The 56,481-nt window shown below is 64.0% G+C and carries 52 protein-coding genes and 1 pseudogene (1 of these 53 only partly in view); 29 read left to right on the top strand and 24 right to left on the bottom strand.

The window, feature by feature from the left end; translation table 11 throughout:
- The 3 genes in view from NGM28_RS00265 to NGM28_RS00255 are tightly spaced (at most 12 nt apart) and all read left to right on the top strand, a layout consistent with a single transcriptional unit that may run on beyond the window.
- Positions 1–1,073: the 3' portion of a cytochrome ubiquinol oxidase subunit I gene (locus tag NGM28_RS00265; RefSeq protein WP_240064830.1), read on the top strand. The gene continues 364 nt to the left of window position 1, outside the view; the window shows 1,073 of its 1,437 coding nt (coding positions 365–1,437); the start codon falls outside the window, past its left edge; the stop codon is at positions 1,071–1,073.
- A gap of 1 nt (position 1,074) precedes the next feature.
- On the top strand, positions 1,075–2,082 hold the full coding sequence (gene cydB / locus NGM28_RS00260; RefSeq protein WP_252088365.1) for a cytochrome d ubiquinol oxidase subunit II: 1,008 nt from the start codon (positions 1,075–1,077) through the stop codon (positions 2,080–2,082).
- Between the two features lie 12 nt (positions 2,083–2,094).
- The gene (locus NGM28_RS00255) at positions 2,095–2,235 is read left to right on the top strand and encodes a DUF2474 domain-containing protein (protein ID WP_213658403.1); all 141 of its coding nucleotides are present in this window, start codon (positions 2,095–2,097) and stop codon (positions 2,233–2,235) included.
- Positions 2,236–2,366: 131 nt separating this feature from the next.
- Here NGM28_RS00255 and NGM28_RS00250 read toward each other — a convergent pair whose 3' ends face one another.
- Both NGM28_RS00250 and NGM28_RS00245 read right to left on the bottom strand, forming a co-directional pair.
- Complete coding sequence (locus NGM28_RS00250) at positions 2,367–3,491, bottom strand: methyltransferase (protein WP_252088364.1); 1,125 nt, start codon at positions 3,489–3,491, stop codon at positions 2,367–2,369.
- A gap of 96 nt (positions 3,492–3,587) precedes the next feature.
- Entirely contained in the window at positions 3,588–4,292 is a 705-nt protein-coding gene (locus tag NGM28_RS00245; RefSeq protein WP_252088363.1) for an autoinducer binding domain-containing protein, read from the bottom strand.
- A gap of 215 nt (positions 4,293–4,507) precedes the next feature.
- Between NGM28_RS00245 and NGM28_RS00240 the strand changes: the two genes are divergently transcribed.
- On the top strand, positions 4,508–5,284 hold the full coding sequence (locus NGM28_RS00240; RefSeq protein WP_252088362.1) for a ferredoxin--NADP reductase: 777 nt from the start codon (positions 4,508–4,510) through the stop codon (positions 5,282–5,284).
- Positions 5,285–5,410: 126 nt separating this feature from the next.
- On the opposite strand, the gene mscL is transcribed toward NGM28_RS00240, so the two are convergent.
- On the bottom strand, positions 5,411–5,824 hold the full coding sequence (gene mscL, locus NGM28_RS00235) for a large-conductance mechanosensitive channel protein MscL (RefSeq protein WP_011535791.1): 414 nt from the start codon (positions 5,822–5,824) through the stop codon (positions 5,411–5,413).
- Between the two features lie 177 nt (positions 5,825–6,001).
- Between mscL and radA the strand changes: the two genes are divergently transcribed.
- Positions 6,002–7,369: a DNA repair protein RadA gene (gene radA / locus NGM28_RS00230; protein ID WP_252088361.1), complete on the top strand. Its 1,368-nt coding sequence runs from the start codon at positions 6,002–6,004 to the stop codon at positions 7,367–7,369.
- 15 nt (positions 7,370–7,384) lie between these two features.
- Here the strand turns inward: radA and NGM28_RS00225 are convergent, their stop codons facing one another.
- Positions 7,385–7,657 (bottom strand): LLM class oxidoreductase, encoded by a 273-nt coding sequence (locus NGM28_RS00225; RefSeq protein ID WP_252088360.1) that lies wholly within the window; start codon positions 7,655–7,657, stop codon positions 7,385–7,387.
- Positions 7,600–8,469: a CE1758 family FMN-dependent luciferase-like monooxygenase gene (locus NGM28_RS00220; protein WP_252088359.1), complete on the bottom strand. Its 870-nt coding sequence runs from the start codon at positions 8,467–8,469 to the stop codon at positions 7,600–7,602. Before NGM28_RS00220 ends, NGM28_RS00225 begins: the two co-directional genes overlap by 58 nt.
- 40 nt (positions 8,470–8,509) lie before the next feature.
- On the opposite strand from NGM28_RS00220, the gene NGM28_RS00215 reads away from it, so the two are divergent.
- From NGM28_RS00215 to NGM28_RS00190, 6 genes are all read left to right on the top strand, one after another.
- A complete protein-coding gene (locus NGM28_RS00215) occupies positions 8,510–8,797 on the top strand; it encodes a tautomerase family protein (protein ID WP_353620506.1) in 288 nt (95 codons plus the stop codon).
- A 360-nt stretch (positions 8,798–9,157) separates the two neighbouring features.
- Positions 9,158–9,310 carry a hypothetical protein gene (locus NGM28_RS00210; RefSeq protein WP_240064821.1) on the top strand — a complete coding sequence of 51 codons (153 nt, stop codon included), beginning with the start codon at positions 9,158–9,160 and terminating at the stop codon, positions 9,308–9,310.
- A 136-nt stretch (positions 9,311–9,446) separates the two neighbouring features.
- Entirely contained in the window at positions 9,447–10,532 is a 1,086-nt protein-coding gene (locus tag NGM28_RS00205) for an efflux RND transporter periplasmic adaptor subunit (protein WP_252088358.1), read from the top strand.
- 9 nt (positions 10,533–10,541) lie between these two features.
- Positions 10,542–13,628: a MexW/MexI family multidrug efflux RND transporter permease subunit gene (locus NGM28_RS00200; protein ID WP_252088357.1), complete on the top strand. Its 3,087-nt coding sequence runs from the start codon at positions 10,542–10,544 to the stop codon at positions 13,626–13,628.
- 4 nt (positions 13,629–13,632) lie between these two features.
- On the top strand, positions 13,633–15,069 hold the full coding sequence (locus tag NGM28_RS00195) for an efflux transporter outer membrane subunit (RefSeq protein ID WP_252088356.1): 1,437 nt from the start codon (positions 13,633–13,635) through the stop codon (positions 15,067–15,069).
- A gap of 521 nt (positions 15,070–15,590) precedes the next feature.
- Positions 15,591–15,950, top strand: a complete 360-nt coding sequence (locus tag NGM28_RS00190; protein ID WP_252088355.1) for an ArsR/SmtB family transcription factor — start codon at positions 15,591–15,593, stop codon at positions 15,948–15,950.
- Positions 15,951–16,137: 187 nt separating this feature from the next.
- On the opposite strand, the gene NGM28_RS00185 is transcribed toward NGM28_RS00190, so the two are convergent.
- On the bottom strand, positions 16,138–16,635 hold the full coding sequence (locus NGM28_RS00185) for a flavin reductase (protein ID WP_240064816.1): 498 nt from the start codon (positions 16,633–16,635) through the stop codon (positions 16,138–16,140).
- A 278-nt stretch (positions 16,636–16,913) separates the two neighbouring features.
- Between NGM28_RS00185 and NGM28_RS28650 the strand changes: the two genes are divergently transcribed.
- Together NGM28_RS28650 and NGM28_RS00175 are read left to right on the top strand one after the other, a co-directional pair.
- Entirely contained in the window at positions 16,914–17,525 is a 612-nt protein-coding gene (locus NGM28_RS28650) for a TetR/AcrR family transcriptional regulator (RefSeq protein WP_286088879.1), read from the top strand.
- A gap of 19 nt (positions 17,526–17,544) precedes the next feature.
- Positions 17,545–17,742 (top strand): SGNH/GDSL hydrolase family protein, encoded by a 198-nt coding sequence (locus NGM28_RS00175; protein ID WP_252088354.1) that lies wholly within the window; start codon positions 17,545–17,547, stop codon positions 17,740–17,742.
- A 102-nt stretch (positions 17,743–17,844) separates the two neighbouring features.
- Here NGM28_RS00175 and NGM28_RS00170 read toward each other — a convergent pair.
- Positions 17,845–18,141: pseudogene (locus tag NGM28_RS00170) on the bottom strand (heme-binding protein); the annotation flags it as partial.
- 60 nt (positions 18,142–18,201) lie between these two features.
- On the opposite strand from NGM28_RS00170, the gene NGM28_RS00165 reads away from it, so the two are divergent.
- Positions 18,202–18,615: a VOC family protein gene (locus tag NGM28_RS00165; RefSeq protein WP_046854071.1), complete on the top strand. Its 414-nt coding sequence runs from the start codon at positions 18,202–18,204 to the stop codon at positions 18,613–18,615.
- Between the two features lie 128 nt (positions 18,616–18,743).
- Here NGM28_RS00165 and NGM28_RS00160 read toward each other — a convergent pair whose 3' ends face one another.
- From NGM28_RS00160 to dksA, 13 genes are all read right to left on the bottom strand, one after another.
- Complete coding sequence (locus tag NGM28_RS00160; RefSeq protein ID WP_240064814.1) at positions 18,744–21,680, bottom strand: DUF748 domain-containing protein; 2,937 nt, start codon at positions 21,678–21,680, stop codon at positions 18,744–18,746.
- Positions 21,681–21,758: 78 nt separating this feature from the next.
- Positions 21,759–22,628, bottom strand: a complete 870-nt coding sequence (locus tag NGM28_RS00155) for an oxygenase MpaB family protein (RefSeq protein ID WP_252088353.1) — start codon at positions 22,626–22,628, stop codon at positions 21,759–21,761.
- 39 nt (positions 22,629–22,667) lie between these two features.
- Complete coding sequence (gene acs / locus NGM28_RS00150) at positions 22,668–24,602, bottom strand: acetate--CoA ligase (protein ID WP_252088352.1); 1,935 nt, start codon at positions 24,600–24,602, stop codon at positions 22,668–22,670.
- Positions 24,603–24,776: 174 nt separating this feature from the next.
- The gene (gene pgi / locus NGM28_RS00145) at positions 24,777–26,441 is read right to left on the bottom strand and encodes a glucose-6-phosphate isomerase (protein WP_240064811.1); all 1,665 of its coding nucleotides are present in this window, start codon (positions 26,439–26,441) and stop codon (positions 24,777–24,779) included.
- Positions 26,442–26,643: 202 nt separating this feature from the next.
- On the bottom strand, positions 26,644–27,507 hold the full coding sequence (panC, locus tag NGM28_RS00140) for a pantoate--beta-alanine ligase (RefSeq protein ID WP_240064810.1): 864 nt from the start codon (positions 27,505–27,507) through the stop codon (positions 26,644–26,646).
- Positions 27,504–28,304, bottom strand: coding sequence for a 3-methyl-2-oxobutanoate hydroxymethyltransferase (gene panB, locus NGM28_RS00135; RefSeq protein ID WP_213658377.1), 801 nt, complete (start codon positions 28,302–28,304; stop codon positions 27,504–27,506). Before panB ends, panC begins: the two co-directional genes overlap by 4 nt.
- Before the next feature lie 250 nt (positions 28,305–28,554).
- Complete coding sequence (gene folK / locus NGM28_RS00130; RefSeq protein ID WP_252088351.1) at positions 28,555–29,034, bottom strand: 2-amino-4-hydroxy-6-hydroxymethyldihydropteridine diphosphokinase; 480 nt, start codon at positions 29,032–29,034, stop codon at positions 28,555–28,557.
- A 2-nt stretch (positions 29,035–29,036) separates the two neighbouring features.
- A complete protein-coding gene (locus tag NGM28_RS00125) occupies positions 29,037–30,431 on the bottom strand; it encodes a polynucleotide adenylyltransferase PcnB (RefSeq protein ID WP_252088350.1) in 1,395 nt (464 codons plus the stop codon).
- 842 nt (positions 30,432–31,273) lie between these two features.
- Positions 31,274–32,713, bottom strand: coding sequence for a sigma-54-dependent transcriptional regulator (locus NGM28_RS00120; protein ID WP_240064807.1), 1,440 nt, complete (start codon positions 32,711–32,713; stop codon positions 31,274–31,276).
- 4 nt (positions 32,714–32,717) lie between these two features.
- Positions 32,718–35,693, bottom strand: coding sequence for a sensor histidine kinase (locus tag NGM28_RS00115; protein ID WP_213658373.1), 2,976 nt, complete (start codon positions 35,691–35,693; stop codon positions 32,718–32,720).
- The gene (locus tag NGM28_RS00110) at positions 35,677–35,853 is read right to left on the bottom strand and encodes a hypothetical protein (RefSeq protein WP_003250005.1); all 177 of its coding nucleotides are present in this window, start codon (positions 35,851–35,853) and stop codon (positions 35,677–35,679) included. The genes NGM28_RS00115 and NGM28_RS00110 overlap by 17 nt, the downstream gene beginning before the upstream one ends.
- 227 nt (positions 35,854–36,080) lie before the next feature.
- Positions 36,081–36,968 (bottom strand): tRNA glutamyl-Q(34) synthetase GluQRS, encoded by an 888-nt coding sequence (gluQRS, locus tag NGM28_RS00105; RefSeq protein WP_252088349.1) that lies wholly within the window; start codon positions 36,966–36,968, stop codon positions 36,081–36,083.
- Positions 36,969–37,033: 65 nt separating this feature from the next.
- A complete protein-coding gene (gene dksA / locus NGM28_RS00100; RefSeq protein ID WP_011535750.1) occupies positions 37,034–37,477 on the bottom strand; it encodes an RNA polymerase-binding protein DksA in 444 nt (147 codons plus the stop codon).
- A gap of 213 nt (positions 37,478–37,690) precedes the next feature.
- On the opposite strand from dksA, the gene NGM28_RS00095 reads away from it, so the two are divergent.
- Positions 37,691–38,863 carry a pyridoxal phosphate-dependent aminotransferase gene (locus tag NGM28_RS00095; protein WP_252088348.1) on the top strand — a complete coding sequence of 391 codons (1,173 nt, stop codon included), beginning with the start codon at positions 37,691–37,693 and terminating at the stop codon, positions 38,861–38,863.
- Positions 38,863–39,579 carry a DNA/RNA nuclease SfsA gene (gene sfsA, locus NGM28_RS00090; RefSeq protein ID WP_240064804.1) on the top strand — a complete coding sequence of 239 codons (717 nt, stop codon included), beginning with the start codon at positions 38,863–38,865 and terminating at the stop codon, positions 39,577–39,579. The genes NGM28_RS00095 and sfsA overlap by 1 nt, the downstream gene beginning before the upstream one ends.
- Here sfsA and NGM28_RS00085 read toward each other — a convergent pair.
- Complete coding sequence (locus tag NGM28_RS00085; protein WP_252088347.1) at positions 39,569–39,886, bottom strand: Rieske (2Fe-2S) protein; 318 nt, start codon at positions 39,884–39,886, stop codon at positions 39,569–39,571. The genes sfsA and NGM28_RS00085 overlap by 11 nt on opposite strands.
- Before the next feature lie 166 nt (positions 39,887–40,052).
- Here NGM28_RS00085 and NGM28_RS00080 point away from each other — a divergent pair, with 166 nt between their 5' ends.
- Genes NGM28_RS00080 through NGM28_RS00065 form a run of 4 tightly spaced genes read left to right on the top strand, consistent with a single transcriptional unit; the run spans position 40,053 to position 43,640 of the window.
- Positions 40,053–40,934 (top strand): heme/hemin ABC transporter substrate-binding protein, encoded by an 882-nt coding sequence (locus tag NGM28_RS00080; protein WP_252088346.1) that lies wholly within the window; start codon positions 40,053–40,055, stop codon positions 40,932–40,934.
- Between the two features lie 50 nt (positions 40,935–40,984).
- On the top strand, positions 40,985–41,968 hold the full coding sequence (locus tag NGM28_RS00075) for a FecCD family ABC transporter permease (RefSeq protein ID WP_252088554.1): 984 nt from the start codon (positions 40,985–40,987) through the stop codon (positions 41,966–41,968).
- A complete protein-coding gene (locus NGM28_RS00070; RefSeq protein ID WP_502943812.1) occupies positions 41,965–42,735 on the top strand; it encodes a heme ABC transporter ATP-binding protein in 771 nt (256 codons plus the stop codon). The genes NGM28_RS00075 and NGM28_RS00070 overlap by 4 nt, the downstream gene beginning before the upstream one ends.
- 11 nt (positions 42,736–42,746) lie before the next feature.
- On the top strand, positions 42,747–43,640 hold the full coding sequence (locus NGM28_RS00065; protein WP_240064800.1) for a ChaN family lipoprotein: 894 nt from the start codon (positions 42,747–42,749) through the stop codon (positions 43,638–43,640).
- Positions 43,641–43,810: 170 nt separating this feature from the next.
- Here the strand turns inward: NGM28_RS00065 and NGM28_RS00060 are convergent, their stop codons facing one another.
- The 3 genes from NGM28_RS00060 to NGM28_RS00050 all read right to left on the bottom strand — a co-directional run bounded on the left by NGM28_RS00060 (position 43,811) and on the right by NGM28_RS00050 (position 46,324).
- Positions 43,811–44,089, bottom strand: a complete 279-nt coding sequence (locus NGM28_RS00060) for a TfoX/Sxy family protein (protein WP_011535742.1) — start codon at positions 44,087–44,089, stop codon at positions 43,811–43,813.
- 226 nt (positions 44,090–44,315) lie between these two features.
- Positions 44,316–44,663: a pentapeptide repeat-containing protein gene (locus tag NGM28_RS00055; RefSeq protein WP_240064799.1), complete on the bottom strand. Its 348-nt coding sequence runs from the start codon at positions 44,661–44,663 to the stop codon at positions 44,316–44,318.
- Between the two features lie 98 nt (positions 44,664–44,761).
- Positions 44,762–46,324, bottom strand: a complete 1,563-nt coding sequence (locus NGM28_RS00050) for a bifunctional aminoglycoside phosphotransferase/ATP-binding protein (RefSeq protein ID WP_252088344.1) — start codon at positions 46,322–46,324, stop codon at positions 44,762–44,764.
- Positions 46,325–46,444: 120 nt separating this feature from the next.
- On the opposite strand from NGM28_RS00050, the gene mrcB reads away from it, so the two are divergent.
- The 9 genes from mrcB (at position 46,445) to msrQ (ending at position 56,293) form a co-directional block, all read left to right on the top strand.
- Complete coding sequence (mrcB, locus tag NGM28_RS00045) at positions 46,445–48,766, top strand: penicillin-binding protein 1B (protein ID WP_240064797.1); 2,322 nt, start codon at positions 46,445–46,447, stop codon at positions 48,764–48,766.
- Positions 48,767–48,792: 26 nt separating this feature from the next.
- On the top strand, positions 48,793–49,572 hold the full coding sequence (locus tag NGM28_RS00040) for a tetratricopeptide repeat protein (RefSeq protein ID WP_240064796.1): 780 nt from the start codon (positions 48,793–48,795) through the stop codon (positions 49,570–49,572).
- Complete coding sequence (locus NGM28_RS00035) at positions 49,569–49,901, top strand: YqcC family protein (protein ID WP_252088343.1); 333 nt, start codon at positions 49,569–49,571, stop codon at positions 49,899–49,901. Before NGM28_RS00040 ends, NGM28_RS00035 begins: the two co-directional genes overlap by 4 nt.
- A 407-nt stretch (positions 49,902–50,308) precedes the next feature.
- The gene (locus NGM28_RS00030; RefSeq protein WP_240064795.1) at positions 50,309–52,033 is read left to right on the top strand and encodes an acetolactate synthase 3 large subunit; all 1,725 of its coding nucleotides are present in this window, start codon (positions 50,309–50,311) and stop codon (positions 52,031–52,033) included.
- 1 nt (position 52,034) lies between these two features.
- Positions 52,035–52,526, top strand: a complete 492-nt coding sequence (ilvN, locus tag NGM28_RS00025) for an acetolactate synthase small subunit (RefSeq protein ID WP_003250040.1) — start codon at positions 52,035–52,037, stop codon at positions 52,524–52,526.
- A 55-nt stretch (positions 52,527–52,581) separates the two neighbouring features.
- On the top strand, positions 52,582–53,598 hold the full coding sequence (ilvC, locus tag NGM28_RS00020) for a ketol-acid reductoisomerase (protein ID WP_240064794.1): 1,017 nt from the start codon (positions 52,582–52,584) through the stop codon (positions 53,596–53,598).
- A 152-nt stretch (positions 53,599–53,750) separates the two neighbouring features.
- Positions 53,751–54,593: a CDP-diacylglycerol--serine O-phosphatidyltransferase gene (gene pssA, locus NGM28_RS00015; protein ID WP_240064793.1), complete on the top strand. Its 843-nt coding sequence runs from the start codon at positions 53,751–53,753 to the stop codon at positions 54,591–54,593.
- A 75-nt stretch (positions 54,594–54,668) separates the two neighbouring features.
- Positions 54,669–55,682: a protein-methionine-sulfoxide reductase catalytic subunit MsrP gene (msrP, locus tag NGM28_RS00010; RefSeq protein ID WP_252088342.1), complete on the top strand. Its 1,014-nt coding sequence runs from the start codon at positions 54,669–54,671 to the stop codon at positions 55,680–55,682.
- Positions 55,682–56,293, top strand: a complete 612-nt coding sequence (msrQ, locus tag NGM28_RS00005) for a protein-methionine-sulfoxide reductase heme-binding subunit MsrQ (protein WP_252088341.1) — start codon at positions 55,682–55,684, stop codon at positions 56,291–56,293. The genes msrP and msrQ overlap by 1 nt, the downstream gene beginning before the upstream one ends.
- Positions 56,294–56,481 lie beyond the last annotated feature (188 nt).

Here is a 56,481-nt window from a genome sequence, read left to right as displayed (position 1 = left end):
GTGTCGGCCGCGGCCTGCACTTCTTCGCCACCTGCATGGTGGCGCTCGGCACGCTGGTGTCGACGTTCTGGATCCTGGCCTCCAACAGCTGGATGCAGACCCCCCAGGGCTACGAGATCGTCAATGGCCAGGTGATTCCGGTGGACTGGTTCGCCGTGATCTTCAACCCGTCGTTCCCCTATCGCCTGATGCACATGGCCACCGCGGCCTTCGTCGCCACTGCGTTCTTCGTCGGTTCGTCGGCGGCCTGGCACCTGCTGCGTGGGCGTGATAACCCGGCGGTGCGCAAGATGCTGTCGATGGCCATGTGGATGGCGCTGATCGTCGCGCCGGTGCAGGCGGTGATCGGTGACTTCCATGGTCTCAACACCCTCAAGCACCAGCCGGTGAAGATCGCGGCCATCGAAGGCCACTGGGAGAACACGCCCGGCGAGCCGACCCCGCTGATCCTGTTCGGTATCCCCGACATGAAAGCCGAGACCACGCGCTTCAAGGTCGAGATCCCGGCGCTGGGCAGCCTGATCCTTACCCACAGCCTGGACAAGCAGGTTCCGGCGATGAAGGAATTCCCACCGCAGGACCGGCCCAACTCCACCATCGTGTTCTGGTCGTTCCGGATCATGGTCGGGCTGGGCATGCTGATGATCCTGGTCGGCCTGTGGAGCCTGTGGCTGCGCAAGCGTGGCACGCTGTACAGCTCGCGGCCGTTCCTCTACCTCACCCTGTGGATGGGGCCATCGGGGCTGATCGCCATCCTCGCCGGCTGGTTCACCACCGAGGTTGGTCGCCAGCCGTGGGTAGTCTATGGCCTGATGCGCACCGCCGATGGGGTGTCCAACCATAGCTATGCACAGCTGGGCTTCACCCTGGTGATGTTCGTGGTGGTCTACTTCGCCCTGTTCGGCACTGGTATCGGCTACATGATGCGCCTGGTGCGCAAAGGGCCGAAAACCGGCGAAGGCGAGGAGCACACCCCGGGTGGCCCTGGCCAGCAACGCACGCCGGCGCGGCCGCTGTCCGCCGCCGATGAAGGCCACGAGGCCGACTCCGCCAGCCTGAGCAAGGGGAACTGAGATGGGTATCGATCTTCCGCTGATCTGGGCCGTGATCATCATCTTCGGCGTCATGATGTACGTGGTGATGGATGGTTTCGACCTGGGGATCGGCATGCTCTTCCCCTTCGTGAAGGGCGAGCGTGACCGCGATGTAATGATGAACACCGTCGCCCCGGTATGGGACGGCAACGAAACCTGGCTGGTGCTGGGGGGCGCGGCGCTGTTCGGTGCCTTCCCGCTGGCCTATTCGGTGGTGCTCGAGGCGCTGTACCTGCCGTTGATCCTGATGCTGGTGGGCCTGATCTTCCGTGGCGTGGCCTTCGAGTTCCGCTTCAAGGCCAGAGCGAGCAAACGGCATATCTGGGACAAGGCGTTCATCTGGGGTTCGCTGGTGGCGACCTTCTTCCAGGGCGTGGCCCTGGGCGCCTTCATCGAAGGCTTCAAGGTGGTCGACCGCAAGTTCGCCGGCGGCACCCTGGACTGGCTGACCCCGTTCACGCTGTTCTGCGGCCTGGGCCTGATCGTGGCCTACACCTTGCTGGGTTGCACCTGGCTGATCATGAAGACCGAAGGGCCGCTGCAACAGAAAATGCATGACATGGCCCGGCCCCTGGCGCTGGTACTGCTGGCGGTGATCGGCATCGTCAGCCTGTGGACGCCGATCGCGTACCCGCAGATCGCCGAGCGCTGGTTCAGCATGCCCAACCTGGTCTGGTTCATGCCGGTGCCGATCCTGGTACTGGTGACCTTCTACGGCTTGCTGCGGGCGGTGGCGCGTAACGCGCACTACACGCCGTTCCTGCTGACCTTGGTGCTGATCTTCCTGGGCTACAGCGGGTTGGGCATCAGCCTGTGGCCGAACATCATCCCGCCGTCGATCAGCATCTGGGACGCTGCGGCGCCGCCGCAGAGCCAGGGCTTCATGCTGGTGGGCACGTTGTTCATCCTGCCGTTCATTCTGGGTTACACCTACTGGAGCTATTACGTGTTCCGCGGCAAGGTGACCCATGAAGATGGCTATCACTAGGAGCGCGTCGTGATGAACGTCGAAGAGAAAAAGCCGCTGTGGCAACGTGTGGGTTGGCTGGTGCTGATCTGGGCGCTGAGTGTCGCGGCGCTGGGAGTGGTGGCCTATGGCATGCGCATGTTCATGAGCGCGGCGGGGCTGAGTACCCACTGATCCGCGGAGCAGAACATCGTAGCGTTTGGCACCGGCGTTGCCGGTGTTCGCCAGCAAGGCTGGCTCCTACAGGTCTGGCGCGGTACCTGTAGGAGCGGGTTTGCCCGCGATGGGCCGCGAAGCGGCCCCCTTCATTTCCGGGCTTTCAGCACCACGAACTTTGGCGTCGCCGCCACCTGCTCGACACCTCGGAACAACCGCGCCAGCTTGCTGTGATAGCCCAGGTGGCGATTACCGACGATGTACAACGCCCCTCCCACCACCAGCGCCTCACGGGCCTGCTGGAACATCCGCCAGGCGAGGAAGTCGCCGACCACCTGTTGCTGGTGGAACGGCGGGTTGCACAGCACCACATCCAGAGACTGCTTTTCTTGCCCGGCCAAACCGTCGGCCGCGTGTATCTCGACTGCGCGTTCGCCCAGCGCCGCCTGCCAGTTGTCGCGGGCCGACTGCACCGCCATGTACGACTCGTCCACCAGTGTGTAGTGGGCATCGGGGTTGGCCAGGGCGCTGGCGATGGCCAGCACGCCGTTGCCGCAGCCCAGGTCCGCGACCCGCGCCTGGCCCAGGTTGCGCGGTAGGTGGGGCAGGAAGGCCCGGGTGCCAATGTCCAGCCCTTCGCGGCAGAACACGTTGGCATGGTTGACCAGCTCCAGGGCGGGGCTGTCCAGGCGGTAGCGGCTAGGGTAGGGGGAGTTCGCCAATGGGCGCTCGGCGACGGTGGCAGTGAGCAGGCGGGCCTTCTTTTGTGCCAGCGAAGCCTGGACCGGGCCGATGTACTTCTCCATCAGGTCGCCCGCGGCGCGTGGCAGGTGCTTGATCATGGCGCCGGCGATCACCTGGGCGCCCGGGGCCAACTGGCCCTGCAGGCGGATCAGTTGCTCCTCGAGCAGCGCCAGGGTCTTGGGCACACGCACCAGCACCCGGTCGAACGGGCCTTGCCAGGCTTGGTTGGCAGGCATGAACGGCACGCTGTCAAAGCCCTTGCCGTTCCGTGCCAGGTTCTTCTCCAGCGCCATGCGCGCCAGGTGCGAGTCGCCGCTGCTGATCACCTCCACCTGCCCGGCCAGGCTGGCCGCCAGGGCGCCGAAGCTGTCGTTGAGCACCAGCACCTTGCAGTTGGCGGCCGGCGCCTGGGCGGCCAGGTGTTCCAGCAGATACTGGTCGGCGGCGTCGAAGGCCAGCAGCGGGTCGTTGGCCTGTTCCGGCTGGCGGATCAGGTCGAGGTCGGCGAAGGGGCTGTTGAACAGGGGCATGACATGGGCTCAGCTGCGAATCTGCCTGGCGCGCTGTGCGGCAGGCTTGCGGTGGGCGATTCTACAGGGCTTTGCCCGACGTGGGGGGGCGGGCTGTCAGAGCAGGCCGCGCAGGGCTGCAATGGCGATGGCACCTGCCTTGTTGGCGGCGTTGGTCTTGCCGATCACGCTGCGGATATGGAAGTTCACCGTGCTGGTCGACAGCGACAGGATGGTCGCCACGTCCGACGCGGTCTTGCCGGCTGCGGACCACTTCAGCACTTCCAGTTCGCGCTCGCTCAAATGCGGTGTCGGGCTGAACTTCTCCAGGTGGTACTCGCTGAGTGCTGCGTGCAACGTGCTGCACAGCCACATCACCAGCGACCCCTTCTCATAGACTTCTTCCACGCCGACCGCACCACTGCCCCGGCACACGCTCAGCTGGCTTTCGTTATGCCGTTGATCGAACACCGACTGGGTCCAGCCGTGGGTAATACCATGTTGGGTTGCCGCTTCACGCAGGTGCGGCACTTCACGGAACAGTTCGTCGTTCCAGACCAACGGCTTGAGTGTCTTGTGGCACTTTGCCACTATCGGATCTATCGTGAAGAAGTTGCCCTGCTGGTAACGTGTGTTCCATTCGGGTGGGTAGTTGTTGTAGAGCACTACCTGTGGGCTATGGGCAGCGATATGCAGATGCAGCGTCAAACCCAGGTAATCCATGTCCAATGCCTGAGCCATGTCCGCTGCCTGATCGAACAGCTTCTTTGGGTCACGTTCCTCCAGCAGTAGCTGGATGGTTTCGCTCTTCCAGTAAGGCATCGGTGAAGCTCCGTTGATATGCAATGGATCCAATTGATGCGCCGCACGGATCGAAGTGTAGGAAATGTCCTCGTCCTGCGCTCGGTTTTTTTTGCTATAGCTGCGTCGCTTTCTTAGCAGTCTGTTGTAGTCCGTTGACGATACCCTACAAACCGACGGTGTTTATCCCGCTCGCATTGCGCGACACTGGGCGCAATTGTTCGATGGAGCCCGTCATGTCCGCCAGTGCCGACAAGTTCACCCGCCAGACCCTGCTCGATGTCCAGCCTCTGACCCCCAACCTGTTCAGCCTGCGGGTCAGCCGTGATACGGGGTTTCGCTTCCGCGCCGGGCAGTTTGCCCGCCTGGGGGTGACCAAGGCCGACGGCAGTGTGGCCTGGCGCGCCTATTCGATGGTCAGCGCACCCCATGACGAATTTCTCGACTTCTTCTCCATCGTGGTGCCCGGTGGCGAGTTCACCAGTGAGCTCAGCCGGCTGGCCGAGGGCGACAGCCTGCTGATCGATCGCCAAGCCTTCGGCTACCTGACACTTGATCGATTCGTCGGCGGTCGCGACCTGTGGCTTCTGGCCACCGGTACCGGCATTGCGCCGTTCATGTCGATCCTCCAGGGCTTCGAGGCCTGGGAGCGTTTCGACAACATCAAGCTGGTGTATTCGGTGCGCGAGGCAAAGGAGCTGGCTTATCTGAAAGAGATCGCCGGCCTGGAGCAACGTGACTATCTGGCCGAGTTCGCCGGCAAGCTGCAATTCATTCCGGTGGTGACCCGTGAGCAGCATCCGGGCGCGTTGAACGCGCGCATCACCACGCTGATCGAGAATGGCGAGCTGGAGAAAGCGGCGGGGCTGGCGCTCTCGCCGGAGCATTCACGGATCATGCTCTGCGGCAACCCGGACATGATCGACGAGACGCGCAAGGTGCTGAAGGCCCGCGACCTGCAACTGAGCCTGAGCAAGCGCCCTGGCCAGGTGGCGGTGGAAAACTACTGGTAAAGCGCGGTATCTACCTGTAGGAGCCAGCCTTGCTGGCGAACCGGGCAGGGCACACCTTTGAATGCGTGGCGCGCTTGTTTGCCAGCAAGGCTGGCTCCTACAGATACAGGGATAGCGCTTTTTCGGTCAGGGCTGACGGTTCTGCGCCTTGAGCAGGTCGCGAATCTCGGTCAGCAGCGTCTCTTCGGCGCTGGGCACTGGCGGTGCGGTCGGGGCCACGGCTTCTTCGCGCTTGAGGCGGTTGATCACCTTCACGCCCATGAAAATGGCGAAGGCGACGATGATGAAGTCGAGGATGGTCTGGATGAACTTGCCATAGGCCAGCACCACGGCCGGCACATCGCCTTCGGCGGCCTTGAGCGTGATGGCCAGGTCGCTGAAGTCCACGCCGCCGATCAGCAGGCCGATGGGGGGCATGATCACGTCACCGACGAAGGACGACACGATCTTGCCGAAGGCCGCGCCGATGATGATACCCACCGCCATGTCGACGACATTTCCCTTGACCGCGAAGGCCTTGAATTCACTGAGCATGCCCATGCTGTATTCCTTTGTTACGAATGGAGAGGTAAACGCAGTGTAAGCCACTAAAACGCTTCATGCGTGAGGTTCGCAGCTAATGACTGTGCTTAGCGCGAATAGTTTTGTCGTCCTTCGCGGCCTCCGGGACACGTCCGTGTTCGGCTATCATGGCGGTTTTTCCAGGAGACCCCGCCCATGGCCAAGGCCAAGCGCTTGTATGGCTGCACCGAGTGCGGCGCAACCTTCCCCAAATGGGCCGGGCAATGCGGCGACTGCGGCGCCTGGAACACCCTGGTCGAGACCATGATCGAGAGCGGCGGTGCCGCCGCTCCGAGCGGCCGTGCCGGCTGGACCGGGCAGCAGGCGCAGATCAAGACCTTGGCCGAGGTCAGCGTCGAGGAGATCCCGCGCTTCACCACCAGCAGCACCGAGCTCGACCGGGTGCTGGGGGGCGGCCTGGTGGACGGCTCCGTGGTACTGATCGGCGGCGACCCCGGCATCGGCAAGTCGACCATCCTCCTGCAGACCTTGTGCAACATCGCCGTGCAGATGCCCGCGCTGTACGTCACCGGCGAGGAGTCGCAGCAGCAGGTGGCCATGCGCTCACGGCGCCTGGGCCTGCCCCAGGATCAGCTCAAGGTGATGACCGAAACCTGCATCGAAACCATCATCGCGACTGCCCGTGTGGAGAAGCCGCGCGTGATGGTGATCGACTCGATCCAGACCATCTTCACCGAGCAGTTGCAGTCGGCTCCCGGTGGCGTGGCCCAGGTGCGCGAGAGCACGGCGCTGCTGGTGCGTTATGCCAAGCAGAGCGGCACGGCAATCTTCCTGGTCGGCCATGTCACCAAGGAGGGTTCGCTGGCCGGGCCACGGGTGCTGGAGCACATGGTCGACACCGTGCTGTATTTCGAAGGTGAGTCCGATGGCCGCCTGCGCCTGCTGCGGGCGGTGAAGAACCGCTTCGGCGCGGTCAACGAACTGGGCGTGTTCGGCATGACCGATCGGGGCCTGAAAGAGGTTTCCAACCCGTCGGCGATCTTCCTCAACCGCACCCAGGAAGAAGTGCCCGGCAGCGTGGTCATGGCCACCTGGGAGGGGACCCGCCCGATGCTGGTGGAAGTCCAGGCGCTGGTCGACGACAGCCACCTGGCCAACCCGCGACGGGTCACGCTAGGCCTGGATCAGAATCGCCTGGCCATGCTGCTGGCAGTGCTGCATCGGCATGGCGGCATCCCAACCCACGACCAGGATGTATTCCTCAATGTGGTCGGCGGGGTCAAGGTGCTCGAGACCGCTTCCGACCTGGCACTGTTGGCGGCGGTGATGTCGAGCTTGCGAAATCGCCCGCTGGCCCACGGCCTGCTGGTGTTCGGCGAGATCGGCCTGTCGGGCGAAGTGCGGCCAGTTCCCAGTGGCCAGGAGCGCTTGAAGGAGGCGGCCAAGCACGGCTTCAAGCGCGCCATCGTGCCCAAGGGCAACGCACCGAAAGAACCACCGGCGGGCCTGCAGGTGATCGCCGTAACCCGCCTTGAACAGGCACTGGATGCCTTGTTCGAGTAAGTTGCCCAGGCCTGATCACTCCGCGCGTTGTTCACGGTGCGCCAGGCGCCTGGCATGGGTCGGTGGCTCGGCGGCGCCGGGGTTGCGGCCCTTGGCGGTCTCCCGGCGCAGCACCGGCAGGATTTCGCTGCCGAACAGCTCCAGCATGTCCAGCACCTCCGGCAAGGGAATGCCGGCATGGTCGAACAGGAACAACTGGCGCTGGTAGTCACCGAACTGCTCGCGGAAGGTCAGGGTCTTGTCGATGATTTCCTGGGGGCTGCCGACCGACAGCGGTGTCTCGCGCATGAACGCTTCCAGCGAAGGGCCATGGCCATACCCGGCGCATTGTCGAAGAACGGGCGGAAACGCTCGCGGGCGACCTGGGACTGGCGGTTGACGTAGATATGCCCGCCCAGCCCGACCATAGCCTGTTGCGGGGTGCCGTGGCCGTAGTGGGCGAAACGCGAGCGGTAAAACGCCACCATGCGCTGGAAGTGCCCCTTGGGCCAGAGAATATGGCTGGCGAAGAAACCATCGCCATGGCGCGCCGCCTGCTCGGCGATTTCCGGGGTGCGGATCGAGCCATGCCAGACGAAGGGCGGCAGGTTGTCCAGCGGCCGGGGAATCGAGGTGAAGCGGTGCAGCGGGGTGCGGAAGCGGCCTTCCCAGTTGATGTTCTCTTCGCGCCACAGGCGGTGCAGCAGGTCGTAGTTGTCCAGCGCCAGCGGCAGGCCCTGCATGATGTCCTTGCCGAACCAGGGGTAGACCGGCGCGGTGTTGCCGCGCCCGAGCATCAGGTCCATGCGCCCGCCCGACAGGTGCTGCAGCATCGCGTATTCCTCGGCCAGGCGCACCGGGTCGTTGGTGGTGATCAGCGTGGTCGAGGTGGAGAGGATCAGGCGTGAGGTCTGCGCGGCGATGAACGCCAGCAGGGTGGTGGGCGACGAGGTCACGAAGGGTGGGTTGTGGTGCTCGCCGGTGGCGAACACGTCCAGGCCGACCTCTTCGGCCTTGAGGGCGATGCGCACCATCGCCGACAGGCGCTCGGCCTCGCTGGGGATACGGCCTGTGGTCGGGTCTCGGGTGACGTCGCCGACGCTGTAGATTCCGAATTGCATCCTTGCCTCCTGAAGTGTGACGAGCGTTTAAATTGTACGCATGTACGCGAACTGTTCAACTCCTTTTCCCCGGCGTATGATCGTCCCGTCACCGGCGTGCCGCCGGCGACACCCACGGATCCCCATGCAAAGGAAAAGCGACATGCCAGAAGTGATCGTCTATGCAACCGCCGGCCGTTCCGACCAGCAGAAGAAAAAGCTGCTGCGCTCGGTGACCGAGGCGGTGGCCAACAGTTTCGAGGTCGCCCGCGAACATGTGGTGGTGCAGATCGTCGAGGCCCCGCCTGGCGACAAGGCCAAGGGCGGCATCCCCTTCGACGAACGCTGAAACCTCCCCTGGGCACGACGCCGGTCGCCGTGCCATTTTTCCGGGCTCCTCACAGATATCCCGCAGATCGCTGCTGTTGCATGATGTTTGCCGCTGTTCGCGCGTGATTTCCCGCTCTTGGAGTTTCCAGGCACGCTTTACAGAAAGATTGTACGAGGAACTTGCAACAGTACGACTGTATGCGTACATTGGCCTCGTTCGAAGTCGACACGGACCCCAGGACTCATCCTGCGCAGCAAGGAGCTGAACATGAAGACATTGATCCAGTGGCGTGACCTACTTGCCGAGGCAGAAGCGTGGATGGCCCGTATCGAGGCGGTCAGGCCGCTGGTCCTGCGGTACCGGCAGCAACCATTTTGAATGCAGCAACGTCTTTGTGCCGGCGTACTACTGCGTCGACCCCGAATAGCTGAAGAAGGCCCCGGCTCCAAGCACTTCGTGCTGTCGCCGCTGAACCTGTTCGGCCTGGGCACGCTGTACCTGGGTAAGGCGCAGACCAGCAAAACCTATTGATCCGGCGGTCATCGCCAGTCACCGACATCAAGCCGATGCACCCGGTCAACCCGACCGGGCCAGCAGCGTGCAGGTTGGAGTTTTCTAAATGTTGAATTTCCAGACGGTTGCCGATCCAGGCGACAGGGGGTAAGTCATGCGGGCGAAACACTATCTAGGGAAGGTAACGGCGTCGGTGGTCACGCTCGCGGTACTGGGGGGCTTGTCGCTGCATTATGTGGCTCATGGAGAAGAGCCGGCGCCTACCCCCGTTCTGGTACCTGCGGCCCTGGCCAAGGTCAAGCAGGTGCCATACACCTATTACCAGGTTGCCATCGGCCAGATCGAGGCTCGCCAGCAGGTACTGCTGTCGGCCGAAGTCAGCGGCCAGGTGGTGGCCCTGGCCTTCGACTCGGGCGACCAGGTCAAGGCCGGCAACGTGGTGGTCAGGCTCAACACTTCGCCACAAGAGGGCGAGCTGACTCGCCTGCGCGGTGAGTTCGAAGCCGCCAAGACCCACTACGGGCGCTTGCAGGCCCTGGCGCGCAACGGCGCCGAGAGCCAGCGCGCACTGGACAGCGCGCGGGCGCAGTTCGACGCGGCCAAGGGCAACCTCGAGAACATCCAGGCGCAGATTGCGCAGAAGACCATCCGTGCGCCGTTTTCCGGCGAGCTGGGCATTCGCCAGGTTCACCTGGGGGACTACGTGCAGGCCGGTCGGCCACTGGCCACGCTCACCGACCTCAATGGCCTGCGGGTCAACTTCACCGTCTCCGAGCGCGACAGCGCCAACATCGTCAAGGGCCAGGCCGTGGAGTTGGCTGTCGATGCGTGGAGCGGCATGAAGTTCGAAGGCACGGTCAGCGCCATCGACCCACAGGTGAACAACTCCCATGTGATCAAGGTCCAGGCGCTGCTCCAGGAGCACCAGGGCAAGCTGCGCCCGGGCATGTACGCCAAGGTCAAGGTGCAACTGCCGGGCAAGGATGAGCTGGTGGTGCCGGAAACCACGATCACCTACAACGCCTATGGCGAAAGTGTGTTCGTCACCTACGAAGAGAACGGCCAGAAGAAGGTCCGCCGGCAGAACATCAGCATCGGCGAGCGTCGCGATGGCCTGGCGGTGGTCGCCAAAGGCCTGCAAGCAGGCGACGAAGTGGTGACCTCCGGGCAGATCAAGCTGCAGGACGGCGTCGCCATCGAGCCTGTGGCCGACACCGTGCGGCTCAACGTCCAGCGCTGAGGAACGATCATGTATTTCACCGATATTTTCCTGCGCCGGCCCGTGCTGGCGCTGGTGGTCAGCACGCTGATCCTGCTGTTCGGGATCATGGCGTTCACCAAGCTGCCGGTGCGCCAGTACCCGATGCTGGAAACCTCGACCATCACCATCACCACCCAGTACCCGGGTGCCTCCTCCGAACTGATGCAGGGCTTCGTGACCCAGCCGATCAGCCAGGCTGTGGCCTCGGTCGAGGGCATCGACTACCTGTCGTCCAGCTCGACCCAGGGCAAGAGCCTGGTCACCGTGCGTATGCAGCTCAACAGCAACTCGATCAACGCCCTCACCGAGGTGATGGCCAAGGTCAACCAGATCCGCTACAAGCTGCCTGCCGAAGCCTATGACCCGGTGATCGAGCGCACTTCCGGCGGCTTCACCAGTGTCGCCTACGTGGCGTTCTCCAGTGAGCAGCTGTCGATGCCGGAAGTGGCCGACTACATCTCGCGGGTGGTCGAACCGATGTTCTCGGGCATCGATGGCGTGGCCAAGATCAATGTGCTGGGCGGCCAGACCCTGTCCATGCGCCTGTGGCTGGACCCGGACCTGCTGGCCGGCTACGGCATCACCGGCCAGGACGTGGCCGACGCGATCAAGGAGAACAACTTCCAGGCCGCGCCCGGCCAGGTCAAGGGCCTGTACGTGGTCAGCAACCTGCGCATCAACACCGACCTGAGCAGCGTCGAAGACTTCAAGGACATGGTCCTGCGCAACGATAACGGCAATATCATCCGCGTGCGCGATGTCGGCACCGTCGAGCTCAACGCCGCCTCGTTCGACACCAGCGGCGCGATGAGCGCGGTCCCGGCGATGTTCCTCGGCCTCGACGCCGCGCCCACCGGCAACCCGCTGACCATCGTCAACGCGGTCAAGGCGCTGATCCCGGAAATCGAGAAGACCCTGCCGCCAGGCGTGAAGGTGCAGATCCCGTTCGAGGTGGCGCACTTCATCCAGTCGTCCATCGACGAGGTGACCCACACCCTGATCGAGGCGCTGGTGATCGTGGTCCTGGTGATCTACCTGTGCCTGGGTACCTTCCGCACCGTGCTGATCCCGCTGGTGACCATCCCGCTGTCGATGCTCGGTGCCGCAGTGCTGATGCAGATGTTCGGCTTCAGCCTGAACCTGCTGACACTGCTGGCGATGGTGCTGGCGATCGGCCTGGTGGTGGATGACGCGATCGTCGTGGTGGAGAACGTCCACCGCCATATCGAGGATGGCAAGACGCCGTTCGAAGCCGCTTTGCTCGGTGCCCGCGAAGTGGCCGGGCCGGTGGTGGCGATGACCTTCACCCTGGCGGCGGTGTACGCGCCGATCGGCCTGATGGGCGGCCTGACCGGCACCCTGTTCAAGGAGTTCGCGCTGACCCTGGCCGGCTCGGTGGTGGTGTCCGGCATCGTCGCCCTGACCCTGTCGCCGATCATGAGCACCCGCTTGCTCGACGCCAAATCGAGCGAAGGCTACATGGCGCACAAGGCCGAGGCCTTCTTCAACTGGCTGGCCGAGCGCTATGGCAAGTTGCTGGGCGTGTCGCTGTCCAAACGCTGGATCAGCCTGGCCATCGCCCTGGTGATCTTCTTCAGCCTGCCGGTGCTGTACAAGTCGGCGCAGAGCGAGCTGGCGCCACTGGAGGACCAGAACATCCTGCTCACCGCGATCAAGGCACCGCAGCACGCCAACATCAACTACGTCGAGGCGTTCTCGGAAAAGCTCCACGAAGTGTTCAAGGCGTTCCCTGAAGGCTACAGCGACTGGGTGGCCAACGGCACCGACGGCCTGTCGAACAGTGTCGGCGGCATCAACCTCGTGGACTGGGACAAGCGCGAACGCAGCGCCAACCAGATCCAGCCCCTGCTGCAGCAACGCGTCAGCCAGATCGAAGGCACCAGCATCTTCGTCTTCCAGATGCCGCCACTGCCGGGCTCCACGGGTGGCCTGCCGGTGCAGATGGTGGTGCGCAGCGACCAGGACTACCAATCGCTGTTCGAGGTGATGGACAAGCTCAAGGCCAGCGCCCGCAGCAGCGGCCTGTTCGCCGTGGTCGACAGCGACCTGGATTTCAACAACCCGGTGGTCGAGGTGCAGGTCGACAGGGCCAAGGCCAACGCCATGGGCATCCGCATGAGCGACATCGGCAAGACCCTCAACAGCCTGGTCGGCGAGAAGTACGTCAACCGCTTCGCCTACCACGGCCGCTCCTACGACGTGATTCCGCAGTCGGTGCCGCAGGACCGCCTGACCCCCGAGGCGCTGAACCGCTACTACGTCAAGGACCAGCACGGCAACCTGGTGCCGCTGTCGACTCTGGCCACCATCAAGGTCGAGGTCGAGCCGAACCTGCGCCCGCAGTTCAACCAGCAGAACGCCGCGACGTTCCAGGCCATCCCCCTGCCGGGCGTGACCCTGGGCGATGCCGTGGCCTTCCTCAGCGAACAGGCCAAGCAGTTCCCGGCCGGCTACACCTACGACTGGCAGTCGGACACCCGCCAGTTCGTGCAGGAGGGCAACACCCTGGTGCTGACCTTCGCCTTCGCCCTGGTGATCATCTACCTGGTGCTGGCGGTGCAGTACGAGAGCTTCATCGACCCGTTCATCATCCTGATCAGCGTGCCGCTGTCGATCTGCGGGGCACTGCTGCCGCTGGCGCTGGGCTACACCTCGCTGAACATCTACACGCAGATCGGCCTGATCACGTTGATTGGCTTGATCAGCAAGCACGGCATCCTGATGGTGGCGTTCGCCAACGAACTGCAGATGCACCACGGCATGGGCAAGCTGCAAGCAATCCGCCACGCCGCCGAAGTGCGCCTGCGGCCGATCCTGATGACCACCGCGGCAATGGTCGTGGGCCTGGCGCCGCTGATCTTCGCCACCGGTGCCGGGGCCAACAGCCGCTTCGGCCTGGGCCTGGTGATCGTCGTCGGGATGCTGATCGGCACCTTGTTCACCCTGTTCATCCTGCCGGCGGTCTACAGCCTGCTCAGCACCGCCAGGCAGCCCAAGGCAATGCCTGCCGCCAGCACTGAAGGCCAGGCCATCGACGCGCCGGCACGGGGATGATCGCATGTTGAAAATCACACGTTCATGGCCGCTGTCGCTGGCGGCCCTGGTGGCCCTGAGCGGTTGCGTCAATCACGCCGGCATCGACCACCGTCAAACCCTGTTGACCCCCGAAGGCGCGCCTTCGAGCACCCTGGTCGAAGCCCGCCTGCCGGCTGCGCCCTGGCCGCAAGCGCAGTGGTGGCAGCGCTACGGCGACGCCCAGCTGGACGGGTTGGTGGCCAAGGCCTGGCAGTACAACCCCGGGTTGCAGGAAGTACGGGCGCGGGCCGACAAGGCCAACGCCTACCAGGAATACTACGGCGCCGACCGCGCGCCGCAGGTGGACGCCTTCGGCGACGTGAAGCGTTCACGGCTGTCGCGCAGCGAGGACTACGCCGGGCAGGGCGATCGCTATGTCACCGTGCGCAGCCTGGGTGTCACCTTCGATTACGACCTGGACCTGTGGGGTGGCAAGCGCAGTGCCTGGGAGGCCTCGGTCAGCCAGGCGCGGGCGGCGGAGGTCGAGTTGCAGTCGGCGCGCCTGCTGCTGGCGGCCAACGTGGTCAAGGCCTACAACCAGCTGACCTACGCCTGGGATGTGGTCGATCTCAGCGAGCGCGACCTCAAGCGCTTGCGCAACTTGCAGAGCCTGACCGGCGATCGCTATCACAACGGCCTGGACAACAAGTCCCAGCTGCAGCGGGTCGATGGCTTGGTGGCACGTGCCGAGGCCAGCCTGCTGGGTGCCAGGAGCGATGTGCAGGTCGCTCGTTTGCAGCTCTCGGCGTTGCTGGGTGCGGGGGTTGATGGCGCCCATGACATCACCCGGCCCAAGCCGCTCAAGAGCGACGAAGCCGCCTTGCCGGAAAACCTGCCCGCCGAGCTACTCGGGCGTCGCCCCGACATCGTCGCGGCGCGCTGGCGGGTCGAGGCGCAGACCCAGACGGTCGCTTCGGTGAAGACCCGCTTCTACCCCAACATCAACCTGCGTGCGGGGGGCGGCATCCATGCCATGTCCGGTGACAGTTTCAACGACAGCGTCAGCCGTTTCTGGAACATCGCGCCAACCGTGACCCTGCCTTTGTTCGATGCCGGGCGTTTGCGCTCCGAGCTCAAGCAGGGCAACGCCGACCTTGACCTGGCGATCGCCGCTTACAACTCGACCTTGAACACGGCACTGCACCAGGTGGCAACGTCGGTGACCGAGTTGCAGGCGGTGAACCGGCAGATCGGCCTGCAACGCACCGCGCGCGACACGGCGCAGTCGTCCTACGACCTGGCTGTGGAGCGCTTCGAGGTCGGGGAGAACAGCTTCCTCGATTCGCTGAACATCGAAGAGCAGTTGATCGAGGATGAAATGCGCCTGACGTTGCTCAGCAGCAAGCAGATCGACTCGGCGGTGAGCCTGGTCACAGCGTTGGGTGGCGGTTACCAGCCTGAGCCAAGCGCTGTTCGTTGAGTGCACGTGCAGCCGACGCTGGGGGGCACCTGGCGCCGGCTTTCAAGTGTTCGCCTGGAGAGTTGCAGCGCCTACGAGATCGAGCGCCGCGCCGGCGGCGCTCGATCTCAAGAGCGCTACAACTCTTCAGGCAAAAACCACGCGCTTTACACCTTGAAACACACCCTTTCTTAATTCCGCCACCTTGCACAACATCTTGTTTTACAAGGCTAAATGGGTTGCACCTTGATGCTTTCGGGTAGCACATGGACCGAGATTGACTCGCGAGCGGTTGTGACAATGGTGTATAGTCCTACACTGTTCGTACTAACAAACAGTCGTGATTCCAGAGGCAGGCAGCCATCGACTGAAGGCCTTAGGTAGTTGGGAGCATGCTGCCCCCACGGGGTATTGCCCGGATCGGACTCGACTTCCCAGCAGCGCGACATGGAATCGCGCCTGATCAAAGCGGGGAAGCCACGACGGTACCGCGCAAGCGATCCGTAACGTGGTGATCCTTGTAAGGCTATTGAGGTTATTGCATGTACACTGCCAACCACCCCAGCATCGAGCAGATCCGCCTGGAAAACGTCCTGACAGCACTTGGCAACCCGTTGCGCCTGACCGTGCTGAAGGTCCTCGCCGATGGCCAGGAGCACCCTTGCGGGCGCATCCTCAAAGGTGCCTCCAAATCGACCATGACCCACCACTGGCGCGTGCTGCGCGACAGCGGCGTGATCTGGCAACGCCCTTATGGCCGTGAGAACCTGCTGTCGATCCGCCGGGATGACCTGGAAGCCCGCTTCCCTGGCCTGCTCAGCTCCCTGCTCGACGCGGTCGACAAAGACCCGCACATTTCGCAGGTCATCCGCGACAACGAAGCCCGTCTGGAAGAAGGCTGATCCGCCTTCCCCCGCGAGCGCTCCCCAGGCACATGTTGCCAGTTTCAGCGGCGCGCCCCTCTCCTGCAGCACAGTCCAGAAGCGCTCGACAAAGCATTCGGCGATCAGCAGTGGCTGGCCGTCGACTTTCAAGGCCACTTCACGTATCCAGGCGAGGTTGTCAGTGGCGCGTGTTCTCCGGAAGCCTTCAGGCGGCGGACTGATCGGGCGCGGCGACACGGTGGTAGGTACGGTCGAAGTAAATCAGCCCCTCCGGGTGCTGGGCACTGTCGATGTTCAGCACCTGGCAATAGAAGATGCTGTGGCTGCCGACGGTGTGGATTTCGCTGATCCGGCAGTCGAAGCAGACCAGCGCCTCGTCCATGGTCGGTGCGCCGCTGTGGCCGGTAGACCAGGGGGTCGCCTGGAAGCGTTGCTCCATGTCCAGGTGCTTGTTGGCGAAGATGCCCGACAAATGCTGGTGGTCACCGCGCAGCACATTCACGCAGAGCACGCCGTTCTCTTCGAAACTGCTGCGCTGGCGCGACTGGTTGTTCATGCACACCAGCAGGGTGGGCGGGGTGTCGGTGACGCTGCACACGGCGGATGCGGTGAAACCATGGCGACCGCTGGGGCCGTCGGTGCTGATGATCGAAACGGCGCCGCCGAGCCGGGCCATGGCATTTCTGTAAGTTGCAACATCCATTGCTGAAACGCTCCTTGAGTGACTGACCTTCGCTGAAAAAGCTTTGGCGATCATGCATGTACGCCATGACTTATTGTTTGTAAGCCAGGGTTGACCTACCCCGCTGGCGGCCGCATATCATTCGCACACCACAGATTGTACGTATACATTAGTACAATACAATGCGTTTTTGTAACGCCATTCACGTATTGCCGCTGCGCGGCCTGGGCGGCGCAGCGGGATCCGGGTTGTGATTGCCCAGGTTGCGATTCACCCGTTGTTAGAAGGGAGAAGTAGATATGAGTGGTCGTGGAAGACCCCGGGAGTTCGATCGTCACGAGGCGCTGGTCAAGGCCATGCTGCTGTTTTGGGACAAAGGCTACGATGGCACGTCGTTGAACGAGCTGCTAGGGGCGATGAACATCAAGTCGCCCAGCCTCTATGCCGCATTCGGCTCGAAGGAAGACCTGTTCCTCGAAGCGCTCGAGCTTTACTGGTCGACGGTCGGCGAGGAAATCTGGAGTGAGCTGTACAAGTACGAGCGGGCGCAGGATTCGATCCAGGCCGTCCTGCTGGCAACCGCCAGGATCCTCACCCGAGAGGACCGTCCCCATGGTTGTTTCGTCACCCAGACCGACCTCAACTCCCCCTTGCCCAACCTCAGGGTCGGGCTCAAGGTACTGCGCTGCAAACCCTTCGAGATGTTGAGGAACCGCTTGCGACTCGGGCAGGCCAGCCGCGAGATCGGCGAGCATGTCGACTGTGAGAGCCTGGCCAACTACTTCGGCGTGGTCCAACGCGGCATGGCGATGGTGGCACGCGATGGTTCGCCACGCGATGCGCTGGAAAAAGTGGCAGACCATGCCATGGGCAATTGGGACAGTTTCGTCCTGGATCGTCTCGCGCACTGATCCCCCTCCGCCAGCGTGGGTGCTCGCCCGTCGCCGAGTCAGCGAGGGCAGTGGGTTTGACCGTGTGCTGGACCTGGATGCGTTGCTGAAGGATCCGCTCGACCCGGACTGTCTCCAGGCCCGTCACGACTCCGGTGACCACCTGTATCCGGGGCTTGAGGGCAGCCAGGGCATCGCGCAGTGGTTGCTGCAGCTGAAGCAGATCGCAATCTACTGATCGGGCCCGACCTCTGTAGGAGCGGCTTCAGCCGCGATCACCCGCGAAGCGGGTGCCGGGCACCGCGTTGCCTGCATCGCGGCTGAAGCCGCTCCTACAGCTCACCGGGTTGCGCGCCACCACCTCGCTCTCGAAGCACACCTGCTCGACGATCAGCGGCTCCACCAGCGGGCGGCTGTCACGAAAGTGTGCGGTTTGCGTGTGCGCCTCATACGCTGCGTCGTCGCGGTAGATCTCGTACAGGTAGATCACCTCCGGGTCCTCGCGATCCTGCGACACATCGAACACCAGGCAACCTGGCTCGTTGGCCACCGAGGCGGCGGCATTGAGCTGGATGGCGCTGAGGAAGGCTTCTGCCGTGCCGGGCTTGACGCGGGTCTTGATGAACAGGCTATACACAGGCGGCTCCGTTTGTATTAAATTCGATTTCGAATTGTATACAAAAATGGAGTCCTGACCATGTCCGATCTACCTGCCCGTCCCGGTCGCCTCAACGGCCTGCGCCACATCGCCTTGCTGGTGCCCAATCTGGAGGAGTGCGAGCGCTTCTACGTCGACGTGCTGGGCATGGAGGTGCTCAACCGTGCCAACGAAGACCTGGTGTACCTCACCTGCGGCAACGACAACCTTTCGCTGGGGCGCGGCGCGGGTGCCGCCAATGGCTTGCAGACCCTGGATCACTATGGGTTCATCGTAGACAGCGTGGAAGAGCTGGAAGCCTGGTACCAGTACTTCAAGGCCCATGGCGTGACCCTGCTGGATCGTCCGTTCAACCATGGCGACGGCGCGCGCAGCTTCCACCTGCTGGACCCGGCGGGGAACAAGGTGCAGCCGCTGTATCACCCGGCGGTGTCGGGGCAGCGGCTGGCCTAAGGGTGGGATCGATCCGGTAGGCCCCTTGTAGGAGCGGCTTCAGCCGCGATCACCCGCGAAGCGGGTGCCGGACACCGCGTTGCCTGCATCGCGGCTGAAGCCGCTCCTACAGGTAACGCGCCGGGTGCTTATTCGGCGTCCAGGTGCAGCGGTGTGATCACCCGGCCATCGCTCTCGGCCTGCCCCAGGGTGGTATCGATGAAGTACACCCGGTCATCGGCCAACTGGCCCTTGTCGACCAGGTAGTCCTTGATGCTGGCGGCCCGTTCCTGGCCGAGGGTGCGCAGCAGCGGGGCGCTTTCGGCCCAGGACTTGATCACCGCCTCGCGCAGCTTCGCGCTGCGTTCGTCACGCCCCAGTTTGTCCCACTCGGCCGGTGGCTGCTGCTTCAGGCGCGTGCGGTAGATGCCCTCGAGCATCGCCGGCTTGTCGCTGTCGTCGACCACCAGCAGGGACGCATTGGCCGGGACCTTGTCGCCACGGCGCTGGAGGATCTTGTACCAGGTGGCCTGGTACTCGCGCTCCAGACGTTGCTGGGCGATCAGCGGGCCATCGCTGTTCTGGGCCGCGGTGCCTTCGATCTCCAGGCGCAGCTCCGGGCGCTCCTTGAGCGCGGACGACAGTTTGTCCAAGGCGGACTGGGCATCTGGGGTCAAGTCGCTCGAACCCGCGGCAAAGGCCACGGTACCGAGATCCTCGGCGCCGCCGCCCGAGACCAGCCCGCCGATGAACTTGAACGGCGCCTGGGCCGCGCGCAGCACCAGGTTGCGCAGGGTCTGCCAGACAATCGGCATGACGCTGAATTGCGGGTTGTTCAAGTCGCCGGAGACCGGCAGCTCGATGGAGATCTTGCCGTCGGTATCCTTGAGCAGCGCGATCGCCAGGCGGATGGGCAGGTCCACGGCGTCAGGGCTGTCGACCTTCTCGCCCAGTTGCAGTTGCTCGACCACCACCTTGTTCTCGGCCTTCAGCTGGCCATTGGTGATCAGGTAGTGCAGGTCGAGGTTCAGGCGGCCCTTGCGAATGCGGAACCCGGCGAACTTGCCGGAGTAGGGCGTCAAGGTGGTCAGTTCGACACGCTTGAAGCTGGTGGCGATGTCCAGGCTGGCCAGCGGGTTGAACGGGTTGAGCGCGCCCTTGATGGTCACTGGCGCATAACGGTCGACCTTGCCCTTGATGTCCACCTTGGCCGGCTGCGGCTTGCGGTTGTCGAGGGTGCCGATCTGGCCGTTGAGCTGCTGCACGGCGGTGGCGAAGTTGGGCGTGAGCGTGAGGTCGGCGAAGTTGGCCGAACCGTCATTGATGCTGATCTGGCCAACATGGATGCCCAGGGGCTTGGCGCTGCCGCCACTGGCCGGCTTGGCCTGTGAAGCTGCCGGTGCACCGGCCGGCTGCGGGATCAGCAGGTCGTCGATGTTGGTGGTGCGGTCTTCGTTGATGATGAAGCGCGCATAGGGCTGCAGCAGGGTCACCTTGTCGATCGACAGGGCGTCGCCGTGCACGTAGCTCAAGCCATCGACGTTCACCTGCTGCCATTTGACGAAGTCACGGTTCTTGATGGTGTCGAGGGTGTGCAACTGGTTGACCTGGGCCTTGCCGCCAATGGCGAAGGCCAGCGGTTCGGTGCTCTTGAGGTCGACCTTGAGGTCGCTGGAAAGCATGCCGCTACGCAGCTCGAGGCGGATGAACGGGCTGATGTAGGCCTGGGCCACGCGCAGGTCTATGTCACGGGTGGCGACGTCCAGTTTGGCGCTGACCGGCGCCAGGTTGACCTGGCCGGCCGCCTGCAGCTTGCCCTGCTTGCCCACGCCGGTGTCGAGCTTGAGGGTGAAGGGCGACTGGTTGAGGCTGTCGAAGTTCTGCAGGTCGAGGTTGAGCGGGCCGACGTCGAGTGCCACCGGTTCCTTCTGGCTGCGGTCGGCCAGGTGGACCAGGTAATTGCGCGCCTGCACATCCTTGAGCAGCACCTGCCAGGGCTTGCTCGGCTCCTTGGCGGCTTTCTCCTGTTCGGTCGGTTCGGCAGCGGCAGGTTCGGCCTTTTCCTTGGGCGTGGCTTTTGCTGGCTGGCTGGCGAACAGCTTCTGCCAGTCGAGCTGGCCGTCACTTTCCAGGGCCGCCCAGGTTTCGAGTTTTTCACTGCGAATCTTGCCGACAGTGACCAGCTGTTTGGCCAGGTCGATGGAGGTTTCGCTCACCTCCAGGCTGGCCAGGCGCGCCAGTGGCCGGCCATCCGGCGCCTTGATGGCGAACGGCGCGACGCGCACCGAGGTGTTGTCCAGCAGCAGCTCGGTTTCTTTAGACAGGTTGAGCTTGTAGTGGGTGTCGAGGCTGACCACGCCTTCTTCGAGCACCAGGGGCACGGCATCGCGCACGTAAGGCCAGAACGCCTTCATCTTGCCCTCGGTGACCTTGAGCGTGCCTTCGGAGGCGATCGGCGCCAGGCTCAGGGTGCCGCTCCAGTCGATCCGGCCACCGGCCGGGCCGTTGGCCACCAGGGTCATGTCGGCGTTGTCGTCGGGCAGGGTGCTGAGGTTTTTCAGCTCCAGGTTCATCGAGTCGTAGAGGAATTCGATCGGCTCGCTGGGGCGCAGGTCCTGGAAGTGCAGGTAACCTTCGCTGAGCTTGATGCTGCCGATGCGCAGCGGGAACGGATCGCTGGGCGGCTCGTCAGGCTTGGCTTCACTGGGCGGCAGCTTGAACAGCTGCGTGAGGTTGAGGCTGCCGTCCTTGGCGAACAGCAGCTCGGTGCGCGGCTTGTCCAGCGCCACCGCTTCCAGGTGCAGGGCCTTGGTCCAGAGGCTGTCGAGAGACAGGTTGGCGTACAGGCGCTCGAAGCCCACCTGCTCTTTACCGGGCTCGCCGATCTGCAGCCCCCACAGGGTCAGTTCGAGGCTGAACGGGTTGAGCTCGATGCGTTGCAGGTGGGCCGGCAGCGTGGCGTACTGGGCCAACTGCTGGTTGGCGATACGCAGGGCGATACCGGGAAGAATCAGGAAGCCGAGCAGGCTGTACAGGGCCACCAGGGCCAGCAGGGCGCCGACGGCGCGGGTCAATCCTTTGGGCATGTGTCGCTTCGTCTGTATCAGGCTGGAGTGGTTGGAGTATGGCACGTTAAATCGGTTCCGCTGAGCCGGCCGAAAACCTTACTCGATCCCCATTCGCCGCCTGGCGCGATGCGCCGAGCCATTGCGCATGGCCCAACGCAATACCGGGGCGGTGTTTTTCAGGCCCAGGCGGATCATGCGCCGGGACAGTTCACCCTGGTGCAAGCCGAGCATGTCGCTGGCCCAGCCCGGCAACAGGTCGATACCCGCGTTGAGCATCAGCTTGCCCACCGGTTGCGCCAGGCGGCTGGGCGCGGGCGCCTTGAGCAGGATGTCGACCACTTCCAGGCTGCGGGCGCTGCATTGCAGCTGTGGGCGCATGCGGCGCAGGTATTCATCGATCTGGGCGCATGAACGCGGCACGTCGCGGGCGCCCAGGCGCTCGGCGACCAGGGCGATCTCGTCGTAGTACTGGTCCTGGGCGGCGCGGGGCAGGGCGGGGTTGCGGTAGCGCAGGTGGGCGGCGAGGAAGCTGCTGACTTCGGCCACATGCACCCAGGTCAGCAGGTCGGGGTCGCTGGCGGCATAGGGGCGCCCGTCCGGCGCGGTGCCGGTGACCTTGAGGTGGATGGTGCGCACCTTGTCGATCAGCCATTCGGCGTCGCGGGTCGAGCCGAAGGTGGTGCCGGAGATGAACTGGCTGGTGCGGCGCAGGCGGCCGAGCAGGTCCTGGCGAAAGTTCGAATGGTCCCACACGCCGGCCAGCGCCAGGGGGTGCAACACTTGCAGCATCAGCGCGCTGATACCGCCCACCAGCATGCTGGGGAAGTCGCCGTGCACCTGCCAGCTGACGCTCTGCGGGCCGAACAGGCCCGGGTCACCCTTGGGCGACTCCAGATCGAGTTGGCCGAGGGCCACCCCGGTGAGGCTCATGACCTGGGTTTCGATGCGACGGCGGAGGGTTTCCATGGCGGCCTTTGCTTCAAGGCGGCCCACCCGGGCCGCGGGCTATTGGTTGAGACGCTTGTCGATCAAGCCCTGGACCACGCTCGGGTCGGCGAGGGTGGAGGTGTCTCCCAGGTTGTCCAGTTCGTTGCAGGCGATCTTGCGCAGTATACGCCGCATGATCTTGCCCGAGCGTGTCTTGGGCAGGGCCGGGGCCCATTGAATAAGTTCAGGCTTGGCGAAGCTGCCGATCTCCTTGCTGACCAGCGCCAGCAATGCTTGCTTGAGTGCATCGTCCGGGGTGACGCCGCTCATGGGGGTGACGAAGGCATAGATGCCCTGGCCCTTGAGGTCGTGGGGATAACCCACCACGGCGGCCTCGGCGACGCTGTCGTGCAGCACCAGGGCGCTTTCCACCTCGGCAGTGCCGATGCGGTGGCCGGACACGTTGATCACATCGTCGATGCGCCCGGTGATCCAGTAGTCGCCGTCGGCGTCGCGGCGCGCGCCATCACCGGTGAAGTAGTAGCCGGGCAGGGGCTTGAAGTAGGTGTCGACCATACGCTGGTGGTCGCCGTAGACGCTGCGGATCTGTCCCGGCCAGCTGGCCTTGATCGCCAGCAGCCCGGCACCGGGGCCTTCGATGAGCTTGCCCTTTTCATCCAGCAGCACCGGCTGCACGCCGAACATGGGCTGGGTCGCGCAACCGGGCTTGAGCCTGGGCGTGCCGGGCAACGGCGTGAGCATGATGCCGCCGGTCTCGGTCTGCCACCAGGTGTCGACGATGGGGCAGCGCTTCTGCCCGACAGCCTCGAAGTACCACTCCCAGGCTTCCGGGTTGATCGGCTCGCCGACGCTGCCGAGCAGGCGCAGGCTCTGGCGTGAAGTGTTCCGCAACGGGTCAGGACCTTCGCGCATCAGTGCCCGCAACGCCGTGGGCGCGGTGTAGAAGATATTCACCTTGTGCTTGTCCACCACCTGCCAGAAGCGTGAGGTGTCGGGATAGTTCGGCACACCCTCGAACATCAGCGAGGTTGCGCCGTTGGCCAGCGGGCCGTAGACGATATAACTGTGGCCGGTGACCCAGCCGACATCGGCGGTGCACCAGAACACCTCGCCGTCGCGGTAGTCGAACACCACCTTGAAGGTCAGGGTGGCCTGCAGCAGGTAGCCGCCCGTGGTGTGCAGCACGCCCTTGGGCTTGCCGGTGCTGCCGGAGGTATAGAGGATGAACAGCGGATCCTCGGCCTCCATGGGTTCGGCCGGGCAGTCGTCACCGGCTTTTTCGGTCGCCTCGTGATACCAGAGATCGCGGCCCTGGCTCCAGGCCACATCAGCCCCCGTGCGCTTGACTACCAGCACGCTGCTGACTGCCGGGCAGCTGGCGAGTGCCTTGTCGACGTTCTGCTTGAGCGCAATACGCTTGCCGCCGCGCACGCCTTCGTCGGCGGTGATCACGGTGCGGCAGTCGGCATCGAGAATGCGGTCGCGCAGGGCATCGGGCGAGAAACCGCCGAACACCACGGAATGAATGGCGCCAATGCGCGTGCAGGCGAGCATGGCGTAGGCGGCCTCGGGGATCATCGGCATGTAGATGCACACCCGGTCGCCTTTCTTCACGCCGCGCGCCTTGAGCGCGTTGGCCAGGCGGCAGACCTGGCGGTGCAGCTCGCGGTAGCTGATGGCCTTGCTGTCGTTGGGGTCGTCACCCTCCCACAGCAAGGCGGCCTGATCGGCGCGTTGGGCCAGGTGGCGGTCGATGCAGTTGTGGCTGACGTTCAGTTGGGCGCCATCGAACCAGCGGGCCTTGCCGGTCTTGAGGTCGCATTGCTGAATGCTCGACCAGGGCTTGATCCAGTCCAGGCGCTTGGCCTGTTCGGCCCAGAATTTGTCGGGGTCGTCGATCGACTGGCGGTAGAGACGGCGGTAGTCGTCGTCGGAGAGTTGCGCGGCCTGGCTGACGGCAAGGGCCTGGGGGTAGTTGCGGATATCGAACATGGCGGGTGGTCCTGCTCTTGTGGAGGCAAGGGACTGCGGCGGCTATTCGATAGGACAGTGTAGCGTCGGGCGATGTTCCTGTAGGAGCCAGCCTTGCTGGCGAAGCGACCAACACCGATGAATCGGTGAAACGCCGGTTCGCCAGCAAGGCTGGCTCCTACAGGGGGAAGGCGATCAGCCGCGGTGACGGCCGCGGAAGTAGTTGATCAGGCCTTGGGTGGAACCATCTTCGGCACTGTCTTCCAGGCTGCCGACGAGGCGTTGGTAAACACCTTTGCCCAGTTCCTTGCCCAGTTCCACGCCCCATTGGTCGAAGGCGTTGATACCCCAGACCACGCTTTGCACGAACACCTTGTGCTCGTACATCGCCACCAGCGCGCCGAGACGACGTGGGCTGATGCGTTCGACCACCAGGGTGTTGCTCGGGCGGTTGCCCGGGATCACCTTGTGCGGCGCCAGCTTGGCAATGTCGTCTTCATTCATGCCCTTGGCGCGCAGTTCGGCTTCGGCTTCGTCGCGGGTCTTGCCGAGCATCAGTGCCTGGCTCTGCGACAGGCAGTTGGCGTACAGCCACTGGTGATGGTCGGCGACCGGGTTGAAACTCACCACCGGGACGATGAAGTCCGCCGGGATCAGCTGGGTGCCCTGGTGCAGCAACTGGTGATAGGCGTGCTGGCCATTACAGCCGACGCCACCCCAGATCACCGGGCCGGTATCGGTCTTCACCGGGCTGCCATCCTGCAGCACGCTCTTGCCGTTGGATTCCATGTCCAGCTGCTGCAGGTGCTTGGTGATGTTGCGCAGGTAGTGGTCGTACGGCAGGATCGCGTGGGCCTGGGCGCCCCAGAAGTTGCCGTACCACACGCCCAGCAGGGCCAGCAGCACCGGCATGTTCTTGTCGAACGGCGCGGTCTGGAAGTGCTGGTCCATGGTGTAGGCGCCGGACAGCAGTTCCTTGAAGTTGGCGGTGCCGATGGCCAGGGCGATGGGCAGGCCGATGGCCGACCACAGCGAGTAGCGCCCACCCACCCAGTCCCACATGGGGAAGATGTTCTCTTCACGCATGCCAAAGGCCACGGCGGCGGCCTTGTTGCTCGACACGGCGATGAAGTGGCGGTACAGCTCGGCTTCCGAGCCGCCCTGGGCGAGGTACCAGGTGCGCGCGGCAGTGGCGTTTTTCAGCGTTTCGAGGGTGTTGAACGACTTCGACGAGACGATGAACAGGGTGGTCTCGGCGCGCAGGTTGGCCGACAGCTCGTGGAACTCACTGCCGTCGATGTTCGCCAGGTAGTGGCAACGCACGCCGCGCTGGGCGTAGGGCAGCAGGGCTTCGGAGACCAGCTCGGGGCCCAGGAACGAGCCACCGATGCCGATGTTCACCACGTCGGTGATCGGCTTTTCGCTGTAGCCGCGCCACAGGCCGTCATGGATACGGCCGACCAGCTCGGTGATCTGGTTCAGCACCTTGTGCACTTCGGGCATCACGTTGACGCCGTTCACGCTCAGCTTGTCGCCCACCGGGCGGCGCAGCGCGGTGTGCAGCACCGGGCGGCCTTCCGAGGCGTTGATGATCTCGCCGCTGAACATCGACTTGATGGCGTCCGCCAGCCCCACTTCGTTGGCCAGGCCGACCAGCAGGTCGCGAGTCTGTTCGTTGATCAGGTTTTTCGAGTAGTCGAGGAACAACCCGCAGCTGCTCAGGGAAAATTCTTCGAAGCGCTTGCCGTCGGCGGCGAAGGCTTCGCGCATGCTGAAGCCCTGCATGGCGTCGCGGTGTTGCTGAAGCGCCTGCCAGGCGGGCAGCGCCGTCACGTCGTGGGGTGTACGGTAATACGCCATTGCGAATGGTTTCCTTGGTGCATTGACAGGGTTCGACACCGGCAACCTTTGCCAGTTGCAAGTCGCCCATTATAGGCATTGGCCGTTTGGCGGGAATGGGCGGCGGGCGGGGGAACAATGAATTTTTTACGGGGAGTTTTGCAGCGGATTCGCCGGCAACCCCGCTCCTCGTAGGAGCCGGCTTGCCGGCGAACAGGGCCGGTCAGGCGGTCTGCTCTTGCAGATGCAGGTAGAGATTGTCGATCAACCGCGTGCCACCCATGTAAGCGGCTGCGATCACTACCAGGTCACGGTCATCCACCTGCGCCGGGCGCAGCGTCACGGCGTGGCGCACCTCCAGGTAATCCTTGCGGAAACCGGCAGCGTCCAGTTGCGCCTGCCCTTCGGCGATCAACGCCGAAAAGTCCCGCTGCCCCCGACGAATGGCCTCGGCCATGCCGCTCAGCGTGCGGTACAGCGCCGGCGCGGCGGCGCGCTGTTCCGGGCTCAGGTAGCCATTGCGCGACGACAGCGCCAGGCCATCTTCGGCACGCACGGTCGGCTCGCCGATGATCTGGATCGGCATGTTCAGGTCGCGCACCATGGCGCGGATCACCGCCAGTTGCTGGAAGTCCTTCTCGCCGAACACGGCCAGGTCGGGCTGGACCATGTTGAACAGCTTGCTGACCACCGTCGCCACACCTTCGAAGTGCCCGGGGCGGCTGGCGCCGCACAGGCCTTCGGACAGCTGCGGCACGCTTACGCGGGTCTGCACCGCCATGCCGTCGGGGTACATTTCTTCGACCGTGGGGGCGAACAGCAGGTGGCAACCGGCCTGGAGCAGCTTCTCCTGGTCAGCGGCGAGGGTACGCGGATACTTGTCCAGGTCTTCGCCGGCGGCAAACTGCAGCGGGTTGACGAAGATGCTGGCGACCACGAAGTCGGCGCGCTGGGCGGCCTTGGTCACCAGCGCGGCGTGGCCGCTGTGCAGGTTGCCCATGGTCGGGACGAAGGCGATGCGCTTGCCTTCGCCACGGGCCCGGGCCACGGCGGCGCGCAGTTCACGAACGGTCTTGACGGTATTCATGCGCTGAACCCATGTTCGCTGGCGGGGAAGCTGACCGCTTTCACGGCCTCGACGTAGGCGGCCAGGGCGCTCTGGATGTCCGGCTGACCGGCCATGAAGTTCTTCACGAACTTCGGCACGCGGCCGCTGAGCGACAGGCCCAGCATGTCGTGCAACACCAGCACCTGGCCATCGGTGGCGCTGCCGGCGCCGATGCCGATCACCGGAATGCCGACGGCCTGGGTGATCTCGGCGGCCAGTTCGCTGGGCACGCACTCGAGCAGCAGCATGGCGGCACCGGCCTGTTCCAGGGCGATCGCATCGGCGCGCATCTGCCGCGCCTGGGCTTCCTGGCGGCCCTGGACCTTGTAGCCACCGAGCACGTTGACCGTCTGTGGGGTCAGGCCCATGTGCGCGCACACCGGTACGCCGCGTTCTGCCAGCAGGCGAATGGTCTCGGCCAGCCAGGCGGCGCCCTCGATCTTGACCATGTGGGCGCCGGCGCGCATCAGCTGGGCGGCGTTGGTGAACGCCAGCTCAGGGGTGGCGTGGGCCATGAAGGGCAGGTCGGTGAGGATCAGCGCACCATTGTTGCCACGTTTGACGCTGGCGGTGTGGTAGGCCATGTCGTCGTTGCTGACGGGCAGGGTGCTGTCATGGCCCTGCAGGACCATGCCCAGGGAGTCGCCTACCAGCAGCACTTCGACGCCGGCTTCGCTCGCGGCCTTGGCGAAGGTCGCGTCGTAGCAGGTCAGCATGGTGATTTTCTCACCCTTGGCCTTGAGGCCGTTGAGGGTGGTCAGGGTTACTTCAGGCATGTAGGGGCATCCTCGTTCAGGCGCTGTGAACAACAACTGCGTACAACGCGTGCATTCATCTTCCGGAGCGGCACATCATCGGTCGTGATGTTCGGGCGCAGGTCCGTCCGAGCCTAAATGGGTGATTGCGGCATAGTGGCGCCGCGGGACGCCTATAGTCGTGAGCGAGGTGGGGGAAGTCAATGACCCGTGTTACCGCATTGTTACGGCGTGGGTGTTACTGGCGTTACCGCCCTCTGGAACGCCCGGATTACAAGCGTTCCAGGCCGACGAACGGGCAATCCTGAAGCAAGTGCGCCAGGTGGCGGCCGTCAGCGAGGCGGAAGTCGGCGGGCACCAGCTCGGCGAGCGGGTAGAGCACGAAGGGGCGTGCATGCATGTGATAGTGCGGCACTTTCAGGCGCGGCACATCGATGACCTTGTCACCGAACAGCAGCACGTCGAGGTCGAGGGTACGTGGGCCCCAGCGTTCTTTGCGCACACGGCCCTGGTCGTTTTCGATGGCTTGCAGGGCGTCGAGCAGTTCAAGGGGGGCCAGCGTCGTGTCGATGGCCGCCACGGCATTGGTGTAGCGTGGCTGGCCGGGCAGCAGCGAGTCACTGGTGTAGAGCGCCGACGCCGCCGCCAGGCGGGTGTCGGCGATCAGGTCCAGTGCCTGGAAGGCACTGCGCAGCTGCTCGGTGGGCTGGTCGAGGTTGCTGCCCAAGCCGATGAACGCACGGGTGGCCATGCTCAGTCCCAGGCCTGCTCGTCGTCGCGCTTGCGCTTCGAACCGCTGCGCTTGCGTTTGCGCGGGCCGGCACCGGCGCTGGCGCCTTCGTCACGGCTGCCCAGCTCGCGGATCATGTCGCGGCGCTGGCTGTCGTTGGCGTCCTGATAGTCGGTCCACCATTGGCCCAGGCCGTCGGTTTCCTCGCCTGCGCTTTCACGCAGCAGCAGGAAGTCGTAGCCGGCGCGGAAGCGCGGGTTGTCCAGCATCATGTCGGCGCGCTTGCCGCTGCGCCGTGGCAGGCGCTCCTGCATGTCCCAGATCTCGCGGATCGGCAGGGTGAAACGTTTCGGGATCGCGATGCGCTGGCACTGTTCGGCGATCAGGTCGTGGGCCGCACCGTTCATGGCCGGGATCGGCGGCACGCCCTGGCTCTGCAGGTACAGCGCGCGGCCTGGCAAGGCGGGCCAGAGCAGTGCGGCGAACAGGAACGCAGGCGTTACCGGCTTGCCCTGCTTCACGCGAAGGTCGGTGTTGATCAGCGCCTGGCTGATCAGGGTATGGGTGTACGTCGGGCGTTCTTCCAGCGCGTGGCTGCTGGCCGGGAACAGCGGCTCGAACAGCTCCAGGTCGACCAGCATCTCGAAGGTCATCGCACCCTGGCCGTTGAGGAACAGCTTGAGGCTTTCCTCGAACAGGCGGGCCGGCGGGATGTCGCGCAGCATCGGTGCCAGCTTGCGGATCGGCGCCACGGTGTGTTTCTCGATACCGAAGTCCAGCTTGGCGGCGAAGCGCACGGCCCGCAGCATGCGCACCGGGTCTTCCTGGTAACGGTGGGTGGGGTCGCCGATCAACCGCAGCAGGCGGTTGCGGATATCGTGCACACCGTTGGCGTAGTCGAGGATGCGTTCGCTGACCGGGTCGTAGTACAGGGCGTTGATGGTGAAGTCGCGGCGCTGCGCGTCTTCTTCAAGGGTGCCGTACACGTTGTCACGCAGGATGCGACCACTGGCGTTGTGCGACGAGCGGTGGCTGTCGGCCTGGTCTTCATCCGAGTGGGGAGCGCGGAAGGTGGCGACTTCGATGATCTCGCGGCCGAAATGCACGTGGACCAGCTTGAAGCGCCGGCCAATGATACGGGCGTTGCGGAACTCGGCGCGCACCTGTTCAGGGGTGGCGCTGGTGGCGACGTCGAAGTCCTTGGGCGTGATGCCCAGCAGCAGGTCGCGTACACAGCCACCGACGAGATAGGCCTGGTAGCCGGCCGCCTGCAGGCGCTCGACGATGCCCACGGCGTGGCGGCTGAACTGGCTGCGCTGCAGCGAGTGCTGGCTCTTGTTGATCACTTCAGGCGTGGTGCGCCTGTGGTGCTGGCCATGGACGGGCGGGCGGAACGACTGGAACAGCTTCTTCAGCATGGGATGCACTGTTTGAAGGAATGTTCGGCCAAGGATAGGAGAATGGCCGCATGATGGCCGGGGATTCTAGCATTTACTGGGGGAATGGTGTAGGCGCTGTGTGGACGGTGATGCGGGAGGGGGAGAAACGACATGGGGAGCCGAAGCTCCCCACCAAGTCGTTGTGTGCTCTTATTATTTTTTTGCTGGGCTTCTTGTTTTTGTTGAGTGCCCTGTTCACAAATCTCGAAGCTTGTGAACGACCCCCAAACCTGGGGGTGAAGAGCAAACGGATTGCTTTGGTCGCCGAGATGATGCTGATCTTTCGATCCAATCAGTTCAGGTGCTGCTTTTGAGTGCAGTTTTTGTTGTTCTCTGCCTGATCGTGGGGCAAGCCCCAAACACAACTCCTCTCCAAAAGAATCAGTTAGCTGCGCCTCCGCCGTCTTGTTCTTATTGTGCGTGAGCCGTTTCGTCTTGTTCTTATTCTGAGTTGCAGTGCTTGTTATTGTTCTTGTACGAAAGATATAGCAGGTGCCGTGCCAACTTTTGAAAACCCAATGAAACCGGGGGTTTTGGCGAATCTGGCAGGGGGCGAGGGCGGGCGAATGTAGAAATTTCGTTACCGTACGCCTCGAAGGCTGTTACGCCATCGGGTATGGGTAACAGATTTTTGCGGGAACTGATGTGTTACCGAAGGTATGGTGCCTCAGGCCCGGCTTTGCCGGGCATCGCCAGCAAGGCTGGCTCCTACAGGATCAACCTCAAGGTCAGTGCAAAACCTGTAGGAGCCGGCTTTGCCGGCGAAAGGGCCCGTGATGTCAGCACAAGACAGTGGCTCCCACAGGACATATCGGCAGGGCTTATTCGCTAGTGGCGTTGCTCTTGCGGCGCGGAATGCCAAGGCGCTGGCGGCGCTCCCACAGGCACTTGCGGCTGACCCCGAGTTTGCGGGCCAGTTCGGTCTCGGTCATGTGGTCCTGGTGCTCGAGCACGAAATGCTGGAAGTAATCCTCCAGCGACAGGTCTTCGGTCGGCTCGTGGCTGGCATTGTTGGCACTGACGAGCGTCGGCAGGTTGTCCAGCGCGTCGTCGTCTTCCAGATCACCCAGCTCGATATCAATCCCCAGCAGGTCGGCGGAAATTTCCGCGCTCTCGCTGAGAATCACCGCGCGCTCAACGGCGTTCTCCAGTTCGCGCACGTTGCCCGGCCAGCTGTAGTGGCGGATGGCTTGTTCGGCTTCGTGGGAGAAGTGCAGGTCGTCGCGGCCGATGCGGGCGCTCTGGCGGGCGAGGAAGGCATTGGCGATTTCGTTGACGTCGCTGCCACGCTCGCGCAGGGCCGGCAGTTTCAGGGCAATCACGTGCAGGCGGTAATACAGGTCTTCGCGGAACTGCCCGGCCTTGGCCAGGTTCTTCAGGTCGCGGTGGGTAGCAGCGATCAGGCGTACATCGACCTTCTGCGACTGCACCGAGCCGACCCGGCGGATCTCGCCTTCCTGCAACACGCGCAGCAGGCGGGCCTGGGCCTCCAGTGGCAGTTCGCCGATTTCGTCGAGGAACAGCGTGCCGCCATCGGCCGCTTCGACCAGGCCGGCGCGGCCAGCGCTGGCGCCGGTGAAGGCGCCTTTTTCATGGCCGAACAGTTCCGACTCGATGAGCGTTTCCGGGATCGCCGCGCAGTTCACCGAGATCATTGGTGCCTTGGCCCGGCGCGAGAGGTTGTGCAGGGCACGGGCGACCAGCTCCTTGCCGGTGCCGGACTCACCCTGGATCAGCACATTGGAGTCGGTCGGGGCGACCTTGCGAATCTTGACGTACATGTCCTGCATCGGTGGGCAAGAGCCGATGATGCCGATCTCGCCGTTGGCGGGCGCACTGCCGGCCTTGTCGACGGCGGCCTTGCCGTTGCCGGTGCGTGGTTCGGCGGCTGGCGCGGCGGCCGGTGCGTTGTGCCGGTCGCGCAGGATGCGGGCCACGGCCTGGAGCATCTCGTCGTGGTCGAAGGGCTTGGCAATATAGTCCACCGCGCCCATTTTCATCGAGTCCACCGCCGAGCGCAGGCTGGCGTAGCTGGTCATGATCAGCACCGGGGTGCCCTGGCCGAGCTTGATCAGCTCGGTGCCCGGGGCGCCCGGCAGGCGCAGGTCGCTGACGATCAGGTCGAAGGTGGCAATGCTGAAGCGTTCCTGGGCTTCCTGCACCGAGCCGGCTTCGCTGACCTGGTACTGGTTCCGCTCGAGCAGGCGACGCAGGGCCGAGCGGATGATGGTTTCGTCTTCGACGATCAGAATGTGCGGCATTGATTCAATTCTCTCGACGGTCTCGAATTTCAGGGGACGTCGCTACGACATGCCGGGGCAGGGTCACGCGGATCCGGGTACCACGTTGGCGCTCGATGTCGGCCGGGCTGTCGATGGTGATTTGCCCATAATGCTCTTCCACGATGGAATAGACCAGAGCAAGCCCCAGTCCGGTTCCCTCGCCCGGGTCCTTGGTGGTGAAGAAGGGTTCGAACAGCCGGTCCATGATGCTTTTGGGGATGCCGCTGCCCTCGTCCTCGACCACCAGGTCGACGGTGTGTTCGCTGACTTCGCTGCGCACCCGCACGGCGCTGCCGGGTGGCGAGGCGTCACGGGCGTTGGAGAGCAGGTTGATCAGCACCTGGGCCAGGCGCTGCGGATCGCCCTCGACCCAGTGGTCCGGGTCGCAGAGGTTGAAGAACTGTACTTCGAAGTTGCGCCGGTTCAACGCCAGCAGACCAATGGCATCCTGTGCCACTTCGGCCAGGCACACCGGCTCCTCGCTGTTCTGCTGGCTGCCGCCGGCATGGGCGAAGCTCATCAGTGACTGGACGATGCGCGACACGCGCTTGGTCTGCTCGAGGATCTGGCTGGACAGCTCGATGATCTCGCCGTCGCCCTCGCGTTCCTCGCGCAGGTTCTGCGCCAGGCAGGCGATCCCGGTGATCGGGTTGCCGATCTCGTGGGCCACGCCAGCGGCCAGGCGGCCGATGCTGGCCAGGCGTTCGGAGTGCACCAGCTTTTCTTCCAGCGCTTGCGTCTCGGTCAGGTCCTCGACCAGCAGCACCAGGCCGCTGTTGCCCGGGGCCAGCGGCTCGTCGATGGCCGCCTTGTGCAGGTTGAGCCAGCGCGGCTGGCCATCGAGGGCCAGCCGCTGCTTGTGCAGGTGTTCGTCAGGCACGTTGATGAAGCCTTGCAGCAGGCCGCGCCAGGGTTCGTCGATGGTCACCAGGCGCGAGCCGACCACGTGCTTGGCGGCAATGCCGGTCAGTTCCTCCATCGCCTTGTTCCACATCAGGATCTCCTGGTCCTTGGCCAGCGAACACACGCCCATGGGCAGTTCCTGGAGGGTCTGGCGGTGGTAGCGGCGCAGGGCGTCGAGCTCGGCGGCCAACCCGGTCAGGCGTGAGTGGTAGTCCTCGAGGCGGCTCTCGATGAAGTGGATGTCTTCGGTGACGTAGTTCTCATTACCCGACTTGTAGGGCAGGAAGGTCTCGACCATGTCCTGGGCCACGCTCGGGCCCATCAGCCCCGAGAGGTTGGCCTCGATACGGTCGCGCAGGCGCCGCAGGGCATAGGGGCGGCGTTCGTCGAACGGCAGGTAGAGGTCGCGCAGGGCCTGTTCGACCTCCTTCTGCGCAGCCTTTGCCCCCAGCGGCTTGGCCAGTTGCGTGGCGAACTCCTGGGGCGAGGCGGCGTGCAGTTCCCGGCGCTGCGGGCGGCGCACGTTGTCCACCGCGCAGGCCTCGGCGGCGCTGACTTCTTCGCTGCTGGCGTTGGTGAACAGCGAGATCAGCGTGAACAGCAGGACGTTGGCCGCCAGCGAGGCGATGGCCGCCATGTGCCAGCTGGTGTCGTCCAGCACATAGATCATGTCCAGCAGCGGGATGTAGAAACCCTGCAGGTTGCCCAGCAGCGGCAGCAGCATGGTCACCATCCACACCAGCGTGCCCGCCACCAGGCCGGCGATGAACCCGCGGCGGTTGGCGGTCGGCCAGTACAGCACCGAGAGCACCCCGGGCAGGAACTGCAGGGTGGCGACGAAGGCGACGATGCCCAGGTTGGCCAGGCTCTGGTGGTTGTTCTGGGTGAGGTAGAAGACGAAGCCGGCGGTGATGATGGCGACGATCAGCGCCCGGCGGGTCCACTTCAGCCAGCGGTAGATGTTGCCTTCGGCCGGCGGCTGGTACAGCGGCAGCACCAGGTGGTTCAGCGCCATGCCCGACAGCGCCAGGGTGGTGACGATGATCAGCCCGCTGGCCGCCGACAGCCCGCCGACGTAGGCCAGCAGGGCCAGCGCCTCGTTGTTGGCGGCGATGCCCAGGCCCAGGGTGAAGTACTCGGGGTTGGTGCTGGCGCCCAGGCGCAGGCCGGCCCACAGCACCAGCGGCACGGCCAGGCTCATCAGCAGCAGGAACAGCGGCAGGCCCCAGCTGGCGCTGACCAGCGAGCGCGGGCTCAGGTTCTCGGTAAAGGCCATGTGGTACATGTGCGGCATGACGATCGCCGAGGCGAAGAACACCAGCAGCAGGGTGCGCCACGGGCCTTCCTGCAGCGGCGTGTGCAGGGCGGCGAGGGCGGTCTGGTTCTGCAGCAGCCAGACTTCCAGCCCGTGGGGCCCGCCGAACACGCCATACAGCGCATACAGGCCGATACCACCCAGTGCCACGAGTTTGATCACCGATTCGAAGGCGATGGCGAACACCAGGCCTTCGTGTTTCTCGCGGGTGGCGATGTGGCGAGAACCGAAGAAGATGGTGAACAGGATGATCAGCACGCAAAAGGCGAAGGCCACCCGCGCCTTGACCGGCTCGCCGGTGAGGATGCTGATCGAGTCGGCTACCGCCTGTATCTGCAACGCCAGCAACGGCAGCACGCCGATCAGCATGATCACCGTGGTCAGCGCGCCGGCCCAGGTGCTGCGAAAGCGAAACGCCAGCAGGTCGGCCAGCGAAGACAGCTGGTAGGTGCGGGTGATCTTGAGGATGGGATAGAGCAACACCGGCGCCAGCAGGAAGGCCCCGGACACCCCGAGATAGCAGGCAAGGAACCCGTAGCCGTACTGGTAGGCCAGGCCGACCGAGCCATAGAAGGCCCAGGCACTGGCGTAGACGCCCAGCGACAAGGTGTAGGTCAGGGGGTGGCGGATGACCGCCCGCGGGATCAGCCCGCGTTCGCTGATCCAGGCCACGCCGAACAGCACCAGCAGGTAGGCGGCGCTGATCAGGATCATCTGGGTCAGGCTAAAGCTCATCGGCATCTCGTTGGCTCTGCAGGATGAAGGTGACGACGATCAGGATCAGCCAGAGCAGGTAGGGGCGGTACCAGGCACCGGTCGGTTCGATCCACCAGTCCATGATGGCCGGGGAGAACAGGTAGATCCCCACGACCAGAAGCAGGACCAAACGATAGATGTACATGCTGGCCTCGATGGGTTGGGCGCTGCGGGCTTGGACTTATTATTGGCGCAAATGGCTGGGGCGATGCTAGCCGGATTCCATGTGGTTAGCCAAAAGATTGAATTGATTGGGTTTTCAAATGGAATCTGGTGTTGCACGGTAGGGCCCTTTCGCCAGCAAGCTGGCTCCTACCGGTGGCGCGAAACCCTGTAGGAGCCGGCTTGCCGGCGAAAGGGCCCGCGAGACACTCAACGAAGATCGGCCTCGGGCACCGCCATTTGCCGCGCAATGTTGTCCGGTTGCCACTGCTGACGCGCCACGGCTAGCACCTCGGCCGGGCTGGCGCCTATCAGCACCGGATCCGCCTGCTGCCCAAGCGCGCGCAGGGCCCGCAACAACAACGGCGTTGCCTGGTCCGCCTCCAGCGGTGGCGAACGGTAAGACTTGCCCAGCTTGTGCCCGTCGGGCTGGACGATCAGCGGGATATGCAGGTACCGCGGTTGCGAGAAACCCAGCAACTCCTGCAGGTACAACTGGCGCGGCGTGTTGTCCAGCAGGTCGGCGCCACGCACGATGTCGGTGACGCCCTGCCAGGCATCGTCCAGTACCACCGCCAACTGGTAGGCATACAGCCCGTCGCGGCGCTGGATGACGAAATCGCCCACCTCACGTCCCAGGTGTTGCTCGAACCCGCCCTGGACCCGGTCACTGAACCGGTAGATCAGCTCCGGCACCCGCAGGCGGATCGCCGCACCTTCGCGAGCATGCCCGGCATTGCGGCAAAACCCCGGGTAGACACCGTCGTAGCCTTCCAGCTGCTTGCGCGAGCAGGTGCAGGCGTAGGCCAGGCCCATGTTGAACAGGCGGTCGACGACAGCGGCATAGGCCTCGTGGCGCTGGCTCTGGAACACCACCTCGCCGTCCCATTCCAGCCCGTAGCGCTCCAGCGTCTGCAGGATCGCGTCACGGGCGCCGGGCATTTCCCGGGGGGGGTCGGTGTCTTCCATGCGCAGCAGCCAGCGGCCGTTCACGGCGCGGGCATCGAGCCAGGAGGCGAGGGCGGCCACCAGCGAGCCGAAGTGCAGAAAGCCGCTGGGGGTGGGGGCGAAGCGGCCGATGTAGCGGGAGTCGTTCATGGGCTGGGCAAGCTATATAAATGAAAACGGGGCGCATGATGCGCCCCGTCTGAAAGGGAGAGGGATCAGCCTTTGCCGACCGTCTTTTCCTTTTTCTCCGCAATTTCCTTGCAGTCGAAGCACAGGTCTGCGGTCGGACGGGCTTCCAGGCGACGCAGGCCGATCTCGATGCCACAGGAGTCACACCAGCCGTACTCGTCGTCCTTGATCTTGTCGAGGGTCTTGTCGATCTTCTTGATCAACTTGCGCTCGCGATCACGGTTGCGCAGCTCCAGGGCGAACTCTTCTTCCTGGCTGGCACGGTCGGCCGGGTCGGGGAAGTTGGCCGCTTCGTCCTTCATGTGATCCACGGTACGGTCCACGCTGTTCATCAGTTCCTGTTTCCAGGCACCGAGGAGCTTGGTGAAGTGCTTCTTCATGGGCTCGCCCATGTACTCCTCACCTTGCTTTTCGACGTAGGGCTCGACACCGTACATGGTCTGGACTTTTTGCTTTTCTACGGTGGACATGAATAGACCGCCTCTCACTCATCTGATCCAATGCGCAGGCTTGCTTCCATCTCCGGCGCCCGCCGGCCCTGCGACTGCGAGCCGCCGAACTTACCAGATAGATCCGGGGTGCGCTACCCCGCTCTATGCCTGCTTTTGACAGCGGCCTGGCCGGCGCGTTCGGTCGTGTGCACAGGTAGAATCACCAGTTTAGACCCAATTGAGAGAAGGCCCATGGCTCAGCCACACAGTGCGCGCAGTCGCGCCATCGAACCCTTCCACGTCATGGCCCTGCTGGCCCGCGCCAACGAGCTGCAGGCCGCAGGCCACGACGTGATCCACCTCGAGATCGGCGAGCCGGACTTCACCACCGCCGCGCCGATCGTCGCCGCCGGCCAGGCCGCACTGGCCGCAGGGCACACCCGCTACACCGCGGCCCGCGGCCTGCCGCAGCTGCGCGAGGCGATCGCCGGGTTCTATGGCCAGCGCTACGGTGTGAACCTGGACCCGGAGCGCGTACTGATCACGCCGGGCGGTTCCGGTGCGCTGCTGCTGGCCAGCAGTTTGCTGGTCGACCCAGGCAAGCACTGGCTGCTGGCGGACCCGGGCTATCCGTGCAACCGCCACTTCCTGCGCCTGGTCGAAGGCGGCGCGCAGTTGGTGCCGGTGGGGCCGGATGTGAATTACCAACTCACCGCCGATCTGGTCGAGCGTCATTGGGACAAGGACACCGTCGGTGCCCTGGTGGCCTCGCCGGCCAACCCGACCGGCACGGTGCTCGACCGCGACGAGCTGGCCAGCCTGTCCAAGGCCACCCGCGAGCGCCATGGCCATCTGGTGGTGGATGAGATCTACCACGGCCTGACCTACGGCATGGATGCACCCAGCGTGTTGGAAGTGGACGACGAGGCTTTCGTCCTGAACAGTTTCTCGAAATACTTCGGCATGACCGGCTGGCGCCTAGGTTGGCTGGTTGCCCCACCTTCGGCGGTGGGCGACCTCGAGAAGCTGGCACAGAACCTCTACATCAGTGCCCCAAGCATGGCCCAGCATGCCGCCCTGGCGTGCTTCCAGCCGGACACCTTGGCCATTCTCGAGGAGCGTCGCGCCGAGTTCGCCCGCCGCCGTGACTACCTGCTGCCGGCACTGCGCGAGCTGGGCTTCGGCATCGCCGTCGAGCCACAGGGCGCCTTCTATCTGTATGCCGATATCAGCGCCTTTGGTGGTGATGCCTTCGCCTTCTGCCGGCACTTCCTGGAAACCGAGCACCTGGCCTTCACGCCGGGCCTGGATTTTGGCCGCCACCAGGCCGGGCATCATGTGCGCTTCGCCTACACCCAGAGCCTGGCGCGCCTGGAGGAGGCGGTGCAGCGCATTGCCCGGGGCCTGCGGAGCTGGCAGGGCTGATGGTGTTTTTCCCGGAACTCGAACAGGCGCGCCTGTTGCGCCGCTACAAGCGTTTCCTGGCCGACATCGAGCTGGCCAATGGTGAGCAACTGACCATCCATTGCCCAAATACCGGCTCGATGCTCAACTGCATGCGTGAAGGTGGGCAAGTCTGGTTCAGCCGCTCCAACGACCCCAAGCGCAAACTGCCCGGCACCTGGGAGATCAGCGAAACGCCCCAGGGGCGGCTGGCCTGCGTCAACACCGGGCGGGCCAATGCCCTGGTCGAGGAGGCACTGCGCGCGGGCACCATCAGTGAACTGGCCGGCTTCGACCTGCTCAAGCGTGAAGTGGCGTATGGCGAGGAACGCAGCCGCATCGACTTCTATCTGGAGTTCGCCGAGGGTCGTCCGGCCTACGTCGAGGTCAAGAGTGTCACGTTAGGTTTCCCGGATACGCCCGTGGCGGCCTTCCCGGATGCCGTCACCCAACGCGGGGCCAAGCACCTGCGCGAGCTGGCGGCGCTGGCACGGCAAGGGATTCGCGCGGTGCAACTGTACTGCGTGAACCTGACCGGCATCGAAGCGGTGCGCCCAGCCGAGGAAATCGACGCCGCCTACGCCCAGGCCCTGCGCGCCGCAGTGGCGGAGGGCGTCGAGGTGCTGGCCTACGGCACGCGCCTGGATGCCCGTGGGATTGTCATCGACCGGCGATTGCCGGTGTTGCTCAATCCGTGAGCCAGATGCCCTGGCTGTCTTCCCGGCAGCCCAGGGCCTCCAGCCACTCGCCCTCGCAGGGGCCGGCCACGCATTCGCCGCTGTCGATCACGAACAGTGCGCCATGGTGGGCGCAATGGATCAGGCTGGCGCTGTCATCGAGAAACCGGTCCGCCTCCCAGTTCAGCGGGATGCCGCGGTGCGGGCAGCGGTTGCGGTAGAGGTGGACCTTGCCCTGGCGGCGCACCCCGAACAGCGACACGCCAGCTACGCTGAAGGCGCGGCTGTGGCCTTCGGTGAGGTCGGTGGAGGCACATACAAAATGCATCGAAGGTAATTTCTTCCGGTTAAGCCGTGTGACAAAGGGATGGCTTGACGCTTCAATGCGAATAATTATCAAATTGCCCGCATTCGCCGCGCCAGGCTGCCTATGGTGCGCACTTGCGTCGCCCGCCACAAGGCGCGCGACTCGCCACCTGCAAAGGAACCCGAAGATGCGCCGTCCCGTTGCCCTGATCGCCCTGTGCGCCGGTCTTGCCCTTTCCACCCAGGCGCTGGCCGACGAACTGCCGCAACGCCTGGTCAGTGCGGGAGGCGCCCTGAGCGAGTGGATCAGCGCCCTGGGCGGCGAACAGCGCCTGGTCGGCGTCGACACCACCAGCCAGCACCCCGAATCGCTCAAGGCGCTGCCCAGCATCGGTTACCAGCGCCAGTTGTCGGCCGAAGGCATTCTCAGCCTGCGCCCGGATGTACTGGTCGGTACCGAGGAGATGGGGCCGCCGCCGGTGCTGGCGCAGATCCGCAAGGCGGGCGTGCGTGTCGAACTGTTCTCCAGCAAGGCTGAACTGGACGCAGTAGACGAGAACCTCAAGCAACTGGGGGTGCTGCTGGGGAGCGAGCAGAAAGCCACCGAGCTGGCAACTGACTACCATCGTCAGTTGGACACCCTGCAAAGCCAGATCAAACAGGCCCAGGCCAGCCAGAACGCGCCGGGGGTTTTGCTGTTGGTCGGGCATGCCGGTGCCAAGCCGCTAATCGCGGGGCAGGGCACCTCCGGCGACTGGGTGCTGCGCCAGGCCGGCGCGCGCAACCTCGCCGATCACCAAGGGTACAAGAACTTCTCGGTGGAGGCCCTGGCCGCCCTGGACCCGGACGTAGTGGTGTTCTCCGATCGTACCCTCAGTGGCGAGCAGGCCTTGCAGGCACTGCTGAAAGAGAACCCAGCCCTGGGCGCTTCGCGGGCGGTGCGTGACAAACGACTTGTGTCGCTCGACCCTACCTTGCTGGTCGGTGGCCTGGGGCCGCGCCTGCCCGCCACGTTGCATGACCTGGCGGCAAGCTTCTACCCAGCCGCCAAGGACAGCCTTGGCCAATGAAACAGCGGGTCGCGCCTCGTACATTGTTCATTTGTCTCGCATTGCTGTGCCTGCTGGCGGTCTGGCTGTCGCTAGCCCTGGGCCCGGTCAGCCTGCCGTTGCTCGACACCGTGCGCGGCGGTCTGCGTTTGATGGGCCTGCCGCTTGCCGGTGACGGCCTCGAACAGGCCGAGATGATCCTCGGTCAGATTCGCCTGCCACGCACCTTGCTGGGCCTGGCGGTCGGCGCGGTATTGGCACTGTCTGGCGTGGCCATGCAGGGGCTGTTTCGCAACCCGCTGGCTGATCCCGGGCTGGTGGGCGTCGCCAGTGGCGCCGCCCTGGGTGCGGCGGTGGCGATTGTTGGTGGCAGCTGGCTGGGCGGCATGCCCGAATGGTTCGCTCCTTACTTGTTGTCGCTATGCGCCTTTATCGGTGGCCTGGGGGTGACGGCCATGGTCTATCGCCTGGGCCGACGCGATGGGCAGACCAACGTGGCCACCATGCTCCTGGCCGGTATCGCCATGACCGCGCTGGGCGGCTCGGCCGTCGGCCTGTTCACCTACCTGGCCGACGACGCCACCCTGCGCACCCTGACCTTCTGGAACCTCGGCAGCCTCAATGGCGCCAGCTACGAACGCCTGTGGCCGTTGCTGCTGGTGGCCGCGTTGGTGGCGTTGTGGCTACCGAGGCGGGCCCAGGCGCTCAATGCGCTGTTGCTGGGCGAGTCCGAGGCGCGCCACCTGGGCGTCGAGGTCGAGCGCCTGAAGCGCGAACTGGTGTTCTGTACCGCCTTGGGCGTCGGCGCGGCGGTGGCCGCTGCCGGGCTGATCGGCTTCATCGGCCTGGTGGTGCCGCATCTGGTGCGCCTGGTGGCAGGACCGGACCACCGGGTGCTGCTACCCGCGTCACTGCTGGCAGGCGGCACGCTGTTGCTGTTCGCCGACTTGATCGCTCGCCTGGCCTTGGCGCCGGCCGAGCTGCCGATCGGTATTGTTACCGCGTTCATCGGCGCGCCGTTCTTTCTGTTCCTGCTGGTGAAGGTACGTAATTGATGCTCGACGTCGAAAGGCTCCACCTCAAGCGCGACAACAGCGAAGTGCTGAGCGATATCAGCTTGCAACTGCGCCCTGGCCAGATACTGGGAGTCCTCGGCCCCAATGGCGCCGGCAAGAGCAGCCTGCTGGGCGCGCTGTGCGGCGAGCTTGCGCCGAGTGCCGGGCAAGTGCGCCTGGACGGACGCGAGCTGGACGCCTGGCCCGGGCAGGAGCGCGCCCGGCGCCTGGCCGTGCTGCCGCAGGCGTCCAGCCTGGGGTTCGCCTTCAGTGTCGACGAAGTGGTGGGCCTGGGTCGCCTGCCTCATGCCAGTGGTCGCCAGCGCGACCGCGAGATCGTCGAGGCCGCGTTGCTGGCGGCGGATGCCGGCCATCTGGCCAGCCGCAGTTACCTGGCCTTGTCCGGCGGCGAGCGCCAGCGTGTGCATCTGGCCCGGGTACTCGCCCAGCTGTGGCCGGGCGAGGCGGGCACCACGCTGCTGCTGGACGAGCCGACCTCCGCCCTCGACCCCTTGCACCAGCACACCACGCTGCAGGCGGTGCGCAGTTTCGCCGACCGCGGCGCGGCGGTGCTGGTGATCCTGCATGACCTCAACCTGGCGGCACGCTACTGTGACCATATCCTGCTGCTGGAGCGCGGCCGCTGCCATGCCCTGGATACACCGCAACGGGTGCTGACCCCGGCGGCACTCAACGCCGTGTTCGGTATCGATGTGCTGGTGCAGCCGCACCCGGAGCGCGGGCACCCGTTGATCATCAATCGCTAGGAGCCTGACCCATGCGCCATCCTTTGCTGTCCGGCTTGTCGATCTGCCTGGCGCTGGCGTTGGGAGGTTGCCAGGCGCAATTGAAGCCGCTGCCGGCCTGGCAGAGCAGTGAGGGGCGCGACAGCGCGCAGCTTGGGCAGATTGTCGACCTGGTCAGCGGCAAGACACTGACACCTGAACAACTGGTTCAACGGTTGCAGGGCGCGCCTCGGTTACTGGTCGGCGAAAAGCACGACAACCCCGATCACCATGCCTTGCAGCTCTGGTTGCTGCGAGCCCTGGAAAGCCGTCGACCGCAGGGCAGTCTGCTGCTCGAGATGCTCGAACCCGGGCAGCAGCCGTTGGTCGATGCACAAAAGGCCCAGGCACAGCCTGCGCAGGATTTGCCCAAGGCACTCGGCTGGCAGGAAGGCTGGGATTGGGCGCTGTACGGACCGATTGTCCGCGAGGCGTTGGCACAGCCTTACCCATTGCTGTCCGCCAACCTGTCACCGGAAGAGATCCGCCAAGCCTATCGCCAGCCAGTGGCTCCTGCGGGTGAGCGTTCGAATGCCCCGGCCGTGGTGCAGGCACTGCGTGAGCAGGTGCGCGCCGGCCACTGCGACCTGCTGCCCGAAAGCCAGCTACCCGCGATGCTCAGTGTCCAGCAACAGCGTGACCGGCGCATCGCCGAGCGCCTGCTGGCGGCACCGCAACCGGCTTTGCTGCTCACCGGCAGCTATCACGCACGCAAGGACCTGGGCGTGCCGTTGCACCTCGCCGACCTGGGCGCGAAAGGGCAGAGCACCGTGCTGTTGCTGACGGAGGTCGGCGAGGCGGTCGAGCCGGGCATGGCCGACTTCGTCTGGTACACGGCGGCGCTCCCCGAGCAGGACTACTGCGCTCAGCTACGCAAGGCCCACTGAATTGCAGGCAAAAAAAGACCCGGCAAGTTGCCGGGTCAATAACCGTGATTAGCCTGATGAGGAGATAATCTGAGAGTCCGAACCAGGGAGCTTTCAGGTTACCCAACCAGTCTCGCGACCAGTTGTGATAATCATAACGATTCTCATTACGGAGTCAATGCCTTCGCCGATTATTTTTCGATTTTCTGCGGGTGGCTTTTCGCATCCAGTTGTTGGTTGAGCGCCTGCTTGCGTTCGGCGGGCAGGTCGTTCCAGTGCATGTCCAGCAGGGCACCCTCGATGGCATACAACAACACCTTCGAAGCCCGGAATCCTCGCGTTCTCACGGCGTGATAGGCCCCCACCGCGCCCAGGCGGCGAAGGTCCGATGCACTGTGGATACCGACGGCGTGCAGCCATTGCGCGGAGGTCTTGCCAAGGTTTTTCAGATGCTGCAATTCATCGTTCATCGAGCCTCCTTGCGATGGCTGAACGGGTCGTGGGGATAAATCGCGAGCAGGTCAACGTGGAGTGTAGCGGGGGTTGGAAATTGCGCGGCCTTTTGCCATCTGCCGCCGACAGGCTGCCAGCGGCGTGCGCGTACCGTAGGAGCCAGCTTGCTGGCGAACCGTTGCTCGGCCTGTCATCGGCTGGAAGGCGGTTCGCCAGCAAGCTGGCTCCTACAGGGGGGCGGGGTCAGCGGGCGGTACGGTAGCGCATGCGTGTACCGAACTTCACCGACATCAGGATCTCGTCGGCACTCAGCTCGCTGGGGAAGTAAGTCCCGGAGATCTGCGCATGGGCAAGGCTTGCCCCTTCCATCCCGTTCTCCCGCAGGTCGAGCCCGCGCAGGTCGGCGGCACGGAAGTACGCGTCGGTGAAGTCGATACCACGCACATCCAGATCGCGCAGGTCGAGGCCACGGAAATCGCCACCGCGAAAGTCGATGGGCGTGTCCACGGGCTTCTCGCGGTTGAAGGCCGCGATCTTCTCGTCGCGCACCATGGTGTACAGGACGTTGTCCAGCTGGCGGGGTTGGTTCATGGCGGCGCCTCCTCGTGGGTGTGATGATATTGTAATGACATCACTGAGCAGGCGCCGAACTTCAGGCGTGAACTGTCGACTGCTTCACGCCTGACGCATCAGAGGCCGGGCAGGTACTGGCGAATCTGCTCGATCAGCTGGTCCATGCTGGCGCTTTCCTGGGTGGCGACACGCTTGCTGCGCTTGAGCTCTTCCGCGTCCAGTGGCTCGCGGCTGGCCTGTTGCGCCTGGACCACTTCCAGGGTGGCATCCGAGGGGTCGACGTTCTCGGCCTGGCGTTGCGCCAGCCAGCTGGCGATGACGGCTTCGGGCGCCTGGCAATCGAGGATCAGGAACGGCACGCCGGTTTCGCTGGCCACCTCGGCCGCGGCCTTGCGCTGGTCGTGCTTGAGGTAGGTGGCATCGAGCACCACCGGGAAGCCGGCGCGCAGGATGGTTGCCGCCAGCGCATGCAGGCGCTGGTAGGTGGCCACGCTGGCGTCCTTGTCGTAGATGCCCGCCTGCAACTGGCCGGCGTCGGCTTGTTGCTGCTCGCCGAACAGGCGCTTGCGCTCGACGTCGGAACGCACGCGCACCGCACCCAGCGCCTCGACCAGGCGCATGGCTACATGGCTTTTGCCCACGGCCGAGACACCATGGGTGATTGCCAGCAGGCGCGATGGAATGGCGCTGTAGCTTTCAGCCAGGTTGGCGTAGTTGCGGTAGGTGCGCAGGGTGGTGGCGCGCTGCACGCCGTCGGCGTCGGCCGGCATGCTGAACAGGGCGACCTTGGCCCGCACCAGGGCGCGGTAGGCCTTGTAGAAGTTCAGCAGTTCCAGGCCTTCGTAGTCACCGGTCAGTTCCAGGTACTGGCTGATGAAACGACGCGACAGGCACTTCAGGCCGCGGTCTTCGAGGTCCATGGCGAGGAAGCCGACATCGGCGTAGACGTCGGTCAGGCGGAACGGTTCGTTGAACTCGATGCAGTCGAAGATCACTACCTTGCCGTCGATCAGGGTGGCATTACCCAGGTGAATGTCGCCGTGGCATTCACGGATGAAACCGTTGGCCTTGCGCGCCTCGAGCAGGCCATGCAGGCGCTTGAAGCTGTCCTGGGCCCAGGCTTGCAGGTTGTCGAGCTGTTGCAGGTCGGCCTTGTCGCTGAGGAACGGGCGGATCTGCTCGAAGTTCTGCTCCACCGGCGCCATGACCGCGTCCGGGGTGCCCAGCGCGTGCTCGACCGGCACTTTCGGTGCCTGCAGGTGGAAGGCGGCGATCTGCGCGGCCATCTGGTCGATGTGGCCGGCATTCAGCTCGCCATTGGCCTGCAGGGTGCTGAGCATCTGCCCCTGGGGGAACTGGCGCATCTTCAGCGCATACTCGATCGGCGCGCCTTCGCCGCCCAGCTGGGGCGCCTCGGCGCTGCCGGTGATCGGCAGCACTTCCAGGTACAGGCCGTCGGTCAGGCGCTGGTTCAGGCGCAACTCTTCGTTGCAGAAATGCCCGCGCTGGTCCAGGCCGGTGAAATCGAGGAAGCCGAAGTTCATCGGCTTCTTGATCTTGTAGGCGAACTCGCCCGTGAGCAGAACCCAGGAAATGTGCGTCTCGATGAGCTGGAAGCCCTCGACCGGGTGCGGATAGAGGGCGGGGTTCTGCAGCGCGCTGATCAGGGCTTGGCTCACGGAGGTTCCTTTTCTGGGGGGCAGGGAATTCGAAACCGCCATTATGGTCAATGGTGCCGTCCCTGCAAACCGCCGTGGGGCGTCTGCCTCCCTTTTCCAAAGTGCGTATAATCCGCCGCCATGACACGTACCCGAAATCCTCGCACCAACAAACAACGCCCGACCGGCCGCACCCGCGCCTGGCTGGGCTGGGCGCTCAAGCTCAGCCTGGTTGGCCTGGTGGTGATCGCCGGCTTCGCGGTCTATCTCGACGCCACCGTGCAGGAGAAGTTCTCCGGCAAGCGCTGGACCATCCCGGCCAAGGTGTATGCGCGGCCGCTGGAGCTGTTCGTCGGCCAGAAGCTCAGCCGCAACGACTTCCTCACCGAGCTCGACGCCCTGGGTTACCGCCGCGAAAGCGCGGCCAACGGCCCGGGCGCGGCGTCGGTCAACGGTAACGATGTCGAGCTCAACACCCGTGGCTTCCAGTTCTACGAGGGCATGGAGCCGGCGCAGTACGTGCGCGTGCGCTTCTCCGGCGACTACGTCGCGGGCCTCAGCGGCGCCAACGGTGGCAAGCTCGATGTGGTGCGGCTTGAGCCGCTGATGATCGGCGGCATCTACCCGAAGAACCTCGAAGACCGCATCCTGATCAAGATCGACCAGGTACCGCCGTACCTGCTGGAAACCCTGATCGCCACGGAAGACCGCGATTTCTACAGCCACTTCGGTGTCTCGCCCAAGTCCATCGCCCGGGCCGTCTGGGTCAACACCTCCTCCGGCGCCATGCGCCAGGGCGGCAGTACCCTTACGCAACAGTTGGTGAAGAACTTCTTCCTCACCAACGAGCGCAGCCTCAGCCGCAAGCTGACCGAAGCCATGATGGCCGTGCTCCTGGAAATACACTACGACAAGCGTGAGATCCTCGAGGCGTACCTGAACGAAGTGTTCGTCGGCCAGGACGGCCAACGCGCGGTGCACGGCTTCGGCCTGGCCAGCCAGTTCTTCTTCAGCCAGCCGCTGCAGGAACTCAAGCTGCACCAGATCGCCTTGCTGGTGGGCATGGTCAAGGGCCCGTCCTACTACAACCCGCGTCGTTATCCCGAGCGTGCCCTGCAGCGCCGCAACCTGGTGCTCGATCTGCTCGCCGAACAGGGCGTGGTCGGCCAGGACGTGGTCGATGCAGCGAAGAAGATGCCGCTGGGCGTGACCAAGCGCGGCAGCCTGGCCGACAGCTCGTTCCCGGCCTTCCTCGACCTGGTCAAGCGTCAGCTGCGCCAGGACTACCGTGACGAAGACTTGACCGAAGAAGGCCTGCGCATCTTCACCAGTTTCGACCCGATCCTGCAGATGAAGGCCGAGACCGCCATGAGCGAGACCTTCAAGCGTCTGGCCGGGCGCAAGGGCGCCGACGAAGTGGAATCGGCGATGGTCGTCACCAACCCGGAGACCGGTGAAGTCCAGGCGTTGATCGGCAGCCGCCAGTCGGGCTTCGCCGGCTTCAACCGCGCCATCGACGCCGTGCGGCCGATCGGCTCGCTGGTCAAGCCGGCGGTCTATCTCACCGCCCTGGAGCAGCCAAGCAAGTACACCCTGACCACCTGGGTGCAGGACGAACCGTTCTCGGTCAAGGGCGCCGACGGCCAGGTGTGGCGCCCGCAGAACTACGACCGCCGCCCGCACGGCACCATCTACCTGTACCAGGGTCTTGCCAACTCCTACAACCTGTCGACCGCCAAGCTCGGCCTGGAAGTGGGCGTGCCCAATGTGATCAAGACCATCGGCCGGCTGGGTGTGCAGGTCGACTGGCCGGCATTCCCGTCGATGCTGCTGGGCGCCGGCGGCATGTCGCCGATGCAGGTCGCGACCATGTATCAGACCATCGCCAACGGTGGCTTCAACACCCCGATGCGCGGTATCCGCAGCGTGCTCACCGCCGAAGGCGAGCCGCTCAAGCGCTACCCGTTCCAGATCCAGCAGACCTTCGATCCGGGCGCCATCTACCTGGTGCAGAACGCCATGCAGCGGGTGATGCGCGAGGGGACCGGGCGCTCGGTGTACAGCGTGCTGCCAAGTTCGCTGACCCTGGCGGGCAAGACCGGCACCAGTAACGACTCGCGTGACAGCTGGTTCTCCGGCTTCAGCCAGGACCTGCTGGCAGTGGTCTGGCTCGGCCGCGACGACAACGGCAAGACCCCGTTCACCGGCGCTACCGGTGCGTTGCAGGTGTGGACCAGCTTCATGAAGAAAGCCGACCCGCTGCCGCTGGACATGCCGCAGCCGGACAACGTCGTGAAGTCGTGGATCGACCCTTACAGCGGCCAGGGTTCCGACGGCAGCTGTCCGGGAGCGGTGCAGATGCCGTATATTCGCGGCAGTGAACCAGCCGCTGGCGCCACCTGTGGTGGCGAGCAGAACCCGGCCGAGTCGGTGATGGACTGGGTCAAGGGCTGGATGAATTGAGCACGAGCTTCTGAAGAGGGTGTGAAGTGAACAAGTGGTGGATACCTGCCCTGGCGGCAGTCAGCGTGCTGCACGGCTGTACCAGCGTCCCGCGTGGCAACATTCCGGTGGTCGATTCGAGCACCCGGGTTTCGAACAGCGAGCGCATTGCGGCCAACCGCACCTCGGCCTACCCGACCAGCGGCGGCAGCAGCCAGGCGCAGGCGTTGCCCGAGGACTCCGGCGTGACCGTGATGATCCCGCAGGGCACCGGCGGCGCGCCGATCCAGTCGTTCCCGGCCGGCAGCGGCGCGGCACCGATCAGCACCGGCCCGATCACACCAGGCCCGGTCAGCAGCGCCCCGATCGCGACCAACCCCAACCCGGTCGCCGACGAGCCGTTCGATATCGCCTCGATGAGCAACCCAACGCCGGTCACCAGCGCGCCGACCGGCATTCCGCGCGGCAATGTCTCCGGCGGTGGCCTGTCCGCCGACGAGCAGCTCGACGGCCCGGTACTGGCGCTGCTGACCACCGCCCAGCAGCAGCAGGGCAGTGGCGACTTCAATGGCGCCGCCTCGAGCCTGGAGCGTGCCCAGCGCATCGCACCGCGTGAGCCGCAGGTGCTGTTCCGCCTGGCCCAGGTGCGCCTGTCGCAAGGTGACGCGGCGCAGTCTGAGCAATTGGCCCGCCGTGCCCTGACCTACGCCAACGGTCGCCCCGACCTGCAGGCGCAGCTGTGGAACACCATCGCCCAGTCCCGCGAGAAGCAGGGTGACAGCGCTGGCGCGGCCCTGGCGCGGCAGAAGGCACGGGTCAACCTGTGATGGAACAGCGCATCCTCGACATCGCCGACCACCTGCTGCTGATCGAGCGCGAGCTCAAGGTCCAGGGCTGGTGGAGCGATGCCACGCCCAGCGCAGAAGCACTGGCCAGCGTGGTGCCGTTCGCGGTCGACAGCATGGCCTTCGAGCAGTGGCTGCAGTGGATCTTCCTGCCACGCATGAAGTTGATCCTCGAGCACGGCCACCCACTGCCCAATGCCTCCGGCATCCTGGTGATGGCGGAAACGGTATTTGTCGATCGTTCGGAACAAAGCCGCGAACTACGGCGGCTGCTGGCAGAATTCGACCAATTGATCAGCCCATCAGCCTGATTTCTTCTCTTTTTCCTTTAAGGGCCGCAGATTGTGGCCCTTTTTTATGGAAATCTTATTTTTTCTGCTGCTGCTCGCCTTTTTAGTGGTTGCAGGAATTCATCTTGCCGAAATATTGGCAATAATTTCTCTTGACTTGTGAGCGCCGAATCACAAGAATCCAGATTCCGCTGTAGAGGGACTGCCAGAAGCAGACCCGCTAAGCAGATCATGAGGCGCACACCCGCGCCGACTTGTAACACCCCGCAACGCGTTACCTCGCGCTGGGTGGGAAGGCCCGCAACACACCAGGGCAGTCCCAATACTTGCTCAGTCAGTGCTGACGTTCGCTCATGCTCTGCTTGGCAGTAAACCTATTAAGACCCGCTCAGTGAGGGCGGTATTCTGGCGTTTTAGAGGTGAACAACGTGGAGCTTTTATCTGGCGCTGAGATGGTCGTCCGCTTCTTGCGTGACGAAGGCGTTAAGCACATCTACGGGTACCCTGGTGGTGCTCTCCTTCATGTTTACGATGCCCTGTTCAAGGAACCGGAAGTCCAGCACATCCTGGTTCGTCACGAGCAGGCTGCCACCCATATGGCGGACGGTTACGCCCGTGCCACCGGCAAGGCCGGCGTGGTGCTGGTGACTTCCGGCCCGGGCGCGACCAATGCCATCACCGGCATTGCCACCGCCTACATGGATTCCATCCCGATGGTCATCCTGTCTGGCCAGGTGCCCAGCACCATGGTGGGTACCGATGCGTTCCAGGAAACCGACATGATCGGTATTTCCCGGCCGATCGTGAAGCACAGCTTCATGATCAAACACGCTTCGGAAATCCCTGAAGTCCTGAAAAAAGCATTCTATCTTGCGCAGTCCGGCCGTCCCGGCCCGGTCGTGGTCGACATTCCAAAAGATATGACCAACCCGGCCGAGAAGTTCGAGTACATCTACCCGAAAAAGGTCAAGCTGCGTTCGTATAGCCCAGCCGTGCGCGGCCACTCCGGCCAGATCCGCAAGGCGGCCGAAATGCTCCTCGCGGCCAAGCGCCCGATCGTCTACTCCGGTGGCGGCGTAATTCTGGGTGGCGGCTCCGAAGCCCTCACCGAAATCGCCAAGTCGCTGAACCTGCCGGTCACCAACACCCTGATGGGGCTCGGTGGCTTCCCCGGCACCGATCGCCAGTTCCTCGGCATGCTCGGCATGCACGGCAGCTACACCGCCAACATGGCCATGCACCACGCCGACGTGATCTTCGCCGTCGGTGCGCGTTTCGACGACCGCGTGGTAAACGGCCCGGCCAAGTTCTGCCCGAACGCCAAGATCATCCACATCGACATCGACCCGGCGTCGATCTCCAAGATGATCAAGGCCGACGTGCCGATCGTCGGCCCGGTCGAAAGCGTGCTCAGCGAAATGCTCACCATCTTGAAAGAGATCGGCGAGCAGCCCGACAAGGCCGCGTTGGACGCCTGGTGGAAGCAGATCGACGAATGGCGCGGCGACGGTGAGTTGTTCCCCTACGACAAGGGCGACGGCAACATCATCAAGCCTCAGCAGGTGATCGAGACCCTGTGCGAAGTCACGAAAGGCGATGCCTTCGTCACCTCCGACGTGGGCCAGCACCAGATGTTCGCGGCGCAGTACTACCGCTTCAACAAACCCAACCGCTGGATCAACTCCGGTGGCCTGGGCACCATGGGCTTCGGTTTCCCCGCGGCCATGGGCGTCAAGCTCAACTTCCCCGACCAGGACGTGGCCTGCGTCACCGGTGAAGGCAGCATCCAGATGAACATCCAGGAGCTGTCCACCTGCATGCAGTACGGTTTGCCGGTGAAGATCGTCAACCTGAACAACGGTGTGCTGGGCATGGTCCGCCAATGGCAGGACATGGCCTACAACGGTCGCCACTCGCATTCGTACGTCGAGTCGCTGCCGGACTTCGTCAAGCTGGCCGAGGCCTATGGCCATGTGGGTATCCGCATCACCAGCCTGAAAGACCTCAAGCCAAAACTGGAAGAGGCTTTCGCAATGAAGGACCGCCTGGTGTTCATCGACATCGCGGTCGACCGGACCGAGCACGTCTATCCGATGCAGATCAAGGACGGCTCGATGCGTGACATGTGGCTGAGCAAGACGGAGCGTACCTGATATGCGGCACATCATCTCCTTGCTGCTGGAAAACGAACCCGGTGCCTTGTCTCGCGTGGTCGGCCTGTTCTCCCAGCGCAACTACAACATTGAAAGCCTGACCGTGGCACCGACCGAAGACCCGACCCTGTCGCGTCTGACGCTGACCACCGTTGGCCATGACGAAGTGATCGAGCAGATCACCAAGAACCTGAACAAGCTGGTCGAAGTGGTCAAGCTTGTCGACCTGTCGGAAAGCGCCCACATCGAGCGCGAACTGATGCTGGTCAAGGTCAAGGCCACCGGTGCCCAGCGTGCCGAAATCAAGCGCACCACGGATATCTTCCGTGGCCAGATCGTCGATGTGACCGCCAGCGTGTACACCGTGCAGCTGAGTGGTACCAGCGACAAACTGGACAGCTTCATCCAGGCCATCGGCACCGCATCGATTCTCGAAACCGTGCGCAGTGGCGTCACCGGCATTGCCCGTGGCGACAAAGTGCTCAGCATCTAACTTCAAAAATTAGCGATGGCTCCGCAGGGGCCGAGATATAACCAGGGGTATTTTCATGAAAGTTTTCTACGACAAAGACTGCGACCTCTCCATCATCCAGGGCAAGAAAGTCGCCATCATCGGTTACGGTTCCCAAGGCCACGCCCAGGCGTGCAACCTGAAGGACTCCGGTGTGGATGTCACCATCGGTCTGCGTAAAGGTTCGGCCACCGTGGCCAAGGCCGAAGCCCACGGCCTGAAAGTGACCGACGTTGCCACTGCCGTCGCTGCCGCCGACCTGGTCATGATCCTCACCCCGGACGAGTTCCAGGGCCAGCTGTACAAGAACGAAATCGAGCCGAACATCAAGAAGGGCGCCACCCTGGCCTTCTCCCACGGCTTCGCGATCCACTACAACCAGGTCGTGCCGCGTGGCGACCTCGACGTGATCATGATCGCGCCGAAGGCCCCGGGCCACACCGTTCGCTCCGAGTTCGTCAAAGGCGGCGGCATCCCTGACCTGATCGCCATCTACCAGGATGCCTCGGGCAACGCCAAGAACGTCGCCCTGTCCTACGCTTCGGGCGTGGGTGGCGGCCGTACCGGCATCATCGAAACCACCTTCAAGGACGAGACCGAAACCGACCTGTTCGGCGAGCAGGCCGTTCTCTGCGGCGGTACCGTCGAGCTGGTCAAGGCCGGTTTCGAAACCCTGGTTGAAGCCGGCTACGCCCCGGAAATGGCCTACTTCGAGTGCTTGCACGAGCTGAAGCTGATCGTCGACCTCATGTACGAAGGCGGTATCGCCAACATGAACTACTCGATCTCCAACAACGCCGAGTACGGTGAGTACGTCACTGGCCCTGAAGTCATCAACGAAGAATCCCGCAAGGCCATGCGCAATGCTCTGAAGCGCATCCAGGACGGCGAGTACGCGAAGATGTTCATCTCCGAAGGCGCCACCAACTACCCATCGATGACCGCCAAGCGCCGCAACAACGCCGCCCACGGCATCGAGATCATCGGCGAGCAGCTGCGCTCGATGATGCCGTGGATCTCGGCCAACAAGATCGTCGACAAGACCAAGAACTAAGGTCCTGCTTCGATAAATGAAAAACGCGGCTTCGGCCGCGTTTTTTCGTTTGCGCGGCCAGCTTCTGGTATAAAGCGACCAGTGGCTCGCCGTCAGAACCCGTTTCGCGAGCCCATGTCGAACATATTCCACCCTGTTGCAAGGTACTTTTCATGAGCGAACGTCCCGAAGAGCCGAACAAGCCCTCCGACGCCGAAAGCCTGCTACCTGTCGATGAGCATGTCGAAGAAGGCCACGATGCCGAAGGGCGCAAGGTCCGCCACCGCGGTATCTACCTGCTGCCCAACCTGTTCACCACCGCGAACCTGTTCGCCGGTTTCTATTCCATCATCAGTTCGATGAGTGCGCAGAGCGCCGGCGACCCGCGCGAGGCAAGCAAGTACTTTGCCTTCGCCGCGATCGCGATCTTCGTTGCCATGGTGCTCGACAGCCTCGATGGCCGCGTGGCGCGCATGACCAACACCCAAAGCGCCTTCGGTGCCGAGTACGACTCGCTGTCGGACATGGTCGCCTTCGGTGTGGCGCCGGCGTTGCTGGCCTTTGGCTGGGCGCTGGGCGACATGGGCAAGGTCGGCTGGATGGTTGCCTTCATCTATGTGGCGGGCGCTGCGCTGCGCCTGGCGCGCTTCAACACCCAGGTCGGCACCGCCGACAAGCGCTATTTCATCGGTTTGGCCAGCCCGGCTGCGGCCGGTGTGGTGGCCGGTACAGTGTGGGCGTTCAGCGATTACGGCATCCAGGGCTCCAAGCTGTCGTTCCTGGTTGCGCTGCTGGTGGCGGCTGCCGGCATGCTGATGGTCAGCAACATCAAGTACAACAGCTTCAAGGAGCTGGATCTCAAGGGGCGCGTGCCGTTCGTTGCGATCCTCGCGGTGGTGCTGGTGTTCGCCGTGGTGTTCAGCGATCCACCGCGCATCCTGCTGCTGATTTTCCTCGGTTACGCGATTTCCGGTCCTGTGCAGTACCTGCTGCGTGGCCGTCGTCGTAAAGCCTGAATGATTTAATCGCGGAATAACCTGCCGGCTCCATAGTCTTATGGGTACATCAGTTGCCCATACTGTGGAGCCGCCATGCTCATCAAACTATCTCGTTCTTCTGACTGCAAGTCGTCAGAGATCACCCCCGAAGACATCTACTTCTCACGCCGTACGCTGCTAGGTGGTGCTGTAGCGGGCCTGGCTCTGGGTGCAATCCCTCGACTGGGTTCGGCAGCCGAGCCGTCGCGTTATGCCGACGCCGCCGCCGGTAATGCGCCTGCCTGGTTCACCGACAAGCTGGCGGCGACCCACTGGCAGGCCGTGACCGTGAGCGGCGAGCCGATCACGCCATTCAAGGATGCCACCCACTACAACAACTTTTATGAGTTCGGGCCCGACAAGGGCGACCCGGCGGCCAACGCTGGCAGCCTCAAGACCGAGCCGTGGAGCGTGGTGGTTGATGGCGAGGTGGCCAAGCCCGGGCGTTATGCGCTGGAAGATTTCGTCAAACCCTACCAGCTTGAAGAGCGGATCTATCGCCTGCGTTGTGTCGAGGCCTGGTCGATGGTTATCCCGTGGCTGGGCTTTCCTTTGTCCGAGGTGCTCAAGCAGGTCGAACCCACGTCGAAGGCCCGCTACATCAAGTTCGAAACCTTGCAGGACCCCAAGAGCATGCCGGGGCAACGTTCGGGGTTTGCCTTGATCGATTGGCCCTACGTGGAAGGTTTGCGTCTGGACGAGGCGATGAATCCGCTGGCCATACTGGCGGTGGGCATGTATGGCCGCGAGCTGGCCAACCAGAACGGTGCACCGCTGCGCCTGGTCGTGCCGTGGAAGTACGGATTCAAGAGCATCAAGTCGATCGTGCGCATCAGCCTGGTGGCGGAACAGCCGCGTACCACCTGGCAGGGCCTGGCGCCGGACGAGTATGGCTTCTATGCCAACGTCAACCCGACCGTCGACCATCCGCGCTGGACCCAGGCGCGGGAGCGTCGGCTGCCCAGTGGTCTGTTCAGTCCCAACGTGCGCGACACACTGATGTTCAATGGCTACGCCGATGAAGTGGCGTCGCTGTATACCGGGCTCGATCTGCGGAAGAACTACTGATGCGTTATCCCTGGTTTCGCCTGGCGATCTTCGTGGTCGGGTGCCTGTTTCCGTTGTGGTGGTTCTATGAGGCGGCCATGGGGCTGCTTGGGCCGGATCCCGGGAAGATCATGATGGACCGGCTTGGGTTGGGGGCGTTGGTGTTTCTGCTGATCACCCTGAGCATGACGCCGTTGCAACGGCTCACCGGCTGGTCCGGGTGGATCGTGGTGCGTCGGCAGCTGGGGTTGTGGTGCTTTGCTTTTATAGTGCTGCACCTGACTGCTTATATGGTGTTCATCCTGGGGCTGGACTGGGGGCAGTTCGGGGTGGAGTTGCGCAAGCGGCCCTACATCATTGTTGGGGCTTTGGGGTTTTTGGGGTTGTTGGCGTTGGCGGTCACGTCCAATCGTTATAGCCAGCGGCGGCTGGGGGCGCGGTGGAAGAGGCTGCACCGGCTGGTTTATGTGATTCTCGGATTGGGGTTGCTGCATTTCTTGTGGATCGTACGTTCGGATCTGAAGGAGTGGGCGATCTATGCGGGGGTTGGTGGGGTGTTGTTGGTGTTGCGGATTCCGCCGGTGTGGCGGCGGGTGCCGAGGTTGATGGGGGGGCGGGGGAGGGCGGTGTAAGGTTGGTTGAGCTTGCAGAGGGCCTGTCTTTGGATTGTGTTGGTGTTGAAAGAAACCTGTCTTGAGATCGTGCGGGCCTTGAGAGGTGCCCGCCTTGGTTTCTCTAGCGCCTATCAGATCGAGCGCCGCCCGCGCGGCGCATCGCGGATGAATCCGCTCCTACATCTGTTGCAACGTGCCGCACCTGC

The organism is Pseudomonas sp. MWU13-3659, from assembly GCF_023757525.1.
In the GTDB taxonomy this organism is placed as follows: Bacteria; Pseudomonadota; Gammaproteobacteria; order Pseudomonadales; family Pseudomonadaceae; genus Aquipseudomonas; species Aquipseudomonas entomophila_E.
Note: the sequence above shows the minus strand (reverse complement) of the source record. Positions and strands in the feature narration are given on the sequence as shown.

Bases quoted from the DNA above. Each gene is read 5' to 3' on its own strand.
- cydB (WP_252088365.1), top strand. From the start codon at position 1,075: ATGGGTATCGATCTTCCGCTGATCTGGGCCGTGATCATCATCTTCGGC.
- NGM28_RS00255 (WP_213658403.1), top strand. From the start codon at position 2,095: ATGAACGTCGAAGAGAAAAAGCCGCTGTGGCAACGTGTGGGTTGGCTG.
- NGM28_RS00250 (WP_252088364.1), bottom strand. From the start codon at position 3,491: ATGCCCCTGTTCAACAGCCCCTTCGCCGACCTCGACCTGATCCGCCAG.
- NGM28_RS00245 (WP_252088363.1), bottom strand. From the start codon at position 4,292: ATGCCTTACTGGAAGAGCGAAACCATCCAGCTACTGCTGGAGGAACGT.
- NGM28_RS00240 (WP_252088362.1), top strand. From the start codon at position 4,508: ATGTCCGCCAGTGCCGACAAGTTCACCCGCCAGACCCTGCTCGATGTC.
- mscL (WP_011535791.1), bottom strand. From the start codon at position 5,824: ATGGGCATGCTCAGTGAATTCAAGGCCTTCGCGGTCAAGGGAAATGTC.
- radA (WP_252088361.1), top strand. From the start codon at position 6,002: ATGGCCAAGGCCAAGCGCTTGTATGGCTGCACCGAGTGCGGCGCAACC.
- NGM28_RS00225 (WP_252088360.1), bottom strand. From the start codon at position 7,657: ATGCGCGAGACACCGCTGTCGGTCGGCAGCCCCCAGGAAATCATCGAC.
- NGM28_RS00220 (WP_252088359.1), bottom strand. From the start codon at position 8,469: ATGCAATTCGGAATCTACAGCGTCGGCGACGTCACCCGAGACCCGACC.
- NGM28_RS00215 (WP_353620506.1), top strand. From the start codon at position 8,510: ATGTACGCGAACTGTTCAACTCCTTTTCCCCGGCGTATGATCGTCCCG.
- NGM28_RS00210 (WP_240064821.1), top strand. From the start codon at position 9,158: ATGCAGCAACGTCTTTGTGCCGGCGTACTACTGCGTCGACCCCGAATA.
- NGM28_RS00205 (WP_252088358.1), top strand. From the start codon at position 9,447: ATGCGGGCGAAACACTATCTAGGGAAGGTAACGGCGTCGGTGGTCACG.
- NGM28_RS00200 (WP_252088357.1), top strand. From the start codon at position 10,542: ATGTATTTCACCGATATTTTCCTGCGCCGGCCCGTGCTGGCGCTGGTG.
- NGM28_RS00195 (WP_252088356.1), top strand. From the start codon at position 13,633: ATGTTGAAAATCACACGTTCATGGCCGCTGTCGCTGGCGGCCCTGGTG.
- NGM28_RS00190 (WP_252088355.1), top strand. From the start codon at position 15,591: ATGTACACTGCCAACCACCCCAGCATCGAGCAGATCCGCCTGGAAAAC.
- NGM28_RS00185 (WP_240064816.1), bottom strand. From the start codon at position 16,635: ATGGATGTTGCAACTTACAGAAATGCCATGGCCCGGCTCGGCGGCGCC.
- NGM28_RS28650 (WP_286088879.1), top strand. From the start codon at position 16,914: ATGAGTGGTCGTGGAAGACCCCGGGAGTTCGATCGTCACGAGGCGCTG.
- NGM28_RS00165 (WP_046854071.1), top strand. From the start codon at position 18,202: ATGTCCGATCTACCTGCCCGTCCCGGTCGCCTCAACGGCCTGCGCCAC.
- NGM28_RS00160 (WP_240064814.1), bottom strand. From the start codon at position 21,680: ATGCCCAAAGGATTGACCCGCGCCGTCGGCGCCCTGCTGGCCCTGGTG.
- NGM28_RS00155 (WP_252088353.1), bottom strand. From the start codon at position 22,628: ATGGAAACCCTCCGCCGTCGCATCGAAACCCAGGTCATGAGCCTCACC.
- acs (WP_252088352.1), bottom strand. From the start codon at position 24,602: ATGTTCGATATCCGCAACTACCCCCAGGCCCTTGCCGTCAGCCAGGCC.
- pgi (WP_240064811.1), bottom strand. From the start codon at position 26,441: ATGGCGTATTACCGTACACCCCACGACGTGACGGCGCTGCCCGCCTGG.
- panC (WP_240064810.1), bottom strand. From the start codon at position 27,507: ATGAATACCGTCAAGACCGTTCGTGAACTGCGCGCCGCCGTGGCCCGG.
- panB (WP_213658377.1), bottom strand. From the start codon at position 28,304: ATGCCTGAAGTAACCCTGACCACCCTCAACGGCCTCAAGGCCAAGGGT.
- folK (WP_252088351.1), bottom strand. From the start codon at position 29,034: ATGGCCACCCGTGCGTTCATCGGCTTGGGCAGCAACCTCGACCAGCCC.
- NGM28_RS00125 (WP_252088350.1), bottom strand. From the start codon at position 30,431: ATGCTGAAGAAGCTGTTCCAGTCGTTCCGCCCGCCCGTCCATGGCCAG.
- NGM28_RS00120 (WP_240064807.1), bottom strand. From the start codon at position 32,713: ATGCCGCACATTCTGATCGTCGAAGACGAAACCATCATCCGCTCGGCC.
- NGM28_RS00115 (WP_213658373.1), bottom strand. From the start codon at position 35,693: ATGCCGATGAGCTTTAGCCTGACCCAGATGATCCTGATCAGCGCCGCC.
- NGM28_RS00110 (WP_003250005.1), bottom strand. From the start codon at position 35,853: ATGTACATCTATCGTTTGGTCCTGCTTCTGGTCGTGGGGATCTACCTG.
- gluQRS (WP_252088349.1), bottom strand. From the start codon at position 36,968: ATGAACGACTCCCGCTACATCGGCCGCTTCGCCCCCACCCCCAGCGGC.
- dksA (WP_011535750.1), bottom strand. From the start codon at position 37,477: ATGTCCACCGTAGAAAAGCAAAAAGTCCAGACCATGTACGGTGTCGAG.
- NGM28_RS00095 (WP_252088348.1), top strand. From the start codon at position 37,691: ATGGCTCAGCCACACAGTGCGCGCAGTCGCGCCATCGAACCCTTCCAC.
- sfsA (WP_240064804.1), top strand. From the start codon at position 38,863: ATGGTGTTTTTCCCGGAACTCGAACAGGCGCGCCTGTTGCGCCGCTAC.
- NGM28_RS00085 (WP_252088347.1), bottom strand. From the start codon at position 39,886: ATGCATTTTGTATGTGCCTCCACCGACCTCACCGAAGGCCACAGCCGC.
- NGM28_RS00080 (WP_252088346.1), top strand. From the start codon at position 40,053: ATGCGCCGTCCCGTTGCCCTGATCGCCCTGTGCGCCGGTCTTGCCCTT.
- NGM28_RS00065 (WP_240064800.1), top strand. From the start codon at position 42,747: ATGCGCCATCCTTTGCTGTCCGGCTTGTCGATCTGCCTGGCGCTGGCG.
- NGM28_RS00060 (WP_011535742.1), bottom strand. From the start codon at position 44,089: ATGAACGATGAATTGCAGCATCTGAAAAACCTTGGCAAGACCTCCGCG.
- NGM28_RS00055 (WP_240064799.1), bottom strand. From the start codon at position 44,663: ATGAACCAACCCCGCCAGCTGGACAACGTCCTGTACACCATGGTGCGC.
- mrcB (WP_240064797.1), top strand. From the start codon at position 46,445: ATGACACGTACCCGAAATCCTCGCACCAACAAACAACGCCCGACCGGC.
- ilvN (WP_003250040.1), top strand. From the start codon at position 52,035: ATGCGGCACATCATCTCCTTGCTGCTGGAAAACGAACCCGGTGCCTTG.
- ilvC (WP_240064794.1), top strand. From the start codon at position 52,582: ATGAAAGTTTTCTACGACAAAGACTGCGACCTCTCCATCATCCAGGGC.
- pssA (WP_240064793.1), top strand. From the start codon at position 53,751: ATGAGCGAACGTCCCGAAGAGCCGAACAAGCCCTCCGACGCCGAAAGC.
- msrP (WP_252088342.1), top strand. From the start codon at position 54,669: ATGCTCATCAAACTATCTCGTTCTTCTGACTGCAAGTCGTCAGAGATC.
- msrQ (WP_252088341.1), top strand. From the start codon at position 55,682: ATGCGTTATCCCTGGTTTCGCCTGGCGATCTTCGTGGTCGGGTGCCTG.